General features: G+C 62.4%; 55 protein-coding genes and 2 tRNA genes (1 of these 57 running past the window's edge). 34 read left to right on the top strand and 23 right to left on the bottom strand.

Annotated elements, in window-relative coordinates; genetic code table 11:
- Positions 1-659: the 3' portion of a CheR family methyltransferase gene (locus D8Y22_RS17330; RefSeq protein WP_141465944.1), read on the top strand. It extends 151 nt beyond the left edge of the window; 659 of the gene's 810 nt are visible here — the last part of the coding sequence; the start codon falls outside the window, past its left edge; the stop codon is at positions 657-659.
- A gap of 74 nt (positions 660-733) precedes the next feature.
- Positions 734-964 carry a DUF7385 family protein gene (locus D8Y22_RS17325; protein WP_141465943.1) on the top strand — a complete coding sequence of 77 codons (231 nt, stop codon included), beginning with the start codon at positions 734-736 and terminating at the stop codon, positions 962-964.
- Between the two features lie 83 nt (positions 965-1047).
- Here D8Y22_RS17325 and D8Y22_RS17320 read toward each other — a convergent pair whose 3' ends face one another.
- The 6 genes from D8Y22_RS17320 to D8Y22_RS17295 all read right to left on the bottom strand — a co-directional run bounded on the left by D8Y22_RS17320 (position 1048) and on the right by D8Y22_RS17295 (position 6804).
- Positions 1048-2256 carry a chemotaxis protein CheC gene (locus D8Y22_RS17320; RefSeq protein ID WP_141465942.1) on the bottom strand — a complete coding sequence of 403 codons (1209 nt, stop codon included), beginning with the start codon at positions 2254-2256 and terminating at the stop codon, positions 1048-1050.
- A 9-nt stretch (positions 2257-2265) separates the two neighbouring features.
- Positions 2266-2622: a chemotaxis protein CheY gene (gene cheY, locus D8Y22_RS17315; RefSeq protein WP_141465941.1), complete on the bottom strand. Its 357-nt coding sequence runs from the start codon at positions 2620-2622 to the stop codon at positions 2266-2268.
- A gap of 152 nt (positions 2623-2774) precedes the next feature.
- Entirely contained in the window at positions 2775-3653 is an 879-nt protein-coding gene (locus D8Y22_RS17310) for a CheF family chemotaxis protein (protein ID WP_141465940.1), read from the bottom strand.
- A 234-nt stretch (positions 3654-3887) separates the two neighbouring features.
- A complete protein-coding gene (locus D8Y22_RS17305) occupies positions 3888-5471 on the bottom strand; it encodes a globin-coupled sensor protein (protein ID WP_141465939.1) in 1584 nt (527 codons plus the stop codon).
- Between the two features lie 156 nt (positions 5472-5627).
- Positions 5628-6080, bottom strand: a complete 453-nt coding sequence (locus tag D8Y22_RS17300; protein WP_141465938.1) for a DUF2240 family protein — start codon at positions 6078-6080, stop codon at positions 5628-5630.
- An 88-nt stretch (positions 6081-6168) separates the two neighbouring features.
- The gene (locus D8Y22_RS17295) at positions 6169-6804 is read right to left on the bottom strand and encodes a ribonuclease H family protein (protein ID WP_141465937.1); all 636 of its coding nucleotides are present in this window, start codon (positions 6802-6804) and stop codon (positions 6169-6171) included.
- Between the two features lie 175 nt (positions 6805-6979).
- Between D8Y22_RS17295 and D8Y22_RS17290 the strand changes: the two genes are divergently transcribed.
- From D8Y22_RS17290 to D8Y22_RS17260, 7 genes are all read left to right on the top strand, one after another.
- Positions 6980-8545 carry an ABC transporter substrate-binding protein gene (locus D8Y22_RS17290; protein ID WP_141465936.1) on the top strand — a complete coding sequence of 522 codons (1566 nt, stop codon included), beginning with the start codon at positions 6980-6982 and terminating at the stop codon, positions 8543-8545.
- A gap of 82 nt (positions 8546-8627) precedes the next feature.
- Positions 8628-9617, top strand: coding sequence for an ABC transporter permease (locus D8Y22_RS17285; RefSeq protein ID WP_141465935.1), 990 nt, complete (start codon positions 8628-8630; stop codon positions 9615-9617).
- A complete protein-coding gene (locus tag D8Y22_RS17280) occupies positions 9614-10618 on the top strand; it encodes an ABC transporter permease (RefSeq protein WP_141465934.1) in 1005 nt (334 codons plus the stop codon). Before D8Y22_RS17285 ends, D8Y22_RS17280 begins: the two co-directional genes overlap by 4 nt.
- Positions 10619-10620: 2 nt before the next feature.
- The gene (locus tag D8Y22_RS17275) at positions 10621-11901 is read left to right on the top strand and encodes an ABC transporter ATP-binding protein (protein WP_141465933.1); all 1281 of its coding nucleotides are present in this window, start codon (positions 10621-10623) and stop codon (positions 11899-11901) included.
- On the top strand, positions 11898-13223 hold the full coding sequence (locus D8Y22_RS17270; RefSeq protein ID WP_141465932.1) for an ABC transporter ATP-binding protein: 1326 nt from the start codon (positions 11898-11900) through the stop codon (positions 13221-13223). The genes D8Y22_RS17275 and D8Y22_RS17270 overlap by 4 nt, the downstream gene beginning before the upstream one ends.
- 127 nt (positions 13224-13350) lie before the next feature.
- Positions 13351-13716 carry a DUF7344 domain-containing protein gene (locus tag D8Y22_RS17265; protein ID WP_141465931.1) on the top strand — a complete coding sequence of 122 codons (366 nt, stop codon included), beginning with the start codon at positions 13351-13353 and terminating at the stop codon, positions 13714-13716.
- 373 nt (positions 13717-14089) lie between these two features.
- Positions 14090-15019 carry a DMT family transporter gene (locus tag D8Y22_RS17260; protein WP_141465930.1) on the top strand — a complete coding sequence of 310 codons (930 nt, stop codon included), beginning with the start codon at positions 14090-14092 and terminating at the stop codon, positions 15017-15019.
- A 554-nt stretch (positions 15020-15573) separates the two neighbouring features.
- Here D8Y22_RS17260 and D8Y22_RS17255 read toward each other — a convergent pair.
- Positions 15574-17802 (bottom strand): CDC48 family AAA ATPase, encoded by a 2229-nt coding sequence (locus D8Y22_RS17255; RefSeq protein WP_141465929.1) that lies wholly within the window; start codon positions 17800-17802, stop codon positions 15574-15576.
- A gap of 687 nt (positions 17803-18489) precedes the next feature.
- On the opposite strand from D8Y22_RS17255, the gene larC reads away from it, so the two are divergent.
- Positions 18490-19833: a nickel pincer cofactor biosynthesis protein LarC gene (gene larC, locus D8Y22_RS17250; protein ID WP_141465928.1), complete on the top strand. Its 1344-nt coding sequence runs from the start codon at positions 18490-18492 to the stop codon at positions 19831-19833.
- Positions 19834-19962: 129 nt separating this feature from the next.
- On the opposite strand, the gene D8Y22_RS22500 is transcribed toward larC, so the two are convergent.
- A complete protein-coding gene (locus D8Y22_RS22500; protein ID WP_174811899.1) occupies positions 19963-20556 on the bottom strand; it encodes a hypothetical protein in 594 nt (197 codons plus the stop codon).
- Positions 20557-21255: 699 nt separating this feature from the next.
- On the opposite strand from D8Y22_RS22500, the gene D8Y22_RS17240 reads away from it, so the two are divergent.
- Positions 21256-22740, top strand: a complete 1485-nt coding sequence (locus tag D8Y22_RS17240; RefSeq protein ID WP_174811898.1) for a hypothetical protein — start codon at positions 21256-21258, stop codon at positions 22738-22740.
- Between the two features lie 139 nt (positions 22741-22879).
- On the opposite strand, the gene D8Y22_RS17235 is transcribed toward D8Y22_RS17240, so the two are convergent.
- Positions 22880-23221, bottom strand: coding sequence for a hypothetical protein (locus D8Y22_RS17235; protein WP_141465926.1), 342 nt, complete (start codon positions 23219-23221; stop codon positions 22880-22882).
- Positions 23222-23855: 634 nt separating this feature from the next.
- Here D8Y22_RS17235 and D8Y22_RS17230 point away from each other — a divergent pair.
- The 4 genes from D8Y22_RS17230 to D8Y22_RS17215 all read left to right on the top strand — a co-directional run bounded on the left by D8Y22_RS17230 (position 23856) and on the right by D8Y22_RS17215 (position 27411).
- Positions 23856-24392 (top strand): hypothetical protein, encoded by a 537-nt coding sequence (locus D8Y22_RS17230; protein ID WP_141465925.1) that lies wholly within the window; start codon positions 23856-23858, stop codon positions 24390-24392.
- Positions 24393-24459: 67 nt separating this feature from the next.
- Entirely contained in the window at positions 24460-24840 is a 381-nt protein-coding gene (locus D8Y22_RS17225; protein ID WP_141465924.1) for a hypothetical protein, read from the top strand.
- Between the two features lie 518 nt (positions 24841-25358).
- Complete coding sequence (locus tag D8Y22_RS17220; RefSeq protein WP_141465923.1) at positions 25359-26060, top strand: phosphatase PAP2 family protein; 702 nt, start codon at positions 25359-25361, stop codon at positions 26058-26060.
- A 124-nt stretch (positions 26061-26184) separates the two neighbouring features.
- Positions 26185-27411, top strand: coding sequence for an iron-containing alcohol dehydrogenase family protein (locus D8Y22_RS17215; protein ID WP_141465922.1), 1227 nt, complete (start codon positions 26185-26187; stop codon positions 27409-27411).
- 41 nt (positions 27412-27452) lie between these two features.
- On the opposite strand, the gene D8Y22_RS17210 is transcribed toward D8Y22_RS17215, so the two are convergent.
- The 7 genes from D8Y22_RS17210 to D8Y22_RS17180 form a co-directional block, all read right to left on the bottom strand.
- Positions 27453-27908, bottom strand: coding sequence for a hypothetical protein (locus D8Y22_RS17210; protein ID WP_141465921.1), 456 nt, complete (start codon positions 27906-27908; stop codon positions 27453-27455).
- Positions 27909-27977: 69 nt separating this feature from the next.
- Positions 27978-28778 carry a 7-cyano-7-deazaguanine synthase QueC gene (queC, locus tag D8Y22_RS17205; protein WP_141465920.1) on the bottom strand — a complete coding sequence of 267 codons (801 nt, stop codon included), beginning with the start codon at positions 28776-28778 and terminating at the stop codon, positions 27978-27980.
- A gap of 6 nt (positions 28779-28784) precedes the next feature.
- Positions 28785-29600 carry a 7-carboxy-7-deazaguanine synthase QueE gene (locus tag D8Y22_RS17200; protein WP_141465919.1) on the bottom strand — a complete coding sequence of 272 codons (816 nt, stop codon included), beginning with the start codon at positions 29598-29600 and terminating at the stop codon, positions 28785-28787.
- A gap of 1 nt (position 29601) precedes the next feature.
- Positions 29602-30084: a 6-pyruvoyl trahydropterin synthase family protein gene (locus D8Y22_RS17195; protein WP_141465918.1), complete on the bottom strand. Its 483-nt coding sequence runs from the start codon at positions 30082-30084 to the stop codon at positions 29602-29604.
- A gap of 167 nt (positions 30085-30251) precedes the next feature.
- Positions 30252-30323, bottom strand: a tRNA-Thr gene (locus tag D8Y22_RS17190).
- A 149-nt stretch (positions 30324-30472) separates the two neighbouring features.
- A tRNA-Thr gene (locus D8Y22_RS17185) sits at positions 30473-30544 on the bottom strand.
- Positions 30545-30788: 244 nt separating this feature from the next.
- Complete coding sequence (locus D8Y22_RS17180) at positions 30789-31475, bottom strand: DUF7114 family protein (protein WP_141465917.1); 687 nt, start codon at positions 31473-31475, stop codon at positions 30789-30791.
- Between the two features lie 60 nt (positions 31476-31535).
- On the opposite strand from D8Y22_RS17180, the gene D8Y22_RS17175 reads away from it, so the two are divergent.
- A complete protein-coding gene (locus D8Y22_RS17175) occupies positions 31536-32246 on the top strand; it encodes an enoyl-CoA hydratase/isomerase family protein (RefSeq protein WP_141465916.1) in 711 nt (236 codons plus the stop codon).
- A gap of 43 nt (positions 32247-32289) precedes the next feature.
- Positions 32290-33054 carry a class I SAM-dependent methyltransferase gene (locus tag D8Y22_RS17170; RefSeq protein ID WP_141465915.1) on the top strand — a complete coding sequence of 255 codons (765 nt, stop codon included), beginning with the start codon at positions 32290-32292 and terminating at the stop codon, positions 33052-33054.
- Between the two features lie 52 nt (positions 33055-33106).
- On the opposite strand, the gene D8Y22_RS17165 is transcribed toward D8Y22_RS17170, so the two are convergent.
- Complete coding sequence (locus tag D8Y22_RS17165; RefSeq protein ID WP_141465914.1) at positions 33107-33901, bottom strand: NAD+ synthase; 795 nt, start codon at positions 33899-33901, stop codon at positions 33107-33109.
- Between the two features lie 61 nt (positions 33902-33962).
- On the opposite strand from D8Y22_RS17165, the gene D8Y22_RS17160 reads away from it, so the two are divergent.
- Together D8Y22_RS17160 and D8Y22_RS22495 are read left to right on the top strand one after the other, a co-directional pair.
- Positions 33963-34457, top strand: coding sequence for a cyclase family protein (locus D8Y22_RS17160; RefSeq protein WP_246084487.1), 495 nt, complete (start codon positions 33963-33965; stop codon positions 34455-34457).
- Positions 34458-34834: 377 nt separating this feature from the next.
- The gene (locus D8Y22_RS22495; RefSeq protein WP_174811897.1) at positions 34835-35200 is read left to right on the top strand and encodes a hypothetical protein; all 366 of its coding nucleotides are present in this window, start codon (positions 34835-34837) and stop codon (positions 35198-35200) included.
- A 485-nt stretch (positions 35201-35685) separates the two neighbouring features.
- Here the strand turns inward: D8Y22_RS22495 and D8Y22_RS17150 are convergent, their stop codons facing one another.
- Positions 35686-36648, bottom strand: coding sequence for a transcription initiation factor IIB (locus D8Y22_RS17150; protein WP_141465912.1), 963 nt, complete (start codon positions 36646-36648; stop codon positions 35686-35688).
- A gap of 162 nt (positions 36649-36810) precedes the next feature.
- On the opposite strand from D8Y22_RS17150, the gene rnhA reads away from it, so the two are divergent.
- Both rnhA and D8Y22_RS17140 read left to right on the top strand, forming a co-directional pair.
- Positions 36811-37404, top strand: a complete 594-nt coding sequence (gene rnhA / locus D8Y22_RS17145; protein ID WP_141465911.1) for a ribonuclease HI — start codon at positions 36811-36813, stop codon at positions 37402-37404.
- 88 nt (positions 37405-37492) lie between these two features.
- Positions 37493-38113, top strand: a complete 621-nt coding sequence (locus D8Y22_RS17140; RefSeq protein ID WP_141465910.1) for a DUF7108 family protein — start codon at positions 37493-37495, stop codon at positions 38111-38113.
- Here D8Y22_RS17140 and D8Y22_RS17135 read toward each other — a convergent pair.
- Positions 38107-38466 carry a PadR family transcriptional regulator gene (locus D8Y22_RS17135; RefSeq protein ID WP_141465909.1) on the bottom strand — a complete coding sequence of 120 codons (360 nt, stop codon included), beginning with the start codon at positions 38464-38466 and terminating at the stop codon, positions 38107-38109. The genes D8Y22_RS17140 and D8Y22_RS17135 overlap by 7 nt on opposite strands.
- A 201-nt stretch (positions 38467-38667) precedes the next feature.
- Between D8Y22_RS17135 and D8Y22_RS17130 the strand changes: the two genes are divergently transcribed.
- The 10 genes from D8Y22_RS17130 to D8Y22_RS17090 all read left to right on the top strand — a co-directional run bounded on the left by D8Y22_RS17130 (position 38668) and on the right by D8Y22_RS17090 (position 47378).
- Entirely contained in the window at positions 38668-39201 is a 534-nt protein-coding gene (locus D8Y22_RS17130) for an inorganic diphosphatase (protein WP_141465908.1), read from the top strand.
- A 128-nt stretch (positions 39202-39329) separates the two neighbouring features.
- Entirely contained in the window at positions 39330-39479 is a 150-nt protein-coding gene (locus D8Y22_RS22490) for a hypothetical protein (RefSeq protein ID WP_174811896.1), read from the top strand.
- 203 nt (positions 39480-39682) lie between these two features.
- Positions 39683-41026, top strand: a complete 1344-nt coding sequence (locus D8Y22_RS17125; RefSeq protein WP_141465907.1) for an alkaline phosphatase family protein — start codon at positions 39683-39685, stop codon at positions 41024-41026.
- A gap of 62 nt (positions 41027-41088) precedes the next feature.
- Positions 41089-41502: a DUF371 domain-containing protein gene (locus D8Y22_RS17120; protein ID WP_141465906.1), complete on the top strand. Its 414-nt coding sequence runs from the start codon at positions 41089-41091 to the stop codon at positions 41500-41502.
- Between the two features lie 238 nt (positions 41503-41740).
- The gene (locus tag D8Y22_RS17115) at positions 41741-41920 is read left to right on the top strand and encodes a hypothetical protein (RefSeq protein WP_141465905.1); all 180 of its coding nucleotides are present in this window, start codon (positions 41741-41743) and stop codon (positions 41918-41920) included.
- A gap of 89 nt (positions 41921-42009) precedes the next feature.
- Positions 42010-42867 carry an endonuclease III domain-containing protein gene (locus D8Y22_RS17110; protein WP_141465904.1) on the top strand — a complete coding sequence of 286 codons (858 nt, stop codon included), beginning with the start codon at positions 42010-42012 and terminating at the stop codon, positions 42865-42867.
- Positions 42868-43310: 443 nt separating this feature from the next.
- Complete coding sequence (locus D8Y22_RS17105) at positions 43311-44468, top strand: ABC transporter substrate-binding protein (protein ID WP_141465903.1); 1158 nt, start codon at positions 43311-43313, stop codon at positions 44466-44468.
- A gap of 21 nt (positions 44469-44489) precedes the next feature.
- Positions 44490-45644, top strand: a complete 1155-nt coding sequence (locus tag D8Y22_RS17100) for an ABC transporter ATP-binding protein (RefSeq protein ID WP_141465902.1) — start codon at positions 44490-44492, stop codon at positions 45642-45644.
- Positions 45645-45646: 2 nt separating this feature from the next.
- Positions 45647-46579: an ABC transporter permease gene (locus tag D8Y22_RS17095; RefSeq protein ID WP_141465901.1), complete on the top strand. Its 933-nt coding sequence runs from the start codon at positions 45647-45649 to the stop codon at positions 46577-46579.
- Positions 46572-47378: an ABC transporter permease gene (locus D8Y22_RS17090; RefSeq protein ID WP_141465900.1), complete on the top strand. Its 807-nt coding sequence runs from the start codon at positions 46572-46574 to the stop codon at positions 47376-47378. The genes D8Y22_RS17095 and D8Y22_RS17090 overlap by 8 nt, the downstream gene beginning before the upstream one ends.
- Positions 47379-47677: 299 nt before the next feature.
- Here the strand turns inward: D8Y22_RS17090 and D8Y22_RS17085 are convergent, their stop codons facing one another.
- Both D8Y22_RS17085 and D8Y22_RS17080 read right to left on the bottom strand, forming a co-directional pair.
- Positions 47678-48721, bottom strand: a complete 1044-nt coding sequence (locus tag D8Y22_RS17085) for an EamA family transporter (RefSeq protein ID WP_141465899.1) — start codon at positions 48719-48721, stop codon at positions 47678-47680.
- 224 nt (positions 48722-48945) lie between these two features.
- Positions 48946-50877, bottom strand: a complete 1932-nt coding sequence (locus tag D8Y22_RS17080) for a beta-CASP ribonuclease aCPSF1 (RefSeq protein ID WP_141465898.1) — start codon at positions 50875-50877, stop codon at positions 48946-48948.
- A 314-nt stretch (positions 50878-51191) separates the two neighbouring features.
- Here D8Y22_RS17080 and D8Y22_RS17075 point away from each other — a divergent pair, with 314 nt between their 5' ends.
- Positions 51192-51680 carry a hypothetical protein gene (locus D8Y22_RS17075; RefSeq protein WP_141465897.1) on the top strand — a complete coding sequence of 163 codons (489 nt, stop codon included), beginning with the start codon at positions 51192-51194 and terminating at the stop codon, positions 51678-51680.
- Positions 51681-52195: 515 nt separating this feature from the next.
- On the opposite strand, the gene D8Y22_RS17070 is transcribed toward D8Y22_RS17075, so the two are convergent.
- Positions 52196-52750, bottom strand: a complete 555-nt coding sequence (locus tag D8Y22_RS17070; RefSeq protein WP_141465896.1) for a hypothetical protein — start codon at positions 52748-52750, stop codon at positions 52196-52198.
- 106 nt (positions 52751-52856) lie between these two features.
- On the opposite strand from D8Y22_RS17070, the gene nucS reads away from it, so the two are divergent.
- Together nucS and D8Y22_RS17060 are read left to right on the top strand one after the other, a co-directional pair.
- On the top strand, positions 52857-53609 hold the full coding sequence (gene nucS, locus D8Y22_RS17065; protein WP_246084486.1) for an endonuclease NucS: 753 nt from the start codon (positions 52857-52859) through the stop codon (positions 53607-53609).
- 81 nt (positions 53610-53690) lie between these two features.
- Complete coding sequence (locus D8Y22_RS17060) at positions 53691-54155, top strand: DoxX family membrane protein (protein WP_141465895.1); 465 nt, start codon at positions 53691-53693, stop codon at positions 54153-54155.
- Between the two features lie 21 nt (positions 54156-54176).
- Here the strand turns inward: D8Y22_RS17060 and mutS are convergent, their stop codons facing one another.
- On the bottom strand, positions 54177-56933 hold the full coding sequence (gene mutS / locus D8Y22_RS17055) for a DNA mismatch repair protein MutS (protein ID WP_141465894.1): 2757 nt from the start codon (positions 56931-56933) through the stop codon (positions 54177-54179).
- Positions 56934-57169: the final 236 nt, after the last annotated feature.

Raw genomic sequence — 57169 nt, 5'->3', positions numbered from 1 at the left:
AGTTCGTCCGTGCCGACGCCGACGAACAGGAGGCGCTGCTCGATTCGTTAAGCATCAACGTTACCGGATTCTTTCGCAATCCGGAGGTCTGGGACGGCATTCGCGACGTGCTAGCGACACTGTCGAACCAAGAACGGCGCGTCGACGTCTGGTCTGCGGCCTGTGCCGACGGTCGCGAACCGTACTCGCTGTCGATGTTGATTCACGACGACCGCCGGATCGACGCCGATTCGGTTCGGATTCTGGCAACCGATATTAGCGACCCCGCCCTCGAGACCGCACGTGAAGGGGTCTACGAGGAGTCACGGACGACCGATATCGGGGACGAACTGGGTCATCTCCGGAACTACGACCAGTATGTCGACTACGACGGCGAGGCCGGCACCTACCGGGTTCGAGATCGAATCAAGAAACCGGTCACGTTCGAGCGCCACGACCTCATCAACGGCGCGTCGAAATCCGGCTTCGACCTCGTCACCTGTCGCAACCTGTTTATCTACATCGAAAGCGAGGCCAAGCGAGCGATGCTCGAGACGATCGCCCGCTCGCTGCGAGACGGCGGCTACCTCGTCATCGGCAAGAGCGAGACGATTCCGCCGGCGCTGAAATCGACGTTCGACGCCGTCGACAACAAACACCGAATCTATCAGCGCAACTGACGAGGCGTTCCCTCGCGGGCGCTCACGCGGGATCGCCCACAACGTTGAGCACGCTCGCGTTCGAGCGGTGCCGTATGGACGCCGACTTCGACGTACACGACCACCGTCATCAACTCAAACAACTGCAGGATAGCGGCGAGACGGCCGTCTTCGAGAACCGCGACGGGTTGACCTGTCCGGCGTGTTCACGCGAGTTCGAACGGCTCATGCTCGTCGAACCGCGCCAGTACAGTGTTCCATCGAACGCCGGGTCGCCGTTCTGTCTCCTCAGGCGGGACGACGATCTGGTCTTGTTTCGACACTGATGGTGGTGTATCGACTCGAGCCCAGCCGGTACCGTGTGTCGCCGTTTGTAGATCACCGAAACGACCGCGAGAGAACGAGTAGGTTAGAAGAGATCGTCGGGATCGACGGTGGTGTTCTGTGCGTTTTCTAGCAACAGGTCGTCGAGGGCCTGCTCGAGTTCGTCCCGGTGGGGAAGCGCGAGCATCTGGCAGGTAAAGACCTGATCGCTGTCGGTCTGGATATTCGAGTCGAGCATGAACGCGTGATCGTCCGATTTGGCGATTTCGGTGGTGATCGGGCGCAGGATGGAGGCGCCCGTATCGGCGACGAACTCGGGCGGCGAGTGTTTGATTTCGGCGTTCAACACGTTCGCCCAGCCGTCGACGAAGCCGCTAGTCATGATGTTGCCCAGTTCCTGTAAGGCACCCTGTTCGGTCGATCCCCACTGTTCGTCGGTCTCCATCGGCACGAGCGAATCGACGACGGCGCGGCCGGAGGGCTGGTCGAAGAGGATGACGAGATACCCCCCGAGTTTCCCCTCGAACTCCATGACGGTGCCGACGTATCGCTTGTTGCCGACCTCGGTCGGAATGTCGGCGATCGGGATCAGACTCAATCGGCTGACGTTGACCGTCGTCTCGATGCCCGTCATCGAGGTGATGTTCGTCGCCGCCTTCTCCGCGCCTTCCATCGTCATCTCGTTGAACACCTCGAGCTTTTCGAGCGAGATGATGTTCTCCGTCTGGGGCTCGAGCGATCGCTCGAGTGAGTCGGCGTCGGGCACGAGCAGAATGCGGAAATCGATGGGTTCGTTGACGGCGTCTTTCGAGGCCTCGACGCGACTGCGGAAGACGAACAGATGCGTATCGCCCTCGCTGGCCGATGTCGGGAGGATGTCTGGACCGGTGCCCTGGATGTACGTCGGCGGCGAGCTCTTGATCTTGGCCTCGAGGTAGTTGGCCCAGCCGTCGACGAAGCCGCTGGTCATGATGTTGCCCACCTCCTCGATAGAGCTCTTTTTCTTCTCCGGATCGTCGGCGGGAACGAGCGTCTCCGTGATCGCGCGCCGACCCTGCTCGTCGAACGCGAGGACGACTTCGCCGGCCATCTCCCCGCTCAAGTCGATGTTGACGCCGGCGAACTCGTCGCCGATGAACTCGTAGCTCAGACTCTGTGGGGACATGAGTGAGACGTCGGTTACCTGAACGCGGGTTTCGATACCGGTCAACTGTGCCAGCGACTGGGCGGCCGATTGTGCGCCGTCGTGTGCGAGTTCCTGGTAGGTCTCGAGCTCGCGGATGTCGATTTCCATGGAAACGATCTACTCGGCGGCGATGCTGTTGAGTTCCTCGAGCACGCTCTCTTTCTGGAACGGCTTTGTGATGTATCCTTCCGCACCCGCTTTGATCGAGTCTTTCATCTGCTCGGCCTGCTCGACGCTCGTACACATCACGACCTTCGCACTCCCGTCCATATCGGTGATCTCGTCGGTCGCTTCGATGCCGTCTTTGATCGGCATGACGATATCCATAAACACGATATCCGGCTGTTCCTCTTGATACAGTTCGACGGCTTCGACGCCGTTTTCGGCCTCACCGACGATAGTGTGGTCTTCCTCGAGAATTTCTCGAAGGAGATCCCGCATGAACCCAGAATCGTCTGTAATCAGCACGTCCATAGGGGGGTGAATACACCCGGATGACTTAATGATGTTGACCAAAAAAATGACAGCCGAAACGACTTGCCACGTCGACCTCGGCGGCGAACGCTCAGTGCGAGGATAATTAGCTATCCCTGCCGATGGAATTTATATATCGGGAACGAGATAGATCACGCATTGACATCTTCGATCCGTTGGCCGACGATGATCCGTCCCTTGGGTGTGAGCGAAATTCCGCTGCCGTTCTCGACGATGAGATCTTTGTTTTTGACCGAGTTCAACACGTTCGTCACGTAGGCGGGGTCGCCATCGAGCATGTTGGTGAAATCGATGTCGCCACCGGTCGCGTGGATGCCGACGAGGACGCGTTTTTCGGGATTTGTCAGCTCGATATCCTCGACTTCCTCACGCAGCTCGTCGAACTCGAGGCGGAGGAACCGCGCCAGCAGGTTCACGTACTGGCTCTTCGAGGGGGCGATCAGTGATGTCTTCGTGAGTCCGGCGTCATCGATCGATTTGACGACGAGCGTGATCCGGTCGTCACGTTTCCCGAGTTTGTTCGCGCGGTCGATGTTCATGACGCTCTCGATATCGATACTCACTGGGCCCGTCTCGGTCGAAATTTCGATCGATCGCCGTTTGATCTGGAGCGTGCCGGTGGCTGCGGAGGTCTCTTTGACTCGACCGCCGACCCGTGCAGGGTGTTTGACCGCGACGGAGCGGCCGTTCAACAGGCATCGAAACAGGATTGCGACGAACGTCTCTAACGTCTCGCTTTCGCTCTCGATGACCGCACTTTCGACGCCGGTCGGACTGTCGTAGCCGACCGTTACGGTATCGTCGAAGAACTGTTTGACGTGATTCGGGACGGAACCGACGTTGATGTCGATCACGTTCGAGAGAGGAATCGTCGTCTTGTCGTCGCTGGTCGCGAGGACTAATCGACGTTTCGTCAAGATGATGCGACCGTTCGTCGGTGTCCCGCCGGCACCATCGCCACTGTTGAGGAAAAATCGACCAGTGAAGTCCGCGACGATGTCTTCGGTCATGGCGTCTGTGTTGGATGGGAAACCGAACGACGGGGACGGCGGCCGATCCGTCGTCGTACCTACAGTTCATTCTGTTGTGGACGTATATATCTCTTTACGTACTGGTCTACAATGGAGTCGGGCAGCCCAGTGGGCTACCGCAGGCGGCCTCATACAGATGACTGTACCGATGTACCGGCGCAACCGCGACCCCCGGGCGGCAGGTGCGCCGAAACTGACGGACAGGAAACCGTATCACTCGGTGAGACGACGAACTTCGGCGTCGACCTCGTCGATCAGTTCGCGAAGCTGCTCGTTGGCGTCGGCTATCGCCGCGATCTCCCGTTCGACTTCTTGGGCCTGTTCCATCGTCGTATCGGTCATACTCGCGACCTCCTCGGTGCTTGCTGCCTGTTCGTCGGTCGCCATCGCGACTTCTGCGATACCACTGCTTGCCTCGCCGACCGTTTCCTCGATCCGCGCGAGGTTGTCGACCGTCTGCTCGACGAACTCGACGCCGTCTGAAATCTCGTCGGTCGCCATCTCGAGACTCTCGACAGTGTCTTCCGTATCCGCCTGAATCTGCTCGACCATCGTCTCGATCGTCGTCGCTTCCTCCTGGGACTCTTCGGCGAGCGTCTTGACCTCGTCGGCGACGACGGCGAAGCCGTCGCCAGCCTCGCCGGCAGTTGCTGCTTCGATCGAGGCGTTGAGCGCGAGTAAGTTCGTCTGATCGGCGATGTCGTTGATCACCTCGACGACCTCGTCGATCCGCTGGACGCTTTCTCGCAACTCCTCGACGTCGTCGGCCACGTCGGTGGCCGCCGCTTCGACGCGCTCCATCTTCTCGATCGCTGACTGTGCCGTCTCCGTCGTCTCCCCCGCGATCTCCTCGGCGCGCTCGCTGGTCTCGCTGACCGTCTCGGCGTTCGACGCGATCTCTTCGACCGTCGCCGAGAGACTCGAGACCTCGCTCGCGACGTCGCCCATCGCCGTCGATTGTTCGCCGGCCAGCGAGTGAATTTCGGTCGATCGCTCCTCGACGTCCGTCGACTGTTCGCGAAGCTCCGTCACCGAGTCCGTCACGTTTTCGGCGACCTCGGTCCGGCGCTCGAGTTCGGCCTCGACGTCGGCATAGGAGTCGATATACGTGTCCATCACCGTCTGCTGATCGAGCGAGAGGAGTTTGATCACCGACAGCAGATCGCCGGTGAGGTCGTCGACGACGGCAGTGGCCGCCGAGAGCGGGACGACGGGCTCGTCGTCGGGTACGGAGTCACGATCAGCAGCCGAATCCTGCGTGGTGTCGTCCGCCCCTGGGCGCTCCTCGACAGTGTCCGTCGACGGATGGTCGACGGCCGACGACTCGAGGCGACCGTGCGCGTCCTCACCGATGGCTCCGAGAATCCCCTCGTAGTAGATGGTATAGGCACCGAGGTAGAATTTCGGCCCCAGATCGAGCATATCGTGAAGCTTGCCGACGCGAGCGCGCTGGTCGAAATACGACTGCCCGTACTCGCCGCTCCCGAGGTCAGTGAGATACCGACGCTGTGATCGCTTGAGTTGCTCGACCCCCTTCGAGGACGACGCCAGAATTGCGTCCGATTCGGCGTGAGACTGCAGATGATCGTAGAACTCCTCGACGAGGTCGTCGGCGATCCGATCGAACAGTGGTGCCATCGACTCGAGTCGGTCGGCGTCAGCGTCGTCGAAGCCCGTAAACTCCTTTCGCCACTCGATCTCTCGTGAGTCGATCCCAAGATCTGCAGTCAGCACGTCGCCGTCGACTGATTTCCGATCCGAATCCGTAATCTTATATTCTGTCGCAGGGCTGGCCATCACCCCTATTTAATGGATGGGTAGTATATTTTTACTGGCCGCCGTGGCTGTGTGGCTGTGCGTGGTCGGAACAAATCGACCGACGGTGTGACGGACGAGAAGTGCGATAGCAGCGAAAGTCCCAGTCGAGGGGTGTGTCTCCGCCGGCGTGTGCCGCTACTCCTCGTCAGCGATCGCCCCTCGAGCGACCGCCACGAGTTCTGCCACTTCGAGTCCCTCGCGACGGGCGTAGACGACGGCGGCGGCTTCGATCGTCACGCCGAGGTCTTGCTGGAGGCTGTTGATCGCGCCGACGGCCTCGTGTTTTTCGACGCCGTCGGCGACGAGGGCCTCGAGGACGCGCTCGAAGGCAGATCGCTCGCGAAGCAGCTCCTCGTCGGGGACGAACTCCTCCGGGATCGTCATGTCGGCCGGCGAAAAGGTCGCGACGAGGTCGCCATCGTCGTGCTCGAGTAGCCCTTCCCGAGTCGCGACATCGATCAGGCGCTTGGTCTGGTCGGGCGAGAACCAGTCCCGATCGAGTGAGAGCGCAACGACGAACTCGCTCTCTTCGAGACGCAGTGTGCCGTGTTGGACGAACGGCGCGGCGACGGCGACCCGGAGACTCATCGATCAGCAGTTGCTCGAGGGGTGAAAAAACTGTGGCGATTAGTCGCGACACCGAGTCGGCGATTCGGCTCGTGCCGTCGCCGGTCGGTCAATCCGAGGCACGGCCGCCGCCGTTGCGGTCGGCTCGAGACGGTGGCGGGAACTCAGCTGTCGGTGACTCCGGCGGCTCGGGAAGAACACAGCGGTCGGGCTCGCGGTTGACGTGTTCGTACTGTCGTGGAGCATTCGCAAGCGGGTGGGCGGGATTGTCGTCGCTGTCGATGCGTGCGGCCCGCACCTCACCGAAGCCGTTGAGGCGAGCCTGGATGCCGCGCCAATGATAGCGCGTTTCTGTCGGAATCGAAATCTGGCGGGGGGGCGTGCCGTCGGGATAGCTCGTCGCGAGGACGGTGTTGTTCACGTTGCTGGCGAGCGTATCGTGGTCGACGAGGACGCCGATACTGGCGTCTCGAGGGGCACGAGCGGCGAGGACATCGAGACCGAGATGGAGCGCTCGATACTCGGCGACGTTGTTGTCCGGCGGCATATCCGGCGTCGCGAGTCTGGCGACGCGCGTGCCGTCGCGCGTTTCGATGACGGCGCCCAGGCCGCCACCGCCATTCCGGAAGGACCCGTCGGTAGCGACGTAGAAGTCACGATGATGGGTCCGCGGTGGATGGGCGATATGCGGTGTGGGCGACTCGTCGAACAGGTCCCGCAGTGCGGACCGGCCGTGAGCGGCCATACCTACAGTAGGCGAGCTAGGGAACTTAAATTTGTGGCAGGAATCACGTCGTGCGAACTACCACCGTAATAGATTGTAGATCGTATTCCAAGAGTGGACATTAGTGTACATATTGTTCATCCACCAGCAATGATTATCAACATATATAAATAACCGCCCAACGAGTTTAAAGAGTATGCAGGGTGCTGACAGAACAACCGCCGACCGCCGAACCGTCCTGAAGCTCTCCGGGGTCGCTGGTGCAGCCAGCCTCACGGGAATCGCCGGCTGTCTCGACGATGGAGCCGTCGATGACGCAGACGAACTCGTCATCACACAGGGCGAGTTCATCGAGAACCCGGATCCGAACGACCACATCACCGGGCCGTACTTCAACGTTCTCGATCCCGTCTACGAACCGTTGTTCGACGTGACGCCGGAGTTCGAGTTCCAGCCCCGCGTCGTCGACGACTGGGAGGACATGGGTGACGGCACGGCCGAACTCACGATTCGCGACGATGTCGTCTTCCACAACGGCGACGACCTGACCGCCGAAGATGTCGCCTACACGTTCAACCGGATGATCGATCCCGAGCTCGGGGTCGAAAGCGACCAGGCCGCCGGTCTCGGTGCGATCGATGGCGCCGAGGCACTCGACGAGACGACCGTCAGCCTCGAGCACAACGTCGCGCCGTCGCTTGCGGAGTACGAGTACGCCAACTACGGGCGCGCAGTGAACCAAGAGTGGATCGAGGGACAGGACCAGCCGATCGCCGGCAGCGACGCCGACGCGTTCAACGGCACCGGACCGTTCGAAGTCGTCGAGTACGAACCCGACGTCCAACTCGTCCTCGAGCCGTTCGACGACTACTGGGGCGAGGTGCCGGACTTCGATCGCGTCACGTTCAACGCCGACGGCGAATCCAGCGGTCGCGCAAACGCCCTCCAGGCGGGCGAGAGCGACATCGTCGACAACGTCATTCCGGAAGATGTCTCGACCGTCGACGAGGCCGACGGCGTCGAGATTCGCAACGAGACGAGCCTTCGGAACGTCTTCCTTGTGATGAAATCCGGCGTCGAACCGTTCGACAGCCAAGAGTTCCGCCAGGCGATGAACTACGCCGTCGACAACGAGGGTATCATCGACAGCGTCCTCGGCGGCTTCGCTGACCCGATGACCCAGCCGATTCCCGAGGGCGTCTTCGGGTTCAATCCCGATCTCGATCCGTACTCTCAGGACATAGAACGGGCGGAAGAGCTCGTCGAGGAAAGCGGCTACGCGGGCGCCGAAATTACCCTTCACGCGCCGGAAGGCCGGTATCTCAACGACGCCGACGTCGCCCAGACCGCAGCCGACCATATCGACCAGCTCGAGAACGTCGACTGCGACATCGACATCGTGCCGTTCCCCGACATCTCCGACGCGAACAGTGCCGGCTACGACGACGAAAACATGCCCTTTTTCCTGATCGGATGGGGCGTCATTACGGGCGACTCCGACTACGGACTCGCGCCGTTTTTCACCGAGGAGGCGGCACTCGAGACGCTTCGCAACGAGGACATCTCCGAGGCCATCCTCGAGAGCCAGGAAGTCGAAGACGAAGACGAACGCGAACAGCTGCTCCAGGACATCAACGAGGAGCTTCGCGAGGAAGCCCCCTGGGTCTTCCTCCACTCCCAGGACAGCGTCTACGGCGTTCGTGACGACCTCGAGTGGGAGCCACGAACCGACGAGAGTATTTACCTCTGGGATATCAACTAGGATCGAATCGGCTACGGGCCGTGGATCGGCCCGTCGAAACTGACTCAGCTATGACCACGTTCGAACGGTTGCTCGCTCGCTAATGTCCTTTGGAAAGTTCTTACTCAAGCGATCGCTGCAGGGACTCGTCGTCATCTGGGGTGTCGTGACCGTGCTGTTCGGTCTCCGGGCGATTACGCCCGGCGATCCCGTCAACCTCATCGTCGATCCGGCAGTCGATCAGGCCACTCGAGATCGAATTCGCGAAGAACTCGGGCTCGATCAGCCGATATACGTACAGTACGTCGATTATTTGCAGGATCTGCTCGTCGGCGATCTCGGCTACTCCTACCAGTCGAGCCGACCGGTGACGACGATGGTTCTCGAACGGGTTCCGGCGACGCTCGAGCTGGCGGTCGCCGCGACGGTCATCGCGCTCGTCATCGCGATTCCCCTCGGCGTTATCAGCGGGACCAGACGCAACGAGCCGGCCGATTACGGCGCGACGTCGTTTTCGCTGGTCGGGATTAGTACGCCGAACTTCTGGCTTGGCATCATGCTGATCCTGTTGCTTGCGGTCCAGATCGACATTTTCCCGACCGGACGCCGGCCGGTCGCGTTCCACGACGCGCTGTGGACGTTTCTGACGACGTTCTACGTCGGCGACCTACTGACGTGGCTCCATCACATCATCTTGCCAGCGGTCACGCTGGGAACGTACTTTACCGCGCTGATAACGCGGTTGACCAGAAGCGGCATGTTAGACGAGTACGGCAAGCCCTACGTGACCGCGACCGAGGCGAAGGGGATCCCGGGCGTATTGATCCGGTACAAACACGTCCTGCGTAACACGATGATCCCGATTATTACCGTGCTCGGACTCCAGTTCGGGACCTTGCTCGGTGGCGCGGTCGTTACCGAGACGGTCTTTTCTTGGCCGGGGCTCGGATTGCGACTCATCGACGGGATCAACAACCTCGACTGGCCGCTCATCCAGGGGATCATCATCTTCATCGGCATCAGCTACGTCGTCATCAACATCGCCGTCGACGCGATCTACGCGAAACTCAATCCGCGGGTGATTGACGAATGATTTCGGATCGAATCAAGTCGAACCTCTCACGCGAATTCCGCGAGAGTTTGCTTGCGAAAGTCGGACTCGTGTTGCTCGTCGCAATTCTGATCATGGGGCTGTTTGCGCCGGTACTGGCGACCCACAACCCCCACACGACGGGCTACTTCGACGACGACGGGAACGCCTATCCGCCGATGGGCGTCTCCTACGACAGCCATCAGTGGGTAGACGGCGAGCGCGTGACCTACACCGCCGAACCCAGCGCCGACCATTACCTCGGGACGAACAACATCGGGCAGGACGTCTTCTCGCGCCTGCTGTTCGGTGCTCGGACGTCGCTGATGGTCGGCGTCTTCGGCACCGGCCTCGCCGTCCTCATCGGCGTTCCGTTCGGGCTGGTCTCGGGCTACTACGGCGGCCGGGTCGACGACGCCATGATGCGCGTCGCCGACATAATGCTTGCGTTCCCCTCGCTCGTGTTAGCGCTGGCGCTGATCGGCGTCATGGGATCGTTGACGATACCGATACCTGACCCGTTCGTATTCGCCGGCGTAGCCGACGGGATGCCCGCCTCGACACCCTTACCCGGGACGGTAACCCTCGTCGTCGGGTTAGTCACCTGGGTCTGGTTCGCCAGGGTCGCTCGCGGCGAGGCTATGTCGATCCGCAACGAGGAGTACGTCAAAGCCGCACGGAGTCTCGGTGCGAACGATCGTGAGATACTACTCAAACACGTCCTGCCGAACAGCCTGACGCCGGTGATCGTCCTCGCGACGATCCAGGTCGCCGCGATCATCCTCCTCGAGAGCTCACTCTCCTATCTCGGGTTTTCCGGAACGACGCTGTCCTGGGGTTACGAGATCCAGCAAGGGCAGGATTATCTGCGGACTGCCTGGTGGGTCTCGACGGTTCCGGGTATCGGCATTGTCCTGTCGGTGATCAGCATCAACTTGCTCGGCGACTGGCTTCGCGACTCGCTCGATCCGAACATCGAGGGTGAAGGAGGTGGCGCCGGATAACCATGACAGAGGAACTACTCCGCATCAACGGCCTCTCGACGCGATTCTTTACGGAACAGGGACAGGTAAACGCCGTCGACAACTTCGACCTGCGGATCGACCGCGGCGACGTGTTCGGCATCGTCGGCGAGAGCGGCAGCGGGAAGAGCGTTACCGCGCGCTCGATCGTCGACCTGATCGAGTCGCCCGGCGAGATCACGGACGGCGAGATCTGGTACAACGAACCCGACCTCGCCGACGCGGTCCGTGAAGACCGGCCGGAGGCCGTCGACGGGACGTTCGTCGACCTCCGTCGGATCTCGCCGGAGAGGCGACGATCGCTTCGTGGAACATCCTTCAGCATGATCTTTCAGGATCCCGAGAGCAGCTTCAACCCCAGCCTCACGGTCGGCGAACAGATCGCCGAAGCCGTCGAGGTCCAGCGTCGAGCCAGCGCGAATCCGCGCTCGACCCGCGCTCGGACCCGATCCGAGGAGTACTCGCTCGGTTCGTTCGTGCTCTCCTCGTTTCTCCCCTCGAAAAGGTACGTCACCGAGGCCAGTCGCGAGCGGGCGATCGAACTCCTCGAGCTGGTGGGCATTCCCGATCCGGTCGAGCGAGCCGACGAGCATCCCCACGAGTACTCCGGTGGGATGCTCCAGCGGGCGATGATCGCACAAGCGCTGGCCGGCGAGCCGGACGTGCTCGTCGCCGACGAGCCGACGACGGCGCTGGACGTCACGATTCAGGCACAGGTCCTGGATCTGCTCGACGAGCTCCAATCGGAGACGGGGATGACCATCCTGCTGATTACGCACAACCTCGGCGTTATCGCACGGATGTGCGACCGCGTCGGCGTGATGTACGCCGGCGAGATCGTCGAACGCGGCACCCTCGAGGACGTCTTCGACGACCACGTCCATCCCTACACCGAGGGGTTACTCGGCTCGATTCCGGACATCGAGGGCGAGGCCGGGCGTCTCCAGCCGATCGATGGCAATGTCCCCAGTCTCCTCGATCACGAGATGGGTGATCGGTGTCACTTCGCGGATCGCTGCCCGAACGCGATGGAGGATTGCCTCGAGCATCCACCGGAGTACGACGCGGAGGGCTCGAACGACCACGCCGTTCGCTGCGTGCTCGCAGCCCAGGAGTACGACGAGCGCCGAGCGATCCCCGACGGCTACTTCGACGAGACACGCCCCGCCGGGGACAAACACGTCGATCCCGAAGACGCGGACGAGGGCCCGACCGTCGACGAGCCACAACGCCCGCTCGAGGAGCCCGGAGGTGAGTCGCCGTGAGCGCCGAGACGCCACCGACCAGCCAGCCGCTGGTCAGCGTCGACGGCCTCGAGAAGTACTTCTGGGAGAACGACTCCGTGCTCGATCGACTGTTCGGCGACGAACCGGTCGCGGTGCGGGCCGTCGACGGCCTGACGTTCGACATTCACGAGGGTGAAACGCTCGGTCTCGTCGGCGAATCCGGTTGCGGGAAGTCGACCGCGGGCGAGACCCTACTCCGACTGCAAGAGCCCACCGACGGTCGCGTCGAATTCGACGGCGACAACGTCTACGACCTCGAGGGAAGCGACCTCACCGAGTTTCGTCGGGACGCACAGGTGGTCTTCCAGGACCCCTTCTCGAGTCTCGATCCCCGCATGACTATCGGCGACATCGTTCAGCAGCCACTCGACATCCACGATGTCGGTCCCACAGACGAACGACGCCAGCGGGTCCGAGACCTCTTCGAGCGGGTCGGACTCTCCGTCGACCAACTCGATCGCTACCCCCACGAGTTCTCCGGCGGCCAGCGCCAGCGTATCGGCATCGCTCGTGCTCTCGCCCTCGAGCCCGAGTTTCTCGTCTTAGACGAGCCGACGAGCGCACTCGACGTCTCGGTGCAGGCACAGGTGTTGAATCTCCTCGCCGACTTACAGGACGAGTTCGATCTGACCTACCTGCTTATCAGTCACAACCTCTCGGTGATTCGCCATATCTGTGATCGAGTCGCCGTGATGTACCTCGGTGAAATCGTCGAGATCGGCCCCGTCGAGGATATCTTCGAGGCGCCGAAACACCCCTACACAGAGGCCCTGCTGGCGAGTGTCCCCCGCGCGTCGACCGACGAACGCGAGCGCGATCGACAGACGCTCGCCGGCGATGTCCCTTCACCACGGAATCCGCCGAGTGGCTGTCGGTTTCGGACCCGCTGTCCGATGGTCATCCCGCCTGACGACCTCGAGATCGACCAGGAGGACTACCGGGCGATCATGAATTTGCGCGAGCGAATCGAACGACGGGATATCTCGCTCGAGACCGTCGGCGGCGACGAGGAATTCGAATTCACGGACGGCTCGATTCCACCGGCCGATGTCGACGCCTTCGTCGACGCGCTGCGCGAGCGAGTGCTCGATCGAGAGCTGCCGGCCCGACACGCCGAACTCGTCGACGGCGCGCTCGCGGAACTGGCGTCGACGGACTGGGACGCGGCTGGGACGCAGTTACGAGAGGTCTACGCGAGCGTCTGCGAACGCGATCGCCCCGATCTTGGCGAGGATGGGCATCCAGTCGCCTGTCATCTCTACGCGGACAACGAATGCGAAACTCTCGAAAACGTGCGTTGAGAGGGCTGTAACGTCGGGTTCGACCTCACTCGATGGTATCATCGAGCGTGAGATATACAATCACTAATATCTATCACCAATCTGTGTTGGCAGTAGGTGTAAGCCCCCACAGTTCATGTCTCAGTATATGAGCCAATTGAGCGGTGCCCGAATGGACGACGCCTGTTCGCTCCTGGCCGAGCCGGAACGCCGATACGTCCTGTATCAGCTCAGCGAGCACCAGGAAACCACCCTCGAGGATGTCGTGAGCCAGGTTGCCGCGTGGAAACACGACGAACTCGCTGGCGAGGTCGATTCCGAGATCAGACAGCACGTCTACGTCTCGCTCGTCCACAACCATCTCCCGCGGCTCGCGGACTACGACATTATCGACTACGACCTTCGAAGCGGAGATATCGTCCTCGTCGACGGCTTCGACGATATCAAGCCGCTGCTCGAGCAGTTCCGCCAGACCGAAGCCATTCCGGAACTGCGCACGCGACCGGCGCTGTGAGACACACCCCGTTCGGATCGACCGCTCGTTCACCACTGATACGGTTTACTGTAAGTCATTGCCGGCGCAACCGCGACCCGGGCGGCGGTTGCGCCGGTAAATCGTTACAGCAATCCGTATGACGCATCCAGTTTGCTGTACCGATTTACTGGTTCGACTGCAGGACGGGTCGCGGTCGCGCCGGTAATAACCTCCAACAGACCGTCTCAGACGCTCTCTCGTACCGCGGTTCGGCGCAACCGCGGCCATCCTGCAAGTTTACCAGCGAATCGGTACAACTGACTGCCTTCTCGTGGCTGGAACGGTCGTTCGATCCACTCCAACAGTCAGCCTGAAACGAAATATATAGGACCGTCCTGACGAGAGCACTGCTGTGAGTCGGTACCGAAACGCCGCGTTCTTTCTGACATTGGCGGCCATCTGGGGATCGGCATTCGTCGCGATCAGCGCCGGCCTCGAATACTTTCCACCAGTCCTCTTTGCGGCACTCCGGTACGATATCGCCGGGATACTCATGCTCCTGTATGCACTCTACGCCGTCGATCACTGGCGACCTCGGGGACTTGAGGAGTGGGTGGTCGTCGCGGTGGGCGCGACGCTGTTGATCGCCGCCTATCATGCGTTTCTGTTCGTTGGCCAGCAACATACCACCGCGGCCGCCGCGGCGATCCTCGTCAGTCTCTCGCCGGTGTTGACGACTGGATTCGCCCGCGCCCTGATGCCCGCGGACGCGCTCTCGACCGTCGGCGTGCTCGGCGTCCTCGTCGGTCTCGTCGGCGTCGCCGTCATCTCTCAGCCCGACCCCGCGAATCTGTTGGCGACCGATTTCGTGGCGAAACTGTTGGTCTTCTGTGCGGCCGCGTCGTTCGCTCTCGGGGCCGTCCTCACGCGGCGGCTCGAGGCCGACCTGCCGATCGAGACGATGGAAGCCTGGTCGATGCTCGGCGGGGCGGCGCTGATGCACCTCGTGAGCCTCGCCCTTGGTGAACCGATCGAACCAGCAACGTGGGCCCAACCCGAGGCGATCGGCGCACTCGGCTATCTCGCGGTCGTCGCGAGCGCGCTCGGCTTTCTGCTGTACTTCGACCTACTCGATCGGCTGGGTGCCGTCGAGATCAACATGGTTTCCTACGTCGCGCCGATTTTCGCGGCCCTCGTCGGCTGGCTCTACCTCGGCGAGATCGTCGACGCGACGACGGTGGCCGGCTTCTGTCTCATCGTCGTCGGGTTCGTCCTCGTCAAACGCGAGGCGATCGGCGCGGAACTCACTCACCGACGTGGTCACTCGAGTCCCGACGATTGACCCACTACCCAACCGACGATATCGATACGACCCGAGTCGACCGTGCGCAGTTATCGGCGATGCGATCGTCCGACGTACAACGCCCCGATAGTACACGCCACGAGCAGGACGAATAGACTCGCCGACCGCCACGTACGTAATCCATACAGGACCAGCAAGACGAGCACCATGGAGAGGATAATCCCCACCCAGAAACTGCCTCTTCGAATTCGATCCGCCTGGGGTGGAACGAGCCGCTCGAGTCGCCCACGGGTAGATGGTTGCGAGTCGTCGCTCTCTGTCGGCGCGTCGCCGTCTCGACGCGAAACCGGCTTCGAGCCGGATCGAGAACGGGTACTCGAGGAGTCGGTCATCGTCTCACCGTCGTCCGTCGAGGGTCGGTGTCGCCGTATATAGACGGACACGACCGTTTCTCCGCGCCAGATTCAGTTCACTCGAGTTTGCTCGGCCGTCGTGGTCTCGGGAGGCCGGTCGCTACTGGTCGATCACACACCGGGAGGAACGTACCGAAGCGCGGCGAGCGATGATACCGGAGTCCAGTCGGTAAGGGCCGCTTACTGGAAGCCGATCCGGCTGCCGCGACGTCCCGTCGGATCGGGACCGGCCGAACCGCCCTGGAACTCCTCTTCGATCCGCTCGTAGTAGTCCAGGATGTCGTCGGTGATCGTCGGACGAACGTTTTCCATCGCCTGACGGAAGTGGCGCATCTCGACGATATCCGCCTCGTGGTCCTCACGAAGCGCCTCGATCGCCGCCTCGCGAGCGATCGACTCGAGGTCACTGCCGACGTAGCCGTCCGTGATCTCGGCGATTTCACGGAGCGTCACGTCGGCGGCCAGGGGCGTATCCTGCGTGTGGATCTCGAGGATTCGCTCGCGACCCTCGACGTCGGGTTCGCCGATCATGACGAGTCGGTCGAATCGACCGGATCGCAGGAGTGCGGGGTCGATCATGTCCGGCCGGTTGGTCGCTGCGACGACCATCACGTCTTCCATCTCCTCGAGCCCGTCGAGCTCGGTCAGCAGCTGGTTGACGACGCGTTCGGAGACGTTCGAGCCGACCTCGCCGCCCCGCCCGGGTGCGAGCGCGTCGAGTTCGTCGAAGAAGATGACCGTCGGCGAGACCTGCCGCGCTTTGCGGAAGGTCTGGCGGATGGCCTTCTCCGACTCGCCGACCCACTTGCTGAGCAGTTGCGGCCCCCGCACGGAGATGAAGTTCGCGTTCGTCTCGTTGGCGACCGCTTTCGCCATCAGCGTCTTCCCGGTGCCGGGCGGGCCGTAGAGCAAGACGCCGGCCGGCGGATCGATGCCCAGCCGGTCGAAGCGTTCGGCGTTGTTCAGCGGCCACTCGACCGACTCCTGGACCTGGTCTTTGGCCTCGTGGAGGCCGCCGACGTCGTCCCACGAGATCTTCGGGAGTTCGACCAGCACCTCCCGCATCGCCGAGGGTTCGACCTCGTTGAGGGCGCCACGGAAGTCCTCGCGCTTGACGATCATCCGGTCGATCAGGCTCGGCGGGATGTCCTCCTCGTCGAGATCGATCTCGGGGAGGTACCGCCGGAGCGCCTTCATCGCGGCTTCCTTCGTCAGGCTCTCTATATCCGCGCCGACGAAGCCGTGGGTTTCGTCGGCCAGGTGGCCGAGGTTGACGTCATCGGAGAGGGGCATCCCGCGGGTGTGGATCTGGAGGATCTCCTCGCGACCCACCTCGTCGGGGACACCGATCTCGATTTCGCGGTCGAAGCGACCGGGACGACGCAGTGCCGGATCGACCGAATCGACCCGATTTGTGGCGGCGATGACGATGACCTGACCGCGAGCCTCCAAACCGTCCATCATCGTCAGCAACTGGGCGACGACGCGGCGTTCGACCTCGCCCGTGACGTCTTCGCGTTTGGGTGCGATGGAGTCGAGTTCGTCGATGAAGATGATCGCGGGTGACTCCTCGCTCGCGTCCTCGAAGATCTCCCGGAGTTGCTGTTCGGATTCGCCGTAGTACTTCGAGATGATCTCGGGGCCGGCGATGGAGAAGAAACTCGCCGAGGTCTCGTTGGCGACGGCTTTCGCCAGCAGGGTCTTGCCGGTGCCGGGCGGCCCGTGGAGCAAGACGCCCTGTGGCGGTTCGATCCCCAGTTTCTTGAAGATCTGAGGGTGTTTCATCGGCAACTCGACCATCTCGCGCACGCGCTGGATCTCGCTCTGGAGCCCCCCGATATCCTCGTAGGTGATCCCACCACCGGTCTTCTCGAAGCCCGAGATGGGTTCTTCGCGGAGTTCGACGTCGGTATCCTCGGTGATGAGGACGACATCGTCGGGTTCGGTCTCGACGGCGATCAGCGGGATCGCCTGGCCGGGCGAGCGCATGAACGGATGGTTCGTCGAGGACATGACGGGAACGATGTCCCGACCCACCACGGGCCGTTTGAGGATCTGGCGTTTGACCATGCCAGCGGCGTCGGAACCGAACTGAACCGAGGCCTCTTCCGGCGGCGCGAGGACGAGACTCTCGGCTTTCGTCGCTTCTGCCTTCCGGATCGTCACCCGCTCGCCGATCCCCACGTCGGCGTTTTGCCGGGTGAAGCCGTCGATGCGGACGGTGTCCGTGTTCCAGTCCTGCCGGTCAGCCCGCCAGACCTTCGCGGCGGTGGTGTCTGCACCTTCAATTTCGATAATGTCGCCCGGACTGAGCTTCAAATGCAACAGCGTGTCCGGGTCGAGTCGGGCGATACCACGACCCGAGTCGTTCGGGTATGCCTTCGCGACCTCCAGTTGAACTTCGTTCATGATTCGGGATGGACGGCGATGTCTGTGAATCCGATTCGTGTGCGGATAGGCTTTTTGCTACCCTTCACTATGCCAGATGCTACCATCTCGAACGAGGGCTGGAAGATACATAGACGTGTCGACCCCGGAGCGTTTTGGCTCTATCGGGTGGTGTCGGTTTCGGAGTCCCGCTCGGTTTTGACTCGAGGACGCTACAGACAAACACCACGAAGCCCCCGCCGGTATAGTAGCCACTGTAAGTCAATGCACACCTGATCGCACGCCAGCTACACGATCAGTGTGTAAATAGTTGCAGTGGCTACTATATCCGGTCTATGGCCTCGGTACGCGCCTCACTCCCTTCACGGGTCGTACTTCCCCGTTTGCGTTCCGGGGGGCTTTGCCCTCGCTCCGTTCGCGTGCTTTCGTCACCCGTCTTTCCGGATACCGGCAGGCCCATTCGTTCCCACCTGTATCGGCTGGCCGGTCAACAACCGCTGGGTGGGAATGAAAGGGGCTGGCCCGGTCGGTCCCTCCCGGGCGCCGGAAGGACCGCAACGCAGTGAGGACCGCAACGAGCCCCGGACGGTCGAGCGGGTCAGGGGCTTTCGTACTGTTCTCACCGCACACAAACGGCTCGACGGCATATTGGATCCGGCTCACCGACACGATGGATGACTTTTTGACCGTCCCAGTCCGTTCGTCCATATGAGCGTTCTCGCCTTCGACGGCCGGATGGGGGCCAGCGGCGACATGATTCTCGCTGCCCTCCTCGCCGTCGGTGCCAATCCCGACGCCCTCGAGCCGGTCACCGACGCCCTCGAGCTCGAGTACCGAATCGACGACACCGTCAAGTGCGGCATCTCGGCGACGACGGTCGACGTCGTGTTGACGGACCAGGACACCGCCGACCGGGAGGATACCGACCGCGACCACGAGCATTCCGTCGACGATCACGACCACGATCACAGCCACGACGGCCACGAACATACCCACGCCAACTGCGAACACACCCACAACGACCACGAGCACGTCCGCGCGGAGGGTCACGGCCCCCGTCGCAGCTACCTCGAGGTGTGCGACATCGTCGAATCGATGGCCCTCGAGCCGGCGGTCGAACGCGACGCACTCGCCATTTTCGAGTTACTGGGCGAGGCTGAAGCCAGCGTCCACGGCGAAGCACTCGAGGACATCCACTTCCACGAGGTCGGAGCCGACGACGCCATCGCGGATATCGTCGGCGCGGTTCTCCTGGTCCACGACCTCGAGCCCGAGCGCATCGTCACGACCCCGCTCGCGACCGGCGGCGGATCGGTCTCGATGAGCCACGGCGAGTACCCCGTGCCGACGCCCGCGGTGGTCGAAATCGCCGAACGCGCCGACTGGTCGCTCCAGGGTGGGCCCGTCGAGAAAGAACTCCTCACGCCGACCGGTGCGGCGATTCTCGGCCACCTCGCCGACGGCGTCGAGTCGCTGCCCGCCCTCGAGATCCAGTCGTCGGGCTACGGCGCTGGCGGCTACGATCTGGATCCCCACCCGAACGTCCTCCGGGTACTGGTCGGCGAGGGCGACCGGGGGCTGGTGAAAGACGATATCGCGGTGCTCGAGACGAACGTCGACGACGTCTCGCCCGAAATTTTGGGCGGGCTCCAAGAGACGTTAGCCGAGGTCGGCGCTCGAGACGTCTCGATCGTCCCGATGACGATGAAGAAATCCCGGCCGGGCCACCTCGTGAAGGTCATCTGCAAACCCGAGGATCGACAGCGAGTCGCGCGTCGACTGGCCGAAGAGACTGGGACGCTTGGCGTGCGTGAATCGGGTGCGAGCCATCGGTGGATTGCACAGCGGGAGATCGAGACCGTGACGCTCGAGATTGGTGGTGAGGAATACGAGGTGGACGTGAAGATCGCACGTGACGTCGATGGTGAGGTCTACGACGTGAGTGCGGAGTACGAAGATGCGAAGGCAGTTGCTCGGGAAGCAAAAACGGCTATTCGCACTGTGGTTCAGCAGGCCGAGGAAGTGGTATACGGGCCGCTCGATTGGAATTAGCTTAAACAAGTGACATCAATAAACTGAGAGAAATCTGTTACATTTCAGTTGATACTGTCCTGCATACAACTGCCAAATTCTTGTTGAGAAAAAACTACGAAGATTCAGTTCGCTGCAGTTCGCTACAGGTTACGTGTCGCCGACCTCAGCAGGATCGAAGTTACTGAATCCTTCAAAGAGAGCCGACAGTTCGCCGAAGAACTCCTCATTATCGAGGCCTGCATCGATATCGACATCGCCTTCGTCAACCTGTTCAGCTTCCTGGGTTGGCTCCTGCGTCAGATTCTGCTCACCAGTGACGTCACCGCTTTCGGCGGTTGCATCGACGTCAGCGGCGTTGATCTGGTTCACGTCCTGAACTTGGTTGGTTTCAGCTGCGGAGGCTGCAGTTGCGCCACCGCCAGCACCACCTGCGCCAGCTGCAGCTCCACCCTTATCGTGGGCAGCTCCAGCAGCGCCGGCACCGCCACCGCCGCTCAGTGCAACAGCGTCACCAGCGGTCGCAGAGCCGACCTGTGCGTTGTCGTTAGACTGATCGACGTTCACGTTAGTTTCTGCGTCACCGGACATCAGGTCCTGCTGTTGGTCTGCGTCGAGAGAAACGTTCTCTGCAGCTTGATCAATGATTTGATCTTCCTGTGCCGCTGCCGTTCCTGCGAATCCCATAAACGCGAGGGATCCGATCATCGCTACCGTCAGTGTGATTGCGAGTGCGCGCTTCATATTTGTATTCTGAGGCACGCATCACATGGAGGGTACGTTCCGTGTGTCCTCACGCCAACCACGTGGCCGGCGCTCGTCACGGGTCGTACCGCCGACACCTGAGACATCCCCGTTGTGACGCGTTGCCCACTGGCTACTCATCACGGAGTCCCACTTGAACCCGACAAACGGTTTCAGGGTGAATTCGCCACTTACACAGTATGAAACCCTCGTCGGGTAAATCAGGCTCAGTTTTCATCTTGTGACTGTGTGTCACTGGAAGCGATACGAACAACCTATCGCCAACGGTGGCGCGATATCCCCGGCAGGACCGCCCCCGAATCCTAATCAGGTACCACCTCCGGGCCAGCGTGGCCAGTAAGAGATGCCTTTTCTCGATGAAACAGTCGCCTTCGCTGAGACGTTTCCGCTCACAGGGCCGCATTCTCGAGCGAAACGCCGGTGTGACCGTCTGTGACACGGTAGCAAGTGAGCCGTCTCGTTCTCGCCAGGGTCGAAGCGACCGGTTTCTGCCCGTAAGCAATCGGCTTCGATTCGGTAGGCCGGCGCATCGGCGCTTCAACTGACAGATAACAAAGTCTGTCATAGGATTACGACGGTTCACGCCGTGGGGTTGCAGAAAGAAAGACTCTCACGGTTCATATCAAACGAATCATGACCACCACGACGACGATACGTTCACAGTGTACGACGCTTCTTATGGCCTGTATAGTCGCCGTAGCGATGATCGCAGCCGGCGCGCCGGCTGCCGCCGCGGGCGACGATCCCGGCGACTCGACGGCCCACGCGCTCGAGAACGACGAAGGCTTGTATCTGGTCTTCGGTGCCGATCTCGGCGACATGACCCTCGACGAGTACATCGAAGCGCACGCAAACGGTGACCAGGTCTCGGACGTCGAAGTCTCGCAGTACCAAGATGTCGACCAGGTCAACATCAACCAGCAAGCGAACGCAACCTCGATCTCGATCGATGGTGGCGAGGCCACGGCGGTCCAGGAAGCCACCCAACTCAACTCCAACGATCAGTTCGCGGACGCGTCCGCTGACAACGTCCAGGTCGAAGAGACCCAGTTCGAAAATGTCGGCGAAGTTACTGTCCTCATCGGCAACGGTGACGGCAAGGCATTCGACGGCTGGGGCATCGCTGACAAGAAAGGCCACAAGCCCGACATCGACCCCGACCAGTCGGCTGAGGCCGAAGTGACGCAGGTCCAGGAAGTTGGCCAGCTGAACTACAACGAACAGAACACCGCGTTCGCGATCGCGGAGAACGCGAGCGAAGCGACCGCGATCCAGCAGTCCCAGCAGTCCAACCAGAACCTGCAACAAGGCGTTGCAAACGCGACCAACGTCTACGCGGGGAGCGGTGACTTCGCCGACCAGGCTGCAGCAGCTGACATCGAACAGGCACAGGAAGTCGATCAGTCGAACATCAACCAGCAAGACGGTGCCGTCGCCATCGCCGTTGGCGAAGACAGCGTCGCCACTGCAATCCAGGTGACCGAACAGACCAACCTCAACGAACAGATTGGTGCTGCGCAAGCCGAGAACATCATCATGGGACTCGAAGGCATGCACGTCGCAACTTCGGGCGTCGACGACGATACCTCGGTCCTCGAAACCGACATCACGACGGAGTCGCTCTACGACGACAAGAAAGACGATCGCCACAAGAAGAGCGACGAGCAGATCCAGTCGGCTACCTCGGAGGTTACCCAGCAACAGAGCGCCGAACAGATGAACGTCAACCTGCAAAACACCGCATTCGCCTACGCGACCAACGAAAGCGAGGCGACCGCGGTCCAGCTCGCCTTCCAGACCAACCTCAACGCGCAGGTCGGCTTCGCGGACGCGTTGAACGTCTACGCAGGACCGAGCCACCAGTACGAGAACGCCATGGTCACCTCGACCACCAGCGTGACCGTCGGTGGCGAAGATGTCGACGGCTTCGAAGGACTCGCCTACGACTACGACGCGCTCCAGACCAACGACCCCGAACAGCACGCGAGCGCCCAGCTCGAGCAAGTGCAGTTCATCACCCAGGAGAACGTCAACGAACAGCAAGCCGCAATCGCCATCGCCGAAAACGGCAACAGCTCCGACGCGGCACAGGTGAGCATGCAGGAGAACGAGAACATCCAGTTCGGCTCCGTCGCTGCGACGAACGTCTGGGTGGAAGGGTAACTGAACTGTCGGCGACGTTCGAATCGATTGGCGGCTGAACCGTTTCCGATTTCACTGTTTCTTTGTCAGGGTCGATAGGCCCTACACGTCGCTGAAATGTCCGAGGGCGGCCGAAGCTCCTCGAACGTAACGCGGTGTGTTACTCGAAGAGCCCGTCGTCCGGCATGAGGATCTCAACTGTGAGGTCCTCGAGGAACGCGTCGGTGTCGAAAATATCGTCACCGGTTGTGGTAAACGAATCTTCGACCACCGTCTCAGTGGTCGTCTCCGATTGTTCGATCTCTGTTATGCTCTCTTCTTCGACTGTCTCCTGTGCAGTCACTTCGCCGGTTTCTTCAGTCTGTGTCTGATTCTCCGATTCGATGACTTCGGTATCCTGAGCAACTGCACCGCCAGCCCCGATGGTCAACGCGAGCAAACTTACGGTCATCGCGACGACGATCGCACGCTGGCACAGTGTCACTCGATCTCTTTCTTTCATGGTCGTCTCCCCCGTATGGGGTATTGGCGTGTCATCGGTTGCTGTGATAAACGAGGGCAATCGTACGGCGTCCAAACACTCGATTTCGAGAGTGTAGGTGATTGTTGGACGAGCATATCCCTAGCGGTCGCTACCGGTGGGGTGCGATTGGTATAGTACCAACTGCAACGATTCACTCACTGGTCGCACAGCCGTCGTGTGGTCAGGTGTGCAGTGGCACCGCTAGCTCGTCACTTGCGGGACGCTCTCGTGGTTACCGCACCGCCATTGAGTACGTACTCGTGGTGATAACGGTTCACGAGATACGATCGTGATCACTGGCCTCTCCTCGCCAGCACCGATGTACGCCGGTGCTGACGAGTGATCGAGTCCACCACCTTGACTCTGTAAGGAGCCAGCAACCGATACCGACGACCGTTGCGAACCAGTCCGTATTCGTTCGGGTTCGGAATCTCGTACTGACAGTCCCGTCGATACCGCACCGTTCGATCGCGTTGTAAGCGCCGATTACCGACTGTGTTCGTTTCGAGTTCCCGACTGTCGAGAACGACAACGCGAGCGCCGACTATCACCTGTCATGACTGTCTATGAGCCGTGAAAAAACGATTTCACCAAGACCGATGTGGCGACCGATATGGACCGCCGCACGCTCGTCAGCTTCGGAACGACTGTCGGACTCGTCTCCATCGTCGGCTGTCTCGGCGACCGCTCTGATACCACAGATGGTTCACCCGTGGAGTCGACCGATTCGACCGGGGACGATGGCGAGAACGACGACGCTGACGGCGACAGGACCGACGACGAGTTCACCGACGTGACTCCGTCCGATCCGATCGAACGTATCGACATCGTCGACAGTGACAACCGTACCGAAACGGAGCCGGGCGACCTCCATGCGATCTCCGTCACGAACGCCGATACGGACGCACGTGATCTCACAGTCCGCATCGATCACGACGGGGCCTCCGTATTCGACGAAACCGACGAACTGCCAGCCGATACGACACTCGAGATCGTCGTCAACGAACCCGGAACCTACGCGACGGACATCGAATCCGGCTCGGCGCGAGCGAACATGACGACGACTTATTCGTCCGGTGACAGATCGCTGACGACGGTGTCGCTTCGCGAGGGAGGCGGGATCAGCACCCAGGTCGAAACCCGCCACTGACCGTTTGGGCCGGATCGTCGATCGGCAACCAATCACCCGTAGGCGTCCGCTAATTATCGACGCATTCGTGGTCATTCTCCTCTTGGCTGTGATCCTCGCCGGAATTGCGGTCGTCTCGAGCGTCGGCGACGATCTGGAGGGGGATGCCGAGTCCGAGACACGGTATGCAACGGTCGAACTCGGTCCGCAACCCGGTTACGTACTCGAACGGCTCGAGGTGGGAGACGTCGCGACGGTCAACGACGATACCGGGACGCTCACGGTGACGGAGGTGTACATCGTCCCGTCAGCGACCGATAGTCCGATGAACGTGACGGCCGCGACGGACGAGCAACCGGCCAACGAGACCGACCAGGCAGAGACGGCACTCGCCGCCGAACCTGCGGCGATGGGTCGTCGTCCAGAATATCAGTCCCGCCGTCGCCGACGAACTCGAGGACGTTCGTGACGATCGAAACGGTCGCGCCGCTTACCCCCTCGGCGATCGCTTCCATCGATGCATCGGGCCGCAACTCCGCGACATCGAGGATCTGCTTGTGAATAACCGCTCGCGGGACCGTCGAGTTGTTCGTCCGTGTCCCCCCGGTCGACGCCGTCGAATTGTTCATCGTGGCTCACTCCAGTATCCGTCGTAGAATTGTTCTCTTCGAGCCCGTTGTTAGCTTTCTTCACCTACACCGAACTCTCAGGATGTACGGATACGCTACACGAGTACCGATTATCTTCCCTATGTTGTAATCTGTCGTTGTCGTCACGTCTATGACGGGCCACACGTTCCACCCCTGGTCGATCCCGGCGGAGACGGGCGAACCGCTGTCGGTCCGGACAGTCGTTCGTTCACGTCGGGAGATCCGTCCCCAGTGACGACGATCCGTCTCGACTGACGACTCACGACTGAAAGAATTAACTGTCGAATCGGTGTATCGACCGCTCGAGTCCGTCCCGAGGACTCGCGGTGTTTCGAACGTGAATCGCGATGTCGGCGTTACCGAACTAATCCGTCCCTCCCTCCCGGAGTGGTCGGTCCCGCTGTTCGAACTGGTCGCGATCCTCGGCGACGGGTTCCTCGTCGTCGGCGTGTTGGTTCTGATCGTCGGACACGACGCCTATCGGTCGCTCGAGGACGGCACCGAGCAGTTACTCACGGATCGAACGGCATTCGTCGTCGCCGTCGTCTTCGGCGGACTCGCACTGACGCTCGTCCTCAAAACGGCGTTCGGAGCGTCGAGACCGCCGGCGTCGCTGCAGGCAGTTTCGCGAACCGGTGACGGATTTCCAAGCGGACACACGATGGCAGCGACCGTCCTCTGGACGACGCTTGCGCTGTGGGGAACGCATTCGACGAGGCAACGCCGACTGGCCACGGCGTCGATCGCCGTTGCACTCGTCGCCGTCTCGCGGCTCGCACTCGGTGTCCACTTCCTGGTCGACGTCGTCGCGTCCGTCCTGTTCGGCGTCGCCTTTCTCCTCCTTGCGGCGCTACTGACGCGGCGTGACCCAGGGAGAGCGTTCCTCGGAGCGGCCGTCCTCGGCACGACCGCGCTTCTCGTCACCGGCGGGACGACAGACGGCTGGCTCGCATTTCTCGGCTGTGGCGGCAGTGCGCTCGGGTGGTGGGCCATCAGCCGACCCGCCGTTCGGCAGTTGTGGCTTTCGGCGATGCCATAGGTCATTCGCAGTCCGCGTTGCCGCGAACCCCTCCGATAGCGGACCGATACGTTCGACACGGCCCCGAGCAACACGGCTCGCCGCCGCGCTCGCTTTTATGCCGTCCTGCACCATACGGGACGCTATGACGACACCGTTTTCGACATCTCGAGGACCGGCCGTTCGCTTCGAGTACGATTCGCCGACAGTTCTGTTCGGCCCCGCCGCGGTCGACTCGCTCGAGACCGAACTCGAGCAAGCGGGCCTGGAACGCGCGCTGGTGGTCTGTGGGTCGACCGTCGGCTCGACGCCCGCGGTGATCGATCCCGTCGAAGACGGTCTCGGGGATCGACTCGCGGGCGTCTTCGCTGAGACGACGCCGGACAAACGACTCGCGACGGCCGTCGACGGTGTCGACCGACTCGAGGACGTGGATGCGGATGTGCTCGTCAGCCTCGGTGGCGGGAGCAGTCTCGACATCGCGACGGCCTGTAGCGCCGTTGCCGCCAGCGACCGTACACGGGCGGAACTCGCCGCCGAGTTCGCCGACCGAGGGACGATTACGGTCCCCGACTCCGGGCTGTATCCAATCGTTGCGATTCCGACGACGCTCGCCGGCGCGGAACTCTCGAGCGCCGCCGGCCTCACCGCCGATCCGGAGTCAGGATTGGTCGACGCTCCAGTCGACGGCGGACTCTCACATCCGGGCCTGATGCCGACTGCGGCCGTCTACGATCCGGCCCTCGTCGCGACGACGCCAGAACCGGTGCTCACCGGGTCGGCGATGAACGGATTCGACAAGGGGATCGAAACGCTCTACGCCGCCAACGCGACGCCGGTCACCGACGCGACGGCGACCCGTGGCCTCGGGCTGTTTGCCGACGGCCTTCGGGACTACGGCCGCGGAAAGCGTGACACCGGGACTATCACGACGATCCTCGAGGGCTTGGTGCTCGTGCAGTACGGCATCTCTCGACCGGGAGAGACGATGCTCTCGATCGTCCACGCGTTCGGCCACGGACTGACCGAATACGGCGGCCTTCAGCAGGGGGTCGCTCACGCTGTCGTCGTTCCTCACGTGCTCGAGTACCTCTTCGACGCCGATGGCGTCGATGTCCGCGCGGACACCCTCGCCGACGCCCTCGAGGTCGACGACGCGTCCGATCCCGCCGCGGCCGTCGTCGATGCCGTCATCGGAGTCAGGGACGCCCTCGACCTCCCCACGCGACTCCGCGATGTCGACAGTCCCGATCCCGAACGGTTCCCCGACGTCGCCGACGCGATTCTCGAGGATCGACTGCTACAGTACGCCCCGCCAGGGCTCGAGCCAACGACCGACGATATCGAAGCGATCCTCGAGCAGGCCTGGTAGTTCGCGAGCGCGCGTAGCAGTCCAAGGGCCGACCCAGCGAGTTAGCCGTCCGTCTCGAGCGCGGGCGGCGGTTCGACGCCGCGGGCTGGCGGTTGGACGCCTTCGTGGACCGGCGAGACGAGTCGCACGGCGTAGATACCCGCGATCGTCACGCCCGCGGCTACCAGGAAGGCAACGGCTGGATCGGCCAGATAAAAGACCTCGAGCACGCTGAGACCGAAGCCGCCGGCGAACAGCGAGACGACCGTCCAGCCATTGACCGCGGGGACGGTATCGACGACCCGCTCTCGATACCGTCCGGTGTACAGATAGCCGGCACCGGTGCCGATGGCACCAGCGATCCAGATATCGCCGACCGACGGCAACCCGCCGTCAGCGTGGACGAACCAGATGAAGACGGGAAGACCGATCGCGAGGACGATCAATTCGCCGCGTCGGCCATCCGGCAGGGTCCACTCACCGTCCTCGCGAAACCACTTGCGCACCGCAGCTATCATCGGTCGACGATTTGGCTGTCACCGAGTTGAATCTTTCTCACCGCTACTGATACTGCGTTGCCACAGAATTCATGACTCGTCCGTGTACGACGGCCGTTCACCGTACTCGATCGGATCGCGAACGTCGAGTCGCTGGAACGCCTGCAAGCGGAACGCACACGCATCACAGGTGCCACAGGCGGGTTCGTTCTCACGGTAACAGCTCCAGGTGTGCTCGTAGGGAACCCCGAGGTCGAGCCCTCGGTCGGCGATGTCGGTCTTGGACCACTCGACGAACGGCGCTTCGATCGAGATTTCGGTCTCGGGTTTCGTGCCGACATCGACCACCTGCTCGAAGGCGTCGAAGAACTCGGGTCGACAGTCGGGATACCCCGAGAAGTCCTCGCTGTGGGCGCCGATGAAGACGGCGCCGCAGTCGTTGGCTTCGGCGTAGGCGACCGCCATCGAGAGCAGGTTCGCGTTCCGGAAGGGGACGTACGACGACGGGATCTCGTCGCTTTCCGTATCCGCGTCGGCGACGGCCATCTCGTCGTCGGTGAGACTCGAGGCGCCGATCGCAGAGAGGTGACTCGTCTCGATCGAGCAGAAATCCGCGACGGTAAGTTCCTCGGCGAGTCGACGAGCGCACTCGAGTTCGCGGGCTTCGGTGCGCTGGCCGTAGGAGGTATGCAGCGCGTAGATCTCGTATCCCCGCTCGCGGGCCTCGTAGGCGGCGGTCGCGCTGTCCATCCCCCCCGAGAGGAGGACGACGGCTCGTTTCGGCGTCCCCTCCTCGGTCACTCTCGCGGACGCGTTCGTTCTCGAGGTCGATGTGTCGGTACCAGTCGCCGCGTTGGTCGGCGTATCAGTTTCGGCCGGTGTGTCTGTCATAGCAACTTACGTTTCGGGGGCATCGTTCCAGAGATCGACGTGCAGCCGCGGGGTGTATCGGAAACCGTACTCGAGGGCAAGGTCCGCGACACGCTCGCGAGTCTCGGCGAGGCGTTCGCGGGTCGCACCTTCGGGCATCAACAACACGTCGTCGTCGGGGATCGGCACGGCTGCAGCGTCTCGAAGGGCCTCGAGCAACGCATGGATTTCGGGCAGATCGTCGCCGTCAGTGACGACGAACTTCAACTGGACATCGTACGTTTCGACGAGTGCCGCGAGGGTCTCGAGATCGACCCGCTCGGCCTCGTGGCGTCGTTCCCACTCACCCACGTCGACGCCTTCGGGGGCGCGTGCCGCCGTCGGCGTACTGCTCGCGAGTTTCGGGCTGATCGACGCGAGGTCGATCGGCGCGTCGCGGTAGATCGTCCCGTTCGTCTCGATGGTCGTGTGATAGTCACGATCGGCCAGCGCCTCGAGCAAGGCAACGCTATCGTCGTGGACCAACGGTTCGCCCCCGGTGAGCACGACGTGGTCGGCCTCGAAGGATTCTATCTCCTCGAGGATGGCCTCGAGCTCGAGCCACGCGTGGGTGGGTTCCCAGGAGGTGTGATACGAGTCACAGAACCAACAGCGGAGGTTACAGCCACTCGTTCGGACGAACACCGACGGAACGCCGGCGAGTGTTCCCTCTCCCTGTAGCGAGTAGAACAGCTCGTTGATCGGGAGTCCCAACTGATCTGCCGGCGCGTCAGTTTCGCCGTCGGCTCGCTCGCGATCACGACCGCTCCACTCCCGGTCGTCGACCCGCTCGGAGACCGGCATCTCAGACACCACTGGTACACAGCTCGCTCGTTTCCCGTACCGTCACTGCGACGTCGGTTATCGTCTCCGGAAGCGCGTCCCGAAGCTTTTCTTCTAACACGACGCTCATCACTTCGGCCGTCGGCGGCGCCTCGAGGACGACGACGCCGTCGCCGTCGCCGGCCGCCTCGAAGGCCTCGACGAGCGGATCGCCGGCCTCGAGCAGGAACATGTGATCCCACTCTTCGATTACTGCGGTAATATCGCCTTTGTCGGCGACCCATCCCGCTTGCGTTAGTTCGCCGGTAACGGTCGCGCTCACCTCGTAGTTGTGTCCGTGTGGGCGCGAGCACTTCCCATCGTGGTGCAGGAGCCGGTGGCCCGCACTGATACGAATCGGCCGGTCGTGACCGATACGGAGGGTTCGCGCCGTGCCGACGATGCTGTCGTCTCCGGTTTCGCTGGATGTATTCTTGAAACCATCTGCCAGTGATCCGCCAATCATACCTCGATATTCTTTGGAGAGCATATATACTTGGTCCACCAGTCCCGGGGAGATGTAGGTGAGCGAGTTCGAAATGGCACTACCGCTCGAGGCTCACCAGTGGTCGGCAAGAAGATAGCGTAGCGAGTTCTCCGTCACACAGACAGCAGTGTGCCAAACTCGAAAAGAGCCTAGGCCGGGATTTGAACCCGGGCTCTCGTCCTTACCAAGGACGCGCTTTACCGCTAAGCTACCCAGGCACGCATGCTATCGTTTTCGCGAGTCGGATTTAACCCCTTCGGAAGTGGCGAGTTGACTCCCGTCTCGATCTAGGGATACTCGAGTCCACTGACACGATGTATCCGTTACGGCGGCGTCGCCATTCCGGGTCTGTAAAGCCGAGATGAAGAGCCTAGGCCGGAATTTGAATCCGGGGTCTCGTCCTTACCAAGGACGCGCTTTACCGCTAAGCTACCCAGGCACGCATGTATCCGTTGACTCGAGTTGTCTTTATGGGTTTCGGTTTGGACGGGGCGTGTGTCAGTGTGGCGTATGGCGATCTCGGTGGTCGATCGCCGGAACGAGTCAGCAATCAGCGTCACGTATACTCGGACGACACGGTTCACAGTCAGATCGCATGCGAAGGCTGTCGCCGGCGTCGACAGCCGGTGAGTCGCGATCGGATGTACAGGACCGTTGTCCGCAGTATAATTAAGCAATCCGTCTCAGGGGTCGGTTGCCGATGTCGCTCGGTCGGTCGTACTCTCCTCGAGCTCGGATCGTCGAGGGTCGAGCTCCGAGAGACACTCCGACGCGGGGGGAAAGGACGGGGCGACATCGTCTGCGAGGTCGTCGGCGAACGCGAGCAAGCGGGACGAGGGGGGTTCGCCGGCGGACGCAGCGCCGGTTCGGACGGCCAGCTCGAGCACGTCGCGCTCGAGGTTGGCGTCGATCGTCGTGGGATCGATGCCCTCGAGGTCGTCGCGGCGGGTTTGATCGCGGCCGAACGTCCGGACCGTCTGGACGGCCTTGCCGGCGGCGTCGGTGCGAGCGAGGAGGTAGAACCCGCGAGCCACGAGGATGTCGGCGGCCAGAATCTCGAGGTCGCCGTCGACGGCCGAGTCGGGATCGGTCCAGGGTTCGTCGTGGGCGATGGTTCGGGTCAACCGCAGTCCTTCGTAGATGAGTTGGACGCCTGCGGCCTGGGTCAACACGGGGTCCGTGTCGGTCGTCGGCTCCTCGAGGGAGGTACTTACGTCTGTTCCTGCTCGGGCGGTGCTCTCGACCGTGAGCGCACCGGGGACCATCGATGCGCCATCCAGGATGGCCTCGACGAGGTCGTGCAACCGCGCTGGTTCGACGTCCGCAACTGCTTCGAACGCGGCACGCCGACAGTTGTCGGCCGGTTCCATTAGCGAGCAGTTACGACGGGGGAGCCAAAGGCCTTTGGAAACGCCCGATCGACTCCGAACATGATCGACGTTACGACCGATGCGGAGCGATCGATCCGGACCATCACGTTGGACCGGCCCGACGCCCGCAACGCCCTGACCGTCGGGGGACTGGAGTCGCTCGACACCGCCATCGCGGACGCCGAGGAAGCGGTGATCTACCTCACCGGAAACGGCCCCGCGTTCAGCGCCGGCGCCGACCTCGAGACCGTCGGTGGTCTCGATGGCGATCCGGAACGCGCCGAGGCGTTCGCGCGGCTCGGCCAGCGCGTTGCCCGAACGATCGACGAATCGACGGCGATTACGGTCGCGGGAATCGACGGCCCCGCCCTCGGGGGCGGTCTCGAGCTCGCACTCGCCTGTGACGTTCGGGTCGGCACGCCGGACTCGAGCTACGGGGAGCCGGGCGTCACCTTCGGACTGTTCGGGGCCTGGGGCGGGACCGTCAGATTGCCACGGGTCCTCGGCGAGGGCAACGCCCTCGAGTTCGCACTCAGCGGGCGGACGGTCGACGCCGAGGACGCCCTGCGAATGGGACTCATCTCCCGAATCGAAGCCGAGCCGCGGGTGGTCGCCGACGAACTCCTCGAGAACGCTCACGACGCACTCCCAGTGCTCAAACGTCGCATTCGGGACGACGACGAGCGAGCAACACAGGAACGACGGGAGGCACAGGCCTTCGGTCGTCTCGTCGAAGCACACGCCGACGACATCGATGCATTGCTCGAGTGAGCCGAACCAACGATTTACGAGGACGGCGCCGAACCCTTCGACGATGACCGCACGCGACACAAACGAGTGGGACTCGAGCGATTACGACGATGGCCACTCGTTCGTCTTCGAATACGGTGAGGACGTGATCGACCTGCTGGAGCCGAGCCCCGACGAACGAATCTTGGATCTCGGCTGTGGAACCGGTCATCTGACGGCCGAAATCGCCTCTTCTGGGGCTGCGGTCGTCGGGCTGGATCGGTCACCGGCGATGATCGAGCAGGCTCGAACCGAGTATCCGGACCAGCGATTCGTCCAGGCCGATGCTCGTGATTTCGACCTCGAGGAGCCGGTCGATGCCGTCTTCTCGAACGCCGCGCTCCACTGGATCGACGAGCAGGACGCCGTCCTCGAGTCGGTAACCGACGCACTCCGACCGAACGGGCGGTTTGTCGCCGAATTAGGCGGAACCGGCAATGTTCAGGCGATCGTCGATGCGGTCAGATCCGAACTGACGCGCCGTGGCTACGAGTCGACCCATCCGTGGTATTTCCCAACCGTCGGCGAGTACGCGAGCCGCCTCGAGTCTCACGGGTTCGAAGTGCGCCACGCTCGATTGTTCGATCGGCCGACGACGTTAGACGACGGCGAGAACGGACTCGAGGGCTGGATCGAGATGTTCGGTGACGAGTTGTTGTCGCCAGTTCCGGAATCCGAACGGGCGGCCGTCATCGACGCCGTCGAAGACGACCTTCGCGAGGCGCTGTTCGCGGATGGAACCTGGACGGCAGATTACCGTCGGCTTCGCGTCGTCGCCGTCCTCGAGTAATTCGACCGCGTGTCGACACCGTCTCGGGGGGTCGGCGTCGGGTCGGCGTCGCTCACTCGAGCGGTTCGGGCGCCGGCGGAACCCGTCGCTTGTGTTCGCTTCGTTCGTACATCCCGCGTACCTTCTCGACGGTGGCTTCGTCGACCTCGAGGTGACGGCTGGTCGCGGCGACCGACAACGGGCCGTCGACGTGGGTCGCGAGGATCGAATCGAGCGTCTCGTAGCTGAGTCCCATCTCGTCTTCGTCGGTTTGATCGGCCCACAACTCGGCGGTGGCGGTTTTCGCGGCGAGGTCGTCCGGGACGCCGACGTGGCGTGCGAGTTGGCGAACCTGTGCTTTGTAGAGGTTGCCAATGGGATGGCAGTCGACGGCGCCGTCGCCGTACTTGGTGAAGTAGCCGACGGCAGCCTCGCTCCGGTTGCCGGTCCCGAGGACGAGTCGGTGCTCGTTGTTCGCGACGAGGTAGTTGAATACGGCTCGAACGCGTGCGCGTGCGTTGCCGACCGCTTCCCGGTCGCCCTCGGCTTCGGGATAGGCCGCCACCAACGAGTCGATGACCGGTTCGATCTCGATCACGTCGTAACTGATCTCGAGAGCCTGTGTGACTCGCTCGGCGTCGCTCATGTTGTCGTCGCTGCTGACGGTCGCCGGCAAGACGAGTCCGTGGACGCTCTCCGCGCCGAGCGCTTCGACGGCAAGATGGCCAGTCAGCGTGCTGTCGATCCCCCCGGAGAATCCGAGTACGACGCCGTCGACGCCTGCAGCCTCGACTCGCTCGCGAATGAAGGCGAGAATATGTTCGCGTCGCTGTTCGAGTTCTGACTCCGAGAACCGAAGATCGATCATTACGCACCTGTACAGGCTCCTCGTTCTAATAGCCTCCCCCTCGAGCAAAAAAAGTGGACGAGTGTACAACCAGCATGGGAGTTTACGGCGCCGATCATCATCGGGTCGCCACGAACGTCACAAGGATCTCCGTTCGACCGCCGACGCGCAAGGGACCGACCTCGAGGAGCGGGACATCCTGTTGATACGAACGGGTGCCGTGGCGCGCCTGCAGGATCCCGGTGCCGAGTGGGATCCGTTGAACGAGCCCGGGCTCCGGTTCAGCGAGGAGTTAGTCTGGTGGCTGTACGAGATGGATATTCCGATGATCGGCCCGGATAACCTCGCGGTGGAAAAAGTCAACCAGGAGATCGACGGCACGGAGTACGTTATTCCGCTGCACGGCGTGACGTTGCGCGATCTCGGGGTGTACCTGAACGAAATCCTCTGGCTCGATGACCTCGCTGCGAGCTGTGCGACGGACGGCATCTACGAAGTCCTATATACGGCCGCGCCGTTGCACATGGAGCGGGCGACGGGTGCACCAATCAATTCGCTTGTACTGAAGGCACATTGAGTGACGTTTACCCGTTTGATCGAATCGATAGACGATCACAATCGGGTGGCTGCATGCCGACTGTCGACGGGTAGAACACCATCAGTACAATAATCTGTCTCTGCACGTATGTATTCGATTATAAACTCACTGGGGCACATATCCGAGGCAAAACGGACTACAGGAGGGCGAATTCACACACTGTTACAACGCCATCAGTCTGGAAATCATACGGTACAATACATGTGTTCGTGAGCGTCGAGAAATGAAAAGCTGTAGAGACGGTTCCAAATCGGCGTCGGTCACGACAGACGAGATGTTACGGTTGCTTATCTCGGGAATCGGTGTAAATAAGGGCCGAATTCTCTTGAGCATCCCCGTCTCGCTACTGGACGCCGATGGACGATCAGATCACACGCCGACGAATGATCGCGCTGAGTGGTGTTGCTGGAGTCACTGCCCTTGCTGGCTGTAACGACGAAGGCCCGGGCGAAGAGGAAGACCCAGCAGACGATCCTGACGATCCAGCAGACGACGATCCGATGGACGACGACGAAGACGACCCGATGGACGACGAAGACGACGACGAAGAGGACGACCCGATGGATGACGACGAAGACGACGAAGACGACGACCCGATGGATGACGACGAAGACGACGAAGAGGACGACCCGATGGATGACGACGAAGACGACGACGACGAAGACGACGACGACGAAGACGACGAAGAGGACGAAGACGACGACGACGAAGACGACGAGTAACCTTCCAGCCGATCCTCGCGCATCGGGTTGGCACCGTATTCCTCCTCGAGTAGCTGTTACGGTGTGGGGAAGTCGCGACAGGTCACTCGCTTCGTAGCGATGGCAGGGGTGTGCGTTTTGGTTCGAGCGGTGTGAGTACTCGCCGTGGACAGAACGACGCGATCATCGACGCGCCGACGGATTCTCGTATTCGGGAGCGCGTGCGGAGCGGCTGTACTGGCCGGATGTGGTGACGACGGCCCTGGTGAACAGGAACCAGTAGACGACGAAACACCCGGTGACAGTCCGGCTGACGACGACGCTCCGGACGAACCAAACGCCACCCCAGATCCGGACGACGAGCCCGGGGCATCGTTACAGTAATCCGTATCAGTGATGGGCGTCGCGGATTCGGGGAGATACCGTCGGTTGCCGTGCGTGGCGACTGCTGCGTGACTGGCACTGCTGATAAAACGGATAGTTGGTGAGTGGACGAAGCCGGAGTCTTAGCCGTGAATACCCATCGCTTCGATCTGTTCCTGGTATCGGTTCCGGATCGTGACTTCGGTGACCTGCGCGACGTCTGCGACCTCGCGCTGGGTCTTTTTCTCGTTACAGAGCAACGAGGCGGCGTAGATCGCAGCCGCGGCGTAGCCGGTCGGCGATTTCCCCGAGAGCAATCCTTCCTCGGCCGTCTTCTCGATAATTTCGTTGGCCTTCGTCTGGACTTCTTCGGAGAGTTCGAGTTCGGAACAAAAGCGCGGGACGTATTTTTTCGGATCGACGGGTCGCATCTCGAGGCCGAGTTCCTGGGAAATATACCGATACGTGCGGCCGATTTCCTTGCGTTCGACCCGGGATACTTCTGAGATCTCCTCGAGGCTGCGCGGAATGCCTTCCTTGCGACAGGCGGCATACAGCGCAGATGTCGCGACGCCCTCGATCGATCGGCCGCGAATGAGGTCTTCTTTGAGCGCGCGCCGATAGATGACCGAGGCGACTTCCCGAACCGAACGCGGGACGCCCAGTGCGGATGCCATGCGGTCGATTTCGCTCAGTGCGAACTGCAGGTTGCGCTCACCCGCGTCTTTCGTTCGAATTCGCTCCTGCCACTTGCGCAGCCGATGCATCTGGCTGCGCTTTTTCGAGGAAATCGAGCGCCCGTAGGCGTCTTTGTCCTTCCAGTCGATGGTCGTCGTCAATCCCTTGTCGTGCATCGTCTGGGTCGTCGGTGCACCGACGCGGGATTTTTCCTGTCGTTCCTGGTGGTTGAACGCCCGCCACTCAGGCCCGGGATCTATCTTTTCTTCCTCCACGACGAGCCCACAGTCTTCACAGATGAGCTCACCCCGGTCGGAATCCTTTACGAGATTCTCCGATTCACACTCGGGACAGGCACGTACCCCCTCCTGATCCTCGGTCTCGTCCGTCTCACGCGTTCGCTCCCGCTGGCGGGTGGACCGTGTCATCGCACTTTTATAGTAGTATCACCATGGTACATAAACCCTTGGGACGAGTTTTTGGTAACGAACTGTTAGTGCCGGATTTGGCACGATATAGCGCCTCAGGAGCCGGGTTTGCGATTTCAAACCGGAAAGACTTTATCCGGACCTGGGCGATCACAGGCACGAATGCCCGTCATCGAGTGCGACATCGACGCCGCTCGAAATCGTCTCGACGATGCAGGCGTCTCGGTCGAAACCGGCAACACCGATCACGAGCGCTGGCGTGCGAGCCGTGGCGGCGCAACGGCGGTCGCGTACGACGACAAGATCGTCGTTCAAGGAAACGCGCCCCAGAATATAACCGCTTTACTCCGCGAGAGTGGCGGCCGCGCCCACGTCTATTTCGACGGCGCAGCCCGCGGAAACCCCGGCGAAGCGGCGATCGGGTGGGTGATCGTCACCGGTGACGGTATCGTCACCGAAGGCAGCGAGCGGATCGGTCGTGCGACGAACAATCAGGCCGAGTACGAGGCGCTGATCGCCGCCCTCGAGGCCGCAAGCGACTACGACTACGACGAACTTCACGTTCGGGGTGACTCCGAACTTATCGTCAAGCAGGTTCGAGGCGAGTACGATACGAACAATCCCAAACTCCGCGAGCGGCGCGTCACCGTCCACGAACTCCTGGGAAACTTCGACGAGTGGACCTTAGAGCACGTCCCCCGCGAGGTCAACAGCCGCGCCGATGAGCTCGCCAACGAGGCCTTCGACGACGGATAGCCAGCCGTAGGGTTGCCGAGTCTTCGAGGACTGTCGGCCTCGATCGAGACCGAGAAACGTGTAAAGCGGGCAGCCGAATCAGTTCCACATGACCGACGCGACGGACGAGACTGGTGGCGACGAGAGCCCGTCTGACGGCGACGAGAGCGACGATCTCCCACGGGAGGTCCGTGAGGAAGCCGAACGCTTGACGCGGCTCGAGCGGACTGCAACGGACGAGAACGAAGCCACGGCGTATCTCGATCGACGGCAGGTGCTCCTTTCGGAACACGAGTTCACTGCGCGCATTCGAGACGACGACGGCGACGACGTGCTCGTGCTTCACCCGGCCGAATGGCACGAGGACGGCGTCATTCGAACCGGTAGGATCGACGATCTGTCGCGAGCGATCGAGATTCCCCTCGAAGGAACGGCAGATCCCGACGACTGGGACGCCGTCGCGGAACGAAACGACGCGCTCGCAAGCGACGTTCGCGAAGCGTACGGGGAGGTTCACGGGGACAATGCCGAAACGCTCGCGACGTTCGCGAGTAACCACTACGCAAAACCGATCGAGTCACTGACGGGGCCGGAGCTATCGGAGTTTCTGACGGAGTATTTCGTGCGAAATGCGTGGCCGTCTGCAGACCAGCAGGCGGTAATCGACGAGTCGATCACCCACGTCTACGAGACGACCGGAGAACCGGTGCCCGACTACCGGTCTCAGTAGCTCTCGTCGACGATCGCTTCGATTTCGTCGGCTCGGTCGTCGCCGGTGACGACCTTCGAAAGCGTCCAGCGGACGCCGTCGAGGACGGCCTCGTAGCCGTCGTCGGTCAGCGAGTACTGGTTGGTTCGCTTGTCGAGTTCGCTCTTTTCGACCAGGCCGAGCTCGACGAGTTCGTCGAGGTTCGGGTAGAGACGGCCGTGGTTGACTTCCGTTCCGTAGTACTCCTCGAGTTCGCGTTTGATCGCCAGCCCGTACATCGGCTCCTTGGCGAGGATGACGAGGATGTTCGTTTGGAACGCTGTGAGTTCGCGTGCGATGCTCTGTTCGCCGGTGATTGATTGTGCCTCTGACATAGATCTGTAAATGTCACCAGACTATTTAAGACTTGCCAACTATTCGGTTTTGGTGCCCGTTAGACCCCGTCTACCGGACGGAGTACGTACCGAATGTGTCGTTGTGGTGAGTCTCTGTCTGTCGGCTGTTTGCCAGCCGTCAGTTTCAACTGAAACGTGATTACGAAAGTACTTTTTGATCGACCGTGGAATCTCCGGTAGATGGTGAACCTTTGGGAGGACCTAGAGACCGGACCGAACCCGCCAGAAGAGATCTACGCCGTCGTCGAGTGTCTCAAAGGCGAGCGCAACAAGTACGAGTACGATAAAGACGTTCCCGGCGTCGTCTTAGACCGCGTGCTTCACAGCAACGTCCACTATCCAAGCGACTACGGCTTTATCCCACAGAGCTATTACGACGACGAGGATCCCTTCGACGTCCTCGTGCTGGTCGAGGATCAGACGTTCCCCGGCTGTGTGATCGAAGCCCGTCCCGTCGCGCTGATGAAGATGGACGACGACGGCGAGCAAGACGACAAGGTCATCGCCGTCCCCAGCGAGGACCCACGCTACGACCACATCGAAGATCTCGAGGATATCCCACAGCAGCAACTCGATGAGATCGACGAGTTCTTCGCGACCTACAAGAACTTAGAGGAAGGGAAAGAAGTCGAGACGCTTGGTTGGGAAGACAAACAGGCCGCCTACGACGCGATCGAACACGCCCAAGAGCTGTACGAAGAACACTTTTCGTAACGGCCTGCTGTAACCCGTATAGCCCGCTTGTCACCTGGTAGATGCTCACCAGTTATGCGCGCTTCCGGCGCCCATGCATTATGAGCATGGGTAATTTTAACCGGGATGGAGCCGTACGTTCACTCGGTATGGCAGTCCACAACCCCGCGTCCCGTAATACCGAGTCGGGCGACGAATCCGCAGTCGCCGACGAGTCCGAAACGGCAGGCGCCGGAATGGCACACCCGACAGTCGTCCCGACGAATTTCGAGCCCGCCGACACCGACCGAGAGGCGTGAGACGAGTCGATGGAGCACGGTCCGGTCGCGCGAATCAATTCTGGGGCCTCGAAGCGATCCGATCGTCCCGTTTCTCTCCAACTGCCGACCGCCCTCCAGTCCTGTAGCGACGACGCGAGGACGACCCTTGTAGCGGTGTCGATGCGTCGCAATACAGTGTCTCGAAACGAACCTTCTTGTATCCGGTCGGACAACGACCGCATATGGGCCTATTCGATCGGTTGCGGGGCGATGGTGCGCCCCGAGTCGCGTTTATCGGTGTCGATGGCGTGCCGTACAGTCTCCTCTCGGAGCACGAGGATCTGTTTCCGAACTTCGCAGCGATCGCCGACGACGGGACAGCCAGCGAGATCTCGAGCATCGTGCCGCCGGAATCGAGCGCCTGCTGGCCGTCGCTGACGACCGGCATGAACCCCGGCGAAACCGGCGTCTACGGGTTTCAGGATCGCGAAGTCGGGACGTACGACACCTACGTCCCGATGGGCGGAGAGGTCCAGGCCGACCGCGTTTGGGATCGCGTCCACGAGGCGGGTCGCAAGGCGACCGTGCTGAACGTTCCCGTTACCTTCCCGCCACAGCGAAACGTCCAGCGGATGGTCTCGGGCTTTCTCTCGCCCGGCCTCGAGAAGGCGGCCTATCCCGACGAGACACGGGCGTACCTCGAGACGCTCGACTATCGGATCGACGTCAATCCGAAACTCGGCCACCAGGAGGACAAAGCCGAGTTCATCGAAGATGCCCACGCGACCGTCGACGCTCGCTTCGAGGCGTTCGAGCACTACATCGCGGAAGACGACTGGGACCTCTTCTTCGGCGTCTTCATGACGACGGATCGAGTTAATCACTTCCTGTTCAAAGATTACGAACGCGAAGGCGAGTACTACGACGAGTTCCTCGAGTTCTACCAGAAGGTCGACGACTACGTCGGCCAGCTCCGCGAGGCGCTGCCCGAGGACGTGACGATGGTCGTCGCTTCCGATCACGGCTTTACGAGTCTGGACTACGAAGTCCACTTCAACGAGTGGCTTCGCGAGGAGGGCTGGCTCTCCTTCCGGACCGACGAGCCCGAGGAACTGGGCGACATCGCCGACGACACGAGGGTGTACTCGTTCATCCCTGGCCGGTTCTACATCAATCTCGAGGGCCGGGAGCCACGTGGTTCGGTCCCCGAAGACGAGTACGACGCCGTCCGCGACGAACTCAAGGCCGACCTCGAGGCGCTCGAGGGTCCCGACGGCGATCCGGTCGTCGACCGTGTCGTCGAGAAAGAGGAGGCCTTCCGAGGCGACCACGACGACATCGCACCCGATCTTGTCGCGATTCCGAACAAGGGCTTCGATCTCAAATCTGGCTTTACCGGCGATTCGGACGTCTTTACGAGGGGCCCACGAAACGGGATGCACAGTTTCGACGATACGTCGCTGTACATCGACCATCCCGACGCGACCATCGGCGACGCCGACCTCTTCGACATCGCGCCGACGATCCTCGACTTGCTCGATATCGAGTACAGTCGCGGTGACTTCGACGGCGCGAGTCTGGTCTAGACCAGCCCACCGAGCGGGCGACTTTCGAGGGCATTTTCCGACCTGCAGCGAAACCGACGGCCATGGAAGAAGTTATACACGCCCGCGGCCACGAACACGTCAGTGCCGAACACGCAAGTACGTTCGAAATCACAACCGACGACTTCCTTACGCCGGCCGGCGACTGTATCCTCGCGATCGAGGCCGACCGCGCGCCGGCGGATTTCGATCCCGGCTTTATCGAGGCCTGTCAAGACGACGACGCGACGATCACACTGGAACTCGAGGCCGACGGCCACCGCGATTCGGTTACCGGACGCGGCGATCCGGCCCTCGAGTTGACCAACGAACGAAGCGCCGTCGGTCGGACCAGCGAGTACGTCGACGATCGGACGGTCGTGCTCGAGGCCGACTGTGCCGCCGACGGGATCGACCGTGCTCTTGTCGCAGCGCTTGCCGACGGGGCAGAGCTGACGGCGACGTTGCGCGTCGAGTGATCGAGACGATTGTCTCATACGGTTTCCTGTCCGTCAGTTCCGGCCCAGCCCCGACCCAGGCGGCGGCTGGGCCGGGACATCGGTACAGTAATCCGTATCACTCCGGTCTGATTTCTGCCGGCACGCCGGTTGTAGAGAGTGCCACTCCCAGGTATACTAGACAATAGTGGTGTGAAAACAATGGCTGTTTATAAATGAGGGCCGTAACGATAATGGACCGATATTGGAATCAGACCGTATGGCACAGAAGGTGGTCTGTCCACACTGTTCGGAACAGGTCTTCATCGATATCGATCGCAAAGTACTCAGGACGCGTCAAAAGATCGGGTCGGTAACCGATAGCTTCGATCGATCGGCGACGTGTCCGGACTGCAGTGAAACGTTCGCCTGCAAGATCGACGATCCGCTGGCTCGGTGACCAACTCGTCGCCAGACCGGGTGCGCTCTCTCGAGATCGCGAGGTGTTCGGAAGAAAGACCGATGACCGACGCGCCCTGACTAGGGACCATGCCCGATCGAGAACCCTCGAGCAACATCAGCGGGGGCGAGACAGGTGGCGATATCGTGGCGGAGTTCGATCCGGCGACTGCGGAGACGCGAGCGGAACGGGTCGTCGACCGGCTCGGGGAACTGTACTGGGAGAAGACCTACGGCGGACAGGATGCCTTCACCTGCCTCGTCCGGACGATTCTGAGCCAGAATACGAGCGACGTGGCGAGCCAGCCCGCCCACGACGCCTTGCTCGAGCGCTACGGGAATGCGGGGTCCGATCGCGAACTCGAGCCCGAAGCAGACAGTATCACGGCCGCGGACGGAGATCTTGCGGCCGCGCTGGCAGCCGCCGAGCAGTCCGCCCTCGCTGAAACGATCAAGTCAGCAGGTCTCTATAATCAGAAATCAGCCGTGCTCATCGATGTCGCCGAGTGGGTGCTCGAGGCGTTCGGTTCGGCCGCGGCGTTCGACAGCTTCGTGACGGACCAACCGTCCGAGACAGTTCGGGAAACACTACTCGAGGTCCGCGGCATCGGTCCGAAGACGGCCGATTGCGTGTTGCTGTTTGCCGGCGGCCGCGCTGGCGTCTTCCCCGTCGATACGCACGTTCATCGAATCTATCGCCGCCTCGGGATCGCACCGGCCGACGCCGATCACGAGGTGGTCCGGGCCGTCCTCGAGCGTGAAGTCCCCCCGGCGAAGTGTGGCTTTGGACACACCGCAACGATCCAGTTCGGCCGCGAGTACTGCACGGCACGCAAGCCGGCCTGCCTCGACGATCCCGATGCCTGTCCACTGGGTGATCTCTGTGACCAGGTTGGGGTGTATCCGGCGACGGACAACGTCGTGGACCCGGCCGAAGCCGACGACTGATCGACTCCACGCTGGGTTTGTCCCGCGCACTGATCAGCAAATTTATACAGTTGCAGTTTCGGCTCTGCACGACGTTCGTCCACGGACAAGAGCGAGCGACAGTCTACGAGACGATCTACGCCCGGCGCGATATCCGGGGTTTTGCGACGAGCCGATTCCTGATTCCGAGGACGGATTTCCCGACGACTCATACGGTTTACTGTAAGTCGTTACCGCCGAAACCGCAGACGGGTCGCGGTTTCGCCGGCAAATCGTTACAGCAATCCGTATCAGTGTCCAGCAGGAAGGCTGGCACGACCGACCGGATCTCGAGGTACTCCTCCACGAAGAGCGGTGGAACGGATACGATTCGGGAACGTCTCGGGAACTGTGGAGAAAAAATTGCCACAATCTCTCGAGTCCACAACCGTTTTATGTCACCGTCCGGGAAAACCGGGGCACCAATGGCTGCAGACCCACAACGGGATGCAGATACCGAAGAGACGGAATCAGTGCTCGAGTCGACAACCGAATCCGACGGGACAGCGGCGACGTCCCGTCGTCGACTCCTATCTGTGGCGGCGACCGGTGGGGCGGCCGCACTCGCAGGGTGCGCCGAGACGTTTGCGGGCGAAGACGCTGCCGAGGACCAGTTGCGTGTGATGGTCTGGAGCGGCAACTACGCCGACCGCTTCGAGGAGGGACTCGTCTCCCAGTGGGAGGCCGAACACGACGTCGAGATCGATCTTCGTCGTGGGTGGGGCGAGGTGTTAGAAGACATCCGGAACGCGCCGGAAGACGACCCGCCGTTCGACGTCACCGTCGCGGAGGGGAACTTCTACTACTACGGCCGGCAGGACGATCTCTTCGAGCCGATCGATGTCGACAACATCTCGAACTATAACGAGATCATGGACTTCTTCACCGAGATCCGTGATCCGGAGTACGGGATGCCCGTCGACGGGGCGCCGTGTACGATCATCCACCGCGACGACGCGGAGATCGACCCCGAAACGTGGGCCGACCTCTCTTCCGACGCCGTCGACGAAAGCGCAGGCGTCGGCATCGACACCGGCTTCTGGTGGTACCCGATGTACGCCGCCGCGATCGGCATGGACGACGAAGACGGCGCCAGCGAGATGTACGACGACGCGCTACACGACGATGTCCTCCAGCAGATCGAGGACTGGGGCGTCGAGGAGTGGGCCGCTTCCGGCGAGGACATCTGGCAGGCCTTCGAGAACGACATCATCGACATCGCCCAGTGGTACTACGACCAGACGGCCTTCGACATCGACGACTACGAGGATCTGTCCCACACGATGCCAGAGCAGACGACCGGCTGGATGAACAACTGGTGTATCGTTCGGGGGACCGAGATGCACGACGAGGCCGAGCAGTTCATCGACTTCCTGCTCGACGCCGATGTCCAGTCCGAGTGGGCCCAGAACCACCCGATGATGTTCAGCAACGAACACATCGACTACCCTGCGGAACTTGAGGACGACCTCCCGACGACCGACGAGGAGGCTCGCACCATCGAGTTCCCGGACTGGGAGTATCTCTCGGAGCACGGCTCCGACCTCTCCGACGAGTTCTCCCGCATGCAACAGGAGTCCTAACGCGACCACACACTCAATCCAATGTCCGAAATTACGTTACAGGGACTCGAGAAACAGTACGGCGAAACGACGGCGGTCGAAGACGTCTCCGTTGAGATCAACGACGGCGAACTGCTGTGTCTACTCGGGCCGAGCGGCAGCGGCAAGTCGACGACGCTCCGGATGATCGCCGGCCTCGAGACGCCGACGGAAGGCGCGATCCGAATCGGCGGCGAGGACGTCACCGAGCAGCCGGCCTACGACCGACACACCTCGACGGTGTTTCAGGACTGGGCGCTGTTTCCCCACAAGTCGGTCCTCGAGAACGTCGCCTTCGGCCTGAAGATGCGCGGCGTCTCGGAAGACGAGCGCCACGAACGCGCCGAGACGATGCTCGAGCGCGTCCAGATGGGATCCTACGACGACGAGGACCCGACGAACCTGAGTGGGGGACAGAAACAGCGGGTGGCACTCGCCCGCTCGCTGGCGGTCAATCCCGACGTGTTGTTGCTCGACGAGCCGCTGTCGAACCTCGACAAGCGGCTGCGCGAGGACATGCAGATCGAACTCCGGGAGATCCACGAGGACGTCGAGGAGACGTTCGTCCACGTCACGCACGATCAGGACGAGGCGTTCACGCTGGCCGACCGTATCGGGATCATGGACGGGGGACAGCTGATCCAGGTCGGCGACCCCGACGAGATCTACGAGAACCCGAAGAATCGGTTCATCGAAGGCTTCCTCGGCGATACGAACTTCGTCGAGGGAACCGTCGAGTCGGCCAACCCGGACCTCGTCACCGTCGAGAGCGAACTGGATGACACGCTCACGATCCCGGCTGGCGAGGACCACGAGGTGGCCGAGGGGACGCCCCTCGAGTTGTCGCTGCGACCCGAAATCCTCTCGATCGATCGACTGGCGTCCGACGCCGAGGGGACGGCGAGCGAGGCGGACGAGGAGCACGAACCCATGCTCGCGGACGGCAGCGTCCTGAACACCGTCACCGGGACGGTCGACACCGTCCTCTATCGAGGCTCGACCGTCCGCTACTCCGTCTCGGTTGGCGACTCGTCAGTGTTTGTCGAACGCACCGACACGACCGAGGAATCCCTGTCGGTCGGCGACGAGATTCGCATCGAGTGGAACGGAAGCGACGTGCTCGCGTTCCACACCGACGGAACGCGGGTTGGGATCTAGCGATGGCAGAGACGAACACCGACACCGGCCTCGTCGGCTCGGTCGGGACGGCGCTTCCGACCCGCTCGGACCTCGCGGAACTGTCGAGTTCGCGGAAGGCGCTGCTGTTGATGGCGCCGCTGCTCGCGTTCGAGGCGCTGATCTTCGTCGTCCCGTTTTTCATCCTGCTGCGGATCAGCGTCACCGAGGGCTCGAGCGACCACGTCTACGAACCCGGCACCTGGTCGCTCGAGTCCTACGCCGTCGTGTTCAACAGCGGCTTACTCCACGACATCATCCTCTACTCGTTCCTGCTGGGTGCGATTGTGACCGTGCTGTCGGTCCTCATCGGGCTGTTCTACGCCTATGCGATCTGGCGCTCGAGCGGGATCGTCAAGTCGTTATTGTTGCTGTCGGTCGTCATGCCACTGTTGACGACGCTGGTTATCAGGACCTACGCGTTCAATCCGCTACTGTCGCCGACGGGGACGTTCAACGATGTCCTCCTGTCGGCGGGGCTACTCTCGGAGCCGATCCAGTTCGTTCCCGCGACGGCGGGGGCCGTCGCCGGCCAGTTGTACATCGTCCTCCCCTACGCCGTGTTGGCGATCTACAGCGTGCTGGCGACGATGGACTGGGGGATCGTCGAGGCGGCACGCGACCTCGGGGCGAGCCGACCACGGTCGTTCGTCGAGGTCGTTCTCCCGCAGGTGATTCCCGGCATCATCGTCGCGGCGGTGATCTCCTTTGCCTGGAGCGTCGGTGCCTACGCGGCGCCGGACCTCCTCTCGAATGGCATCACCTTCGCCGTCCACGCCGAGGATCTGATGATCGGCGATATGCGCTACTCGCTCGCGGCCGCGCTGTCGGTCGTCATGCTCGTGTTGATGCTCGTCAGCGTCACGGCCATCACGCTCGTGCTCAACCGCTTCGGAGGTGACTTCGACCTTGCATAGAGAAACGCTCGAGACGCTCGCGTTCCGCGCCGGCTATCTAGCACTGTTCGCGTTGCTCGTGTTACCGCTGCTCGTCGTCGTCGTGACGTCGTTCGCGGCGTCCGGTCGGCTCGCGTTCCCACCGGAGAGCTACTCGCTCGTCTGGTACGGCGAGTTCTTCGGCGACCTTCGGTGGCTCACGGCCTTCGAGAACAGCATCATCGTCGGCGTCGGCACGGCGATCCTCGCGACCGTTCTAGGTGTGCTGGGCGCGTTCGGCCAGGAGATCGACGACGACAGTCGGATCGGCTCGATTGTTGGGCCGCTGGTCCTGCTCCCGCTGTTGATCCCGCCGGTGATCCTCGGGATCACGCTCCTGATGTACTTCAGCGAGCTCGGCATCCGCGGCTCGTACGTGACGCTCGTGCTCGCTCACACGCTGTGGGCGACGCCGCTGGTCTACTTCGTGATGCGGTCGGTGTTCAGCCGCTTCGACTGGCAACAACTCGACGCCGCCGCCGACCTCGGTGCCGGGCCGATCCAGTCGTTCGTCCACGTCGTCCTGCCAAACGTGAAACAGGGCGTCTTCGTCGGCGGCCTGCTGGCGTTCATCATCAGCCTTCAGGAGTTCGTGATGGCATTGTTCCTCTCGACGGCGAGTACCGAGACCATCCCCGTCCTCGCCTGGACCGAGATCCGACAGGCGCTCGATCCGATGGTCAGCGTCGTCTCGACGTTCCTCATCCTGTTTTCGCTCGTCGCGCTCGCCCTCGCGGTGCTCGCGACGAACTTGGAGTGGGTCTCGAGACAGTTGTCCTGACCACAGGGCCGAGGTCGGCCCCCTCGAGAACGTTTCGTGATTCTCGCTCCCTCCGGTTCGCTGCTCGAGTCGGCTCGTCGCACCGACGCGTTCTCGAGTCGTCGGGTCGACGCGGCGAGGACCCTCGTCGGTTCCGTCGATACGGGAAACCTACTCTGTGAGAACAAACGGCGCACGGATCGTCGTGGTCGACCGTCGAGACGGCCGCGAGCAATGGCGCTGCCAGGGCAACTAGCAGGCGAACGCCGCTTCAGGACAGGCGGAGCGACGACGAAACCGAGCGTTCCACGTGCGAAGACTCAATAGGCGAACTGTATCAACACGCAGCCGACCAGAATGACGGCCGATGCTGTCCCTTTCTGGAGCAGCGTGAACCGGTTGAACCGTTCGCTGAGGAGCTCGGGGGCAAGCTTCGACAGCGAGAGCGCGCCGACGAAGACGAGCATGACGTCGAGTTTGGTGATCGCCGTCGCAAGCGATACCGGGCCGTACTGGAGAGCACGGATGAACGTAAACAGCGCGAGCGCGTTCAGCAGACCGCCAGCGACGAGGACGAGGGCGCCGACCGATACCGTCTTTGATTGGGTTTCCGTTCCCGCCACTGCTCTGCCGGGAAGGCGGACCGAGATCGGCGTGTCGGGACCCACCTCGATGGCCGGATCGACTCGCGGCCGGAACCGACCGTCGGTTCGAAACGGGATCGCCGCGCCGACCGAGAGGAGGCCCCCGAGGCTGATCCAGAAGAGCAACTCCCAGGTTCCGAAGTTCGCCGTGAGCGCCTTCATTCCCGTATTGAAGACCGCGAACGCGACCGCGGCAAGCAGGGCGACTGCGAGCACCGACGGTTCCATGTCGGGGCGACCGGTTCGGCCGAATCCCGTCGCTCCGGCGTCACGCTCGCGATCGATCGAGATGAACAACGCCCCTGCGACGACGAGTCCGATCCCGACGTAGACGCCCGTCGGGAACGACTCGCCGAGTGCGAGCGCGCCGAGTATCAGGACGAAGACCGTTTCGATCGCCAGCACCGGCACGAACCGCGAGACATCGCCGACGACGAGTCCCCAGTAGTAGACGCCGTACGCGAGCGTCGACACGACGCCAATACCGATCGCCGCCACGACCGCAGTCGTCGGGACTGCGGCTCCGGATCCGCCCGTAATCGCGGTCCACTCGAGGACCGGACCGGCGGCGACGTAGACGGCGTAAAACGGGACGCAGGTGTAGATCAACAGCGCCACCGGATCGTCGATAGCGGTGCCGCTGATGACCTTCAAGAGCAACGCGATCCCGGCGTAGATCGCGGCCGTGAGTATCGCGTAGACGAGCCAGGTCGCGATCACCAGCGGGTCACCTTGCTACTGCGACGATAGCGATCGTTCGCCCGGTCGGGTCGCCGATCTCGAGCGGAGCGGGTCCACACCACGTCCCGGACAAACGAATCGAGGGTCAAAATTCGCTCGTCTCCGACGACCGGTTCTCGAAGCGGACTCGTCTCGTGTACCGAAGTACACGCACGACGGCTCGGCGGTTACCTCGGGAATGTCCTACAGAGACGGAGCGACGACTACAGGAAGCGGAACGTCTCTAAGTTCTTCGGCGCGAAGGTGCGCATGTTGTAGTCGTGATACAGCGCCGAGGACAGATCCTGGGTCGAGCGTTCGTCGCCGTGGACACACAGCACCTTCTCGGGGCGGGGATTCATCGTCTTGACGAAGTTCTCGAGGCCGGCGCGGTCGGCGTGGCCGGAGAAGCCGTCGACGGTTTCGACGTTCATGTTCAGCGAGAGGGTGCCGCGACCGGTGTCGCCGGCGGCGCCGACTTCGCTGGTCGGGATCTCGTCCCAGCCGGTCTGGATGCGTCGACCGAGGGTTCCCTGGGCCTGGTAGCCGACGAAGACGAGCGTCGAGTCCGGGTCGGGACCGATGTGGCCGAGCCAGGACATGATCGGACCGCCAGTAACCATCCCCGACGTCGAGAGGATGATACAGGGACCGCCATCGGCGACATCCTGTCGTTCCTCCTCACCGGCGTCGATGTGGTTGAACTCCTCGGCCAGGAACGGGTTCTCGTCCTCGTGGAAGATCCGGTCCCGGAGGTCGTCGCGCAGGTACTCGGGATAGGTAGTGTGGATCGCCGTCGCCTCCCAGATCATGCCGTCGAGGTGAACGGGCATCTCCGGAATGTCGCCGTTTCGCATCGCCTCCTCTAAGACGAGCATGATCTCCTGTGAGCGACCGACGGCGAACGCCGGGATGACGACCTTGCCGTCGCGCTCGTAGGTGTCTCGAATGACCTCCTTGAGTTTCTCCTCGGAGTCTTGCTGATCGGTCTGGTAGTCGTTGCGACCGCCGTAGGTCGACTCTAAGACGAGCGTCTCGACCCGTGGGAAGTCGTTGACCGCACCGTTGAACAGGCGGGTGTCCTCGTAGTGGATGTCCCCCGAGAAACAGACGTTGTAGAGACCGTCGCCGATGTGGAAGTGCGAGACGGCCGAGCCCAAAATGTGGCCGGCGTTGTGCAGCGTAAGCTTGACATCGGGTGCGATGTCGGTGACGTCGCCGTACTCGAGCGGGATCGTGTGTTTGATCGCCTCGCGGACCTGTTCGGAGTCGTACGGTGGTGAGCGCCCTTCTTTCGCGGCGACATCCAGATAGTCGAGCGTGAGCAGTCCCATCAGATCCCGCGTCGGCTCGGTACAGTAGATGGGTCCGTCGTAGCCGTACTTGAACAGCAGCGGGATCAGGGCGGAGTGGTCGAGGTGGGCGTGGGTGAGGACGACGGCGTCGATGGTCTGGGGGCCAGCGCCGAGTGCCTCGGGGGCGTGTAGATACGGCACTTCTCCCTCCGCACCGGGCTTGTCACCACAGTCGACGAGGATGCGCGTTTCGGGCGTCGAGAGGATAAAGGAGGCCCGACCGACCTCGCGACAGCAACCGAGCGTCGTGATGCGGACGTACTCGTCGTCGGACATCTCTTCGCGGTGGATCTGTCGACCGACTTTCTCGAGAATGTCCCGACGCTCGTCGCGTTCTTGCTTGAGGAAGCTGCGGACGTTCGAAACCGTCGAGGATTCAATCGGCGGCGTGCGGACGACTTCGGGCGTCCAGCCGACGTTTTTCGTGATGTCTCGAAGCGTCGAACCGTGGCGGCCGATCACCATTCCTGGTTTCTCGGCTTCGATGACGACTTCACCGGTATCGGTATGGAAATCGAGGTCGGTGACGCCGGCTTCCTCGGGGATGGCCTGCATGACCTCCTCGCGGGCGTCGTTGGGACGCGAAAGGACCGTCGGATCGGGGCGGACGGTGATCCGCTTGCGGAGTTTGCTCGCGAGCTTGCGGATGAGATCGCCCTGCCGAGCGAACTTCTTCGGGTCGCGGGTGTAGACGACTAGCTCCGGCCCTTCGTATTTCACCGAGGAGACCGAGATATCGCTCGGTAGCTCGCTCGTGATCTCTGCTTTCAGATCGTCAAGTTGCTGCTCTACAGTGCTCATAGGTCGCCAAATGTGGCTTGCGTGAACTCGCCGGCGGGAGCGTCCGTCCGGAGTCGACAGTCCGTTGGTCGGGACCGTCCAGTCGTTGTCTCTCCCGTGTCGACGACAGTTTCGGGGACGGTCCGGATCGAACGACGCAGTACGTCACTATCCGACTCATCTGTATACTCCGTGCCGTGACGAACACGCTCCCAGGTTGGTTATCCTGGTCTACTGCGGGACAATTCCAGGGAGAACCCGCTTACCTGTGGCTATTCCTTGCGTGGTATAAAAGCCTTCGCAAACAAAAGGACACTCGAGCGAAAAGGAGACGTATGCACGTTACACCCGACCGCGTCCGCGCCGAACGCGACTGGATTACAGCCCGCGCCGGAACTGTCGTTCCGATCATCAACGATGTCCGCGACGACCTCGGTGCGGTCTTCGACACCGATGTCGACCACGTGTCCGAATCGCAGTACCACACCGAAGTCGACGCTGTCTTCGCCGACGGTGATCTGGCGGTCAACGTCGCTGCGATGGTCGCCATCCTTCGTGATCTCGATGTCGACGGCGACTATCCCGGCTTCGTCGTCGACGAAATTCTCGGGCGCGAGCTGGCGGCGACCATCGCCGGCACCCAGCCCCTCCGGACCCTCGGCGAGGCGACCTTCCACTACGCCGACTTACAGGTCCACGGCGGCCCGGACGAAAACGCCGGCGTCGACGACCTCGAGGCGGCCCTCGCTGCGGGATTTCAGGAACGAATTCCCGGCTGGAACTGGACCGAACGGGAGAGTCCCTTCAGCGTGGATCCAGAATGAGAATGACTCGGTTAGTCGTCGGCTGATAGAGATACGAGCGCATACCCCCGCCTTCCCGTGAGTGACGAGTGTTCCGACAGAGCGTCGGAACCGAGGAGCGAACAGGCGAGGGTCGAGTGGACACTCAGGACACACAAATCACCGTACTGTGGCCGGACTGGATGACCGACCAAAGGTTTTTCTCGTGTCCCAACATACTGGAAACTGCAACGGAATCGGTGAGACGCCGGCCCCCAACAGACAAGGGGCGGTGACGAACGCGGTCTGTTCGTCACACGGCAATGACATCGATTCCGATGGGGCCTGCGTGACCGGGCCACAGCCCTATACCGAGGGAGAAAACGAGAGTTTCGCCGGTATCAAGCGAGAGCAAAGCTCTCGCGGAACCGTCGGAAGACTGTGTCTTCCAAGATGCTGCCGGTTCCCTCTGAGTGCGGGTTGGAACCGCAACGTCCTGCTTCGGCAGGCCGGTCATCCGATGGCCGGATGCCACGGCCTGAAGGCCGTGGAGGAGGTCACTCGCCGTCCGCAGCGTCCTCGTCACCGTCCGCTGTTTCCTGTTCTTCGACTTGCTCTTGCAGTTGCTCCTCGAGTTCGTCCTCGTCGATCTCCTGCCCGTCGCCCTGTGGGGGTTGCTGCTGTTGGAGCAACTGTTCGTAGAGGTCGGTGTCGCCGAGAACAGAGATGTCGCCCGTCCGCAGTGCGTCGATGATCACGTCGGCACTGCCGTCGATAAGATAGATCCCCATCTCCCCTTCGGACTCCTCGATTCGCAAATCGTCGTCGGCTTCCGCAGCGGCGCGGTCCTCGAACTGCTCGATGGCGCCCTCGAACAGCTCCATCTGGCGCTGGTAGGCTTCCTCCTGGCTGAGTTCGCCCGCCTGAACTGCCTGCTCGAGTTCCTGAAGGTCTTCGGAGGAGGGTTCAGCGACCGCCGTGAGTTCGGTTCCGGTGCTCTCATCACCATCTGGATCGTCGGAGACGCTGAGATCCGAACAACCGGCGATAGAGGCCGCGACGCCGGTGCCTGCAAGCTGAAGGACTCGACGGCGCTGCTGGAAGTCTGACATCGTGTACTAGCCCGCGGAACGCCCCCGGAATAAGCCTTTTTATGCACTCGAGAACGCGGCACTCGTGTCGCGGTCCTTTTGTTCGCCCGACGGCTACGCCGTTGTAGTGACGTCGATCGATCAGCCGGAGACGGTGACGCTCGAGCAGCCCACCCTCGAAGCCGCCTGCGACGCCGTCAGCGACGGGATCGCACGCGAGGCGCTCGTGACGATCTTCGGTCGGTGTACGGTCGACTACGACGGGCGCGCCTCGAGCCGGCTCGAGGCCGGGGATCGCCACGTCATGCTCAAACCCGACGGCGCGGCGCTTGTCCACACCGACGAGGGCCAACAGCCGGTCAACTGGCAGCCACCGGGCTGTGAGCACGCCGTCTCCTGTCTCCGCGAGGACGACGCGAGGACGCTCGTCCTCGAGAGCGTTCGATCGACGCCCGACGAGCGATTGTGCGTTCGGTTTCGACGCGTCGATCACGTCGCCGCCTTCGCCGGTACTGACGAGACCGAACTCACGCTGTCGGGCACCGAGGAGGACCTCCGCCAGCGGATCCTCGAGACGCCAGCGATGCTCGAGACCGGCTTTACCCCGCTTGCGACCGAGCGCGAAACCTCTGCTGGGGCGGTCGACATCTACGGCGAGGACGACGCCGGCCGAACGGTCGTCGTCGAACTCAAACGCCGCCGCGTCGGCCCGGACGCGGTGAGCCAACTGCGCCGGTACGTCGACGCGCTGACGCGAGATCTCCACGCCGACGCCACCGTCCGGGGCATCCTGGTCGCACCCTCGGTGACCGACCGCGCAAGCCGCCTGCTGGCCGAACACGACCTCGAGTTCGTCGCCCTCGAGCCGACAGCCGAATGAGACGGGGTACGGATCCCCCTCGTCGGCGTGCCTGCAGTTGTCGCGATGATTCCTAACTGGCTCGCGACCTGCCCTCGAGCTATGAGTAGTCGACTCGAGCGACGAACCGACGAGAGCGAGGCCGAACGAGCCGACACAACTGGTCGCGATGGCACTGACTCCGCCGTTACCGAGACGCCGGCGTTTCGCCTCGGACGCATCCTGTTCGGTGGCGTCCTCGCGTTCAACGCGCTCGACAATCTGCGGAACCTCGAGGGCCGGATCGCCTACGCCGAGGCCAAGGGCGCACCGGAGCCCGAAATCGCGGTCCCCGCGATCAGCGTCAGTCTGCTCGCCGGCGGCATCGGGGTCGCCCTGTGGCGGCTGCCAGCCAGCGCCGCTGGGGCAGTCGCAAGCTTTCTCATCGGCGTGACGCCGATGATGCACGACTTCTGGAACGCAGACGATCCCGAGGAGAAACAGAACGAACTGATCCACTTCCTCAAAAACACCGCACTCCTCGGTGCTGCGCTCGCGCTCCTGAAGGTCGGGCAGCGCGAGGACTGACCGCAACCGATCGACGCTATCTCACCGCTCGTTCTCGAGTACTTGTTTGAGTCGGTCCAGTTCGGTCAGCGCCTCGACGGGCGTCAGATGGGCGAGATCCAGCGCCCGGAGTTCGGCGGCGATGTCGGTCGGCACGTCACCGCCGTCTGCGGTCGCGGCGACGGCCTCGGCGCTCCGTTCGACGTCGGTCGTTGTGACGGCCGTCCCGTCACTCGCCGCTTCGTCGACCAGTTCTCGAGAGCGTTCGACGACCGTTTCGGGAACGCCGGCGGCGGTCGCGACCTCGACACCGTAGGAACCCGTCGCCGCGCCGGGAGCAACCTCGTGCTCGAAGACGACCTCGCCCTCGTCCTGCTCGACCTCGAAGTGGAGCGTGAACGCGGCCTCGAGGTCCTCGGCGACGTCAGTCAGCGGATGATGATGGGTCGCAAAGAGCGTCGTCGCGCCGACGGCGTCGTGGAGGTGTTCGGTGATGGCCTGCGCGATGGCGAGGCCGTCCGCCGTCGAAGTACCTCGACCGACCTCGTCCAGCAGTACCAGTGAGCGCTCGTCGGCCGCACGCAGGATGGTCGCGAGTTCGTCCATCTCGACCATGAACGTCGAGCGCCCGCCCGCGATGTCGTCGCTCGCGCCGACCCGGGTGAAGATCCGATCGACGGGCGTGAGCCGCGCCGCCGTCGCGGGGACGAAACTGCCGACCTGTGCGAGCAGGACGATCTGAGCGACCTGGCGCATATAGGTCGACTTTCCCGACATGTTCGGACCCGTGATGACCGCGAGCCGTTCGTCGTCGGCGAAGTGAGCATCGTTCGGGACGAACGAGTCCTGCGTGCGCTCGACGACGGGGTGGCGACCGCCTTCGATGTCGATCTCGAGCCCGGACGGGTCCCCAGTCGCCGTGGCGTCGTCGCTCCCTGCATCGGGCTCGAGAATCTCCGGCCGACAGTAGTCGTACTGGGCGGCGACGGTCGCGAGCGAGACCAGGGCGTCGAGCGTCGCGACAGCGTCTGCGAGCGTCTGGACGCGCTCGACCTCGTCGGCGACCTGCCGTCGGACATCGCAGAACAAGTCGTACTCGCGCTCGTCGGCTCGCTCCTCCGCGCCGACAATCTGACTCTCGCGCTCTTTGAGTGCCGGCGTGACGAACCGTTCGGAGTTTTTGAGGGTCTGACGGCGCTCGTAGTTCTCGGGGACGGCCTCGAGATTCGGATTCGTCACCTCGATGTAGTAGCCGTGTACCGAATTGTAGCCGACTTTCAACGAGTCGACGCCGGTGCGCTCGCGTTCTCGTTCCTCCAAGTCGTCGATCCACTGCTTGCCGTCTCGAGCGGTGGCCCGAAGGTCGTCTAAGTCCGCGTCGTACCCCTCGGCGATGACGCCGCCCGCTGTGATCTCGATCGGCGGATCCGAGACGATGGCGTCGTCGATCAGTTCGCGGATGTCCGCGAGCGGATCGAGCGTCTCGTGGAGCCGCTCGAGGCGCTCGCAGTCGGCGTCGGCCAGTCGCTCGCGGAGTTCGGGAACGACGGCGAGCGTATCCCGGAGCGACCGCAGGTCGCGGGCGTTCGCTCGCTCGCGGGAGATCCGTCCAATCAGGCGCTCGAGGTCGTAGACATCTCGCAGCAGTTCGTGGAGGTGTTCCCGGCTCTGGACCGAGCCGGTTAGCTCCTCGACAGCGTCGAGGCGAGCATCGATCCGATCGGGCTCGAGCAGCGGCCGCCGGACCCAGTCCCGGAGTTTGCGCCCGCCGAGCGCGCTCGCGGTTTCGTCGAGGGCGCCGACCAGCGTCGCGTCGTCCCGGGCGTGGACGGCCCGCGGTTCGAACAACTCGAGGCTCCGCAGGGCGACGGCGTCGAGCAGCAGGTACTCGCGCGGGTCGTACCGCGTGAGGTGGGTGAGATACTCGAGGCGGGTGCGCTGGCTCGCGTCGATCGGCGGGGCCGGCTCCGAATTACCGGCGTCGGCCGGTTCGTCAGTGTCGTCTGCTTGGCCGTGTTCGCCGCCGCGGGCATACTCCGCGTACGCGAGCAACGCGCCGCAGGCCCGGGTTTCGGCGTCACCGGCGACCAGCGCGTCGGGCTGACCGAAGTACTGCGAGAGCAGGGACGCGGCGCGCTCGCGCTCGAAGACCGCGGCGTCGAACGGCGTCACCATGCAGTCCGCGGGTACCAGATCCGTCGACGCGTCGGGACCGACGACGGCCTCGGATGGATCGAAGCGGCTGATCTCGTCGGTAATCGCCTCGCTCGAGGTCGAACTCGTCGCGAGGAAGTCGCCGGTCGAGACGTCGAGCAAGGCGAGTGCGAGGGCGTCGTCGTCCGAGGGAGCGCCGGACCCGTCGCCGCGAGCCACTGCGGCGACGAAGTTATTGTCGTCGCTTGCGAGCAGTTCGTCCTCGGTGAGCGTCCCGGGCGTAATGACGCGGGTGACTGCCCGCCCGACGACGCCCGAGGTTTCGCCGGGTTCCTCGACCTGATCCGCGACCGCGACCCGATAGCCGGCCTCGAGCAACGCCTCGATGTAGGATTCGGCGTTGTCGATCGGGATCCCGGACATCGGGTACTCGCCGGTCGAGTCCTCCCGGCTGGTGAGGGTTATCTCGAGCAGTCGCGCGGTTCGTTCGGCGGCGCCGCAGAAGGTTTCGTAGAAGTCACCGACCTGAAAGAGGACGAGCGCGTCGTCGTAGCGCGCACAGAGGTCGTGATACTGACGCATCATCGGCGTCAGTTCCTCGCGTTTCTCGGCCATCGCTTCGGGCGGGCCAAGCGCGGAATCCATACTCCAATCGGGCCGCTCGACGGGGAAATAGCTTGCTGGATCCGACGGTATCCGATCGGCGGGCCGAAAGAGAAAGCGGGAGTGTGGGGGATGTCACACGCCACAGACGGTAGGCGATGGGTTGTGCTGGTAGCCACGGGGAGTGGCCAGTTACGTGTACTCCACGGTGACTATAATCGACGTCGATCGTTCGCACAGGATGATAACTCACCGCACGCGGTGTGACGGTTCCGACG

It is taken from the genome of Salinadaptatus halalkaliphilus, from assembly GCF_006543045.1.
Taxonomy (GTDB): Archaea; Halobacteriota; Halobacteria; order Halobacteriales; family Natrialbaceae; genus Salinadaptatus; species Salinadaptatus halalkaliphilus.
This window is presented reverse-complemented; position numbering and strand designations above follow the sequence as displayed.

Excerpts from the sequence above, each read along its gene's own strand:
- D8Y22_RS17295 (WP_141465937.1), bottom strand. The coding sequence starts at position 6,804 with ATGGCCGCTCACGGCCGGTCCGCACTGCGGGACCTGTTCGACGAGTCG.
- D8Y22_RS17100 (WP_141465902.1), top strand. The coding sequence starts at position 44,490 with ATGTCCGAAATTACGTTACAGGGACTCGAGAAACAGTACGGCGAAACG.
- D8Y22_RS17195 (WP_141465918.1), bottom strand. The coding sequence starts at position 30,084 with ATGATTGGCGGATCACTGGCAGATGGTTTCAAGAATACATCCAGCGAA.
- D8Y22_RS17130 (WP_141465908.1), top strand. The coding sequence starts at position 38,668 with ATGGTGAACCTTTGGGAGGACCTAGAGACCGGACCGAACCCGCCAGAA.
- D8Y22_RS17070 (WP_141465896.1), bottom strand. The coding sequence starts at position 52,750 with ATGTCAGACTTCCAGCAGCGCCGTCGAGTCCTTCAGCTTGCAGGCACC.
- D8Y22_RS17290 (WP_141465936.1), top strand. The coding sequence starts at position 6,980 with ATGCAGGGTGCTGACAGAACAACCGCCGACCGCCGAACCGTCCTGAAG.
- D8Y22_RS22495 (WP_174811897.1), top strand. The coding sequence starts at position 34,835 with ATGGACGATCAGATCACACGCCGACGAATGATCGCGCTGAGTGGTGTT.
- D8Y22_RS17175 (WP_141465916.1), top strand. The coding sequence starts at position 31,536 with ATGATCGACGTTACGACCGATGCGGAGCGATCGATCCGGACCATCACG.
- queC (WP_141465920.1), bottom strand. The coding sequence starts at position 28,778 with ATGACAGACACACCGGCCGAAACTGATACGCCGACCAACGCGGCGACT.
- D8Y22_RS17115 (WP_141465905.1), top strand. The coding sequence starts at position 41,741 with ATGGCACAGAAGGTGGTCTGTCCACACTGTTCGGAACAGGTCTTCATC.
- cheY (WP_141465941.1), bottom strand. The coding sequence starts at position 2,622 with ATGGACGTGCTGATTACAGACGATTCTGGGTTCATGCGGGATCTCCTT.
- D8Y22_RS17075 (WP_141465897.1), top strand. The coding sequence starts at position 51,192 with ATGCACGTTACACCCGACCGCGTCCGCGCCGAACGCGACTGGATTACA.
- D8Y22_RS17285 (WP_141465935.1), top strand. The coding sequence starts at position 8,628 with ATGTCCTTTGGAAAGTTCTTACTCAAGCGATCGCTGCAGGGACTCGTC.
- D8Y22_RS17125 (WP_141465907.1), top strand. The coding sequence starts at position 39,683 with ATGGGCCTATTCGATCGGTTGCGGGGCGATGGTGCGCCCCGAGTCGCG.
- D8Y22_RS17255 (WP_141465929.1), bottom strand. The coding sequence starts at position 17,802 with ATGAACGAAGTTCAACTGGAGGTCGCGAAGGCATACCCGAACGACTCG.
- D8Y22_RS17230 (WP_141465925.1), top strand. The coding sequence starts at position 23,856 with ATGGACCGCCGCACGCTCGTCAGCTTCGGAACGACTGTCGGACTCGTC.
- D8Y22_RS17120 (WP_141465906.1), top strand. The coding sequence starts at position 41,089 with ATGGAAGAAGTTATACACGCCCGCGGCCACGAACACGTCAGTGCCGAA.
- D8Y22_RS17240 (WP_174811898.1), top strand. The coding sequence starts at position 21,256 with ATGGCCTGTATAGTCGCCGTAGCGATGATCGCAGCCGGCGCGCCGGCT.
- D8Y22_RS17080 (WP_141465898.1), bottom strand. The coding sequence starts at position 50,877 with ATGAGCACTGTAGAGCAGCAACTTGACGATCTGAAAGCAGAGATCACG.
- D8Y22_RS17170 (WP_141465915.1), top strand. The coding sequence starts at position 32,290 with ATGACCGCACGCGACACAAACGAGTGGGACTCGAGCGATTACGACGAT.
- D8Y22_RS17325 (WP_141465943.1), top strand. The coding sequence starts at position 734 with ATGGACGCCGACTTCGACGTACACGACCACCGTCATCAACTCAAACAA.
- D8Y22_RS17300 (WP_141465938.1), bottom strand. The coding sequence starts at position 6,080 with ATGAGTCTCCGGGTCGCCGTCGCCGCGCCGTTCGTCCAACACGGCACA.
- D8Y22_RS17210 (WP_141465921.1), bottom strand. The coding sequence starts at position 27,908 with ATGATAGCTGCGGTGCGCAAGTGGTTTCGCGAGGACGGTGAGTGGACC.
- larC (WP_141465928.1), top strand. The coding sequence starts at position 18,490 with ATGAGCGTTCTCGCCTTCGACGGCCGGATGGGGGCCAGCGGCGACATG.
- rnhA (WP_141465911.1), top strand. The coding sequence starts at position 36,811 with ATGCCCGTCATCGAGTGCGACATCGACGCCGCTCGAAATCGTCTCGAC.
- D8Y22_RS17105 (WP_141465903.1), top strand. The coding sequence starts at position 43,311 with ATGGCTGCAGACCCACAACGGGATGCAGATACCGAAGAGACGGAATCA.
- D8Y22_RS17280 (WP_141465934.1), top strand. The coding sequence starts at position 9,614 with ATGATTTCGGATCGAATCAAGTCGAACCTCTCACGCGAATTCCGCGAG.
- D8Y22_RS17150 (WP_141465912.1), bottom strand. The coding sequence starts at position 36,648 with ATGACACGGTCCACCCGCCAGCGGGAGCGAACGCGTGAGACGGACGAG.
- D8Y22_RS17305 (WP_141465939.1), bottom strand. The coding sequence starts at position 5,471 with ATGGCCAGCCCTGCGACAGAATATAAGATTACGGATTCGGATCGGAAA.
- D8Y22_RS17095 (WP_141465901.1), top strand. The coding sequence starts at position 45,647 with ATGGCAGAGACGAACACCGACACCGGCCTCGTCGGCTCGGTCGGGACG.
- D8Y22_RS17275 (WP_141465933.1), top strand. The coding sequence starts at position 10,621 with ATGACAGAGGAACTACTCCGCATCAACGGCCTCTCGACGCGATTCTTT.
- D8Y22_RS17110 (WP_141465904.1), top strand. The coding sequence starts at position 42,010 with ATGCCCGATCGAGAACCCTCGAGCAACATCAGCGGGGGCGAGACAGGT.
- D8Y22_RS17165 (WP_141465914.1), bottom strand. The coding sequence starts at position 33,901 with ATGATCGATCTTCGGTTCTCGGAGTCAGAACTCGAACAGCGACGCGAA.
- D8Y22_RS17135 (WP_141465909.1), bottom strand. The coding sequence starts at position 38,466 with ATGTCAGAGGCACAATCAATCACCGGCGAACAGAGCATCGCACGCGAA.
- D8Y22_RS22490 (WP_174811896.1), top strand. The coding sequence starts at position 39,330 with ATGGCAGTCCACAACCCCGCGTCCCGTAATACCGAGTCGGGCGACGAA.
- D8Y22_RS17200 (WP_141465919.1), bottom strand. The coding sequence starts at position 29,600 with ATGCCGGTCTCCGAGCGGGTCGACGACCGGGAGTGGAGCGGTCGTGAT.
- D8Y22_RS17060 (WP_141465895.1), top strand. The coding sequence starts at position 53,691 with ATGAGTAGTCGACTCGAGCGACGAACCGACGAGAGCGAGGCCGAACGA.
- D8Y22_RS17215 (WP_141465922.1), top strand. The coding sequence starts at position 26,185 with ATGACGACACCGTTTTCGACATCTCGAGGACCGGCCGTTCGCTTCGAG.
- mutS (WP_141465894.1), bottom strand. The coding sequence starts at position 56,933 with ATGGATTCCGCGCTTGGCCCGCCCGAAGCGATGGCCGAGAAACGCGAG.
- D8Y22_RS17320 (WP_141465942.1), bottom strand. The coding sequence starts at position 2,256 with ATGGAAATCGACATCCGCGAGCTCGAGACCTACCAGGAACTCGCACAC.
- D8Y22_RS17265 (WP_141465931.1), top strand. The coding sequence starts at position 13,351 with ATGAGCCAATTGAGCGGTGCCCGAATGGACGACGCCTGTTCGCTCCTG.
- D8Y22_RS22500 (WP_174811899.1), bottom strand. The coding sequence starts at position 20,556 with ATGAAGCGCGCACTCGCAATCACACTGACGGTAGCGATGATCGGATCC.
- D8Y22_RS17310 (WP_141465940.1), bottom strand. The coding sequence starts at position 3,653 with ATGACCGAAGACATCGTCGCGGACTTCACTGGTCGATTTTTCCTCAAC.
- D8Y22_RS17140 (WP_141465910.1), top strand. The coding sequence starts at position 37,493 with ATGACCGACGCGACGGACGAGACTGGTGGCGACGAGAGCCCGTCTGAC.
- D8Y22_RS17235 (WP_141465926.1), bottom strand. The coding sequence starts at position 23,221 with ATGAAAGAAAGAGATCGAGTGACACTGTGCCAGCGTGCGATCGTCGTC.
- D8Y22_RS17180 (WP_141465917.1), bottom strand. The coding sequence starts at position 31,475 with ATGGAACCGGCCGACAACTGTCGGCGTGCCGCGTTCGAAGCAGTTGCG.